Annotated in this window: 28 protein-coding genes; 14 read left to right on the top strand and 14 right to left on the bottom strand. The window is 71.2% G+C overall.

Going from position 1 to position 57,671, the window contains the following annotated elements:
- Window positions 1-30: 30 nt before the first annotated feature.
- The 8 genes from ACZ63I_RS19100 to exaC all read left to right on the top strand — a co-directional run bounded on the left by ACZ63I_RS19100 (window position 31) and on the right by exaC (window position 13,338).
- Complete coding sequence (locus tag ACZ63I_RS19100; protein WP_469340037.1) at window positions 31-2,943, top strand: DEAD/DEAH box helicase; 2,913 nt, start codon at window positions 31-33, stop codon at window positions 2,941-2,943.
- Window positions 2,940-4,340, top strand: a complete 1,401-nt coding sequence (locus ACZ63I_RS19095; RefSeq protein ID WP_469340035.1) for an SWIM zinc finger family protein — start codon at window positions 2,940-2,942, stop codon at window positions 4,338-4,340. The genes ACZ63I_RS19100 and ACZ63I_RS19095 overlap by 4 nt, the downstream gene beginning before the upstream one ends.
- Window positions 4,341-4,373: 33 nt before the next feature.
- Entirely contained in the window at window positions 4,374-5,390 is a 1,017-nt protein-coding gene (locus ACZ63I_RS19090) for an acetamidase/formamidase family protein (RefSeq protein WP_469340034.1), read from the top strand.
- 66 nt (window positions 5,391-5,456) lie between these two features.
- A complete protein-coding gene (locus ACZ63I_RS19085) occupies window positions 5,457-6,710 on the top strand; it encodes a GAF domain-containing protein (protein ID WP_469340033.1) in 1,254 nt (417 codons plus the stop codon).
- A gap of 302 nt (window positions 6,711-7,012) precedes the next feature.
- A complete protein-coding gene (locus ACZ63I_RS19080; protein ID WP_469340031.1) occupies window positions 7,013-8,482 on the top strand; it encodes an aldehyde dehydrogenase family protein in 1,470 nt (489 codons plus the stop codon).
- Window positions 8,479-10,071 carry an APC family permease gene (locus ACZ63I_RS19075; protein ID WP_469340030.1) on the top strand — a complete coding sequence of 531 codons (1,593 nt, stop codon included), beginning with the start codon at window positions 8,479-8,481 and terminating at the stop codon, window positions 10,069-10,071. The genes ACZ63I_RS19080 and ACZ63I_RS19075 overlap by 4 nt, the downstream gene beginning before the upstream one ends.
- Before the next feature lie 69 nt (window positions 10,072-10,140).
- Window positions 10,141-11,700 carry a GMC family oxidoreductase gene (locus tag ACZ63I_RS19070; protein ID WP_469340029.1) on the top strand — a complete coding sequence of 520 codons (1,560 nt, stop codon included), beginning with the start codon at window positions 10,141-10,143 and terminating at the stop codon, window positions 11,698-11,700.
- Between the two features lie 114 nt (window positions 11,701-11,814).
- Window positions 11,815-13,338 carry an acetaldehyde dehydrogenase ExaC gene (exaC, locus tag ACZ63I_RS19065; RefSeq protein ID WP_469340027.1) on the top strand — a complete coding sequence of 508 codons (1,524 nt, stop codon included), beginning with the start codon at window positions 11,815-11,817 and terminating at the stop codon, window positions 13,336-13,338.
- A 323-nt stretch (window positions 13,339-13,661) separates the two neighbouring features.
- Here the strand turns inward: exaC and ACZ63I_RS19060 are convergent, their stop codons facing one another.
- The 3 genes from ACZ63I_RS19060 to ACZ63I_RS19050 all read right to left on the bottom strand — a co-directional run bounded on the left by ACZ63I_RS19060 (window position 13,662) and on the right by ACZ63I_RS19050 (window position 19,326).
- On the bottom strand, window positions 13,662-14,777 hold the full coding sequence (locus tag ACZ63I_RS19060) for a hypothetical protein (RefSeq protein ID WP_469340025.1): 1,116 nt from the start codon (window positions 14,775-14,777) through the stop codon (window positions 13,662-13,664).
- A 73-nt stretch (window positions 14,778-14,850) separates the two neighbouring features.
- Window positions 14,851-16,836 (bottom strand): ricin-type beta-trefoil lectin domain protein, encoded by a 1,986-nt coding sequence (locus tag ACZ63I_RS19055; RefSeq protein WP_469340023.1) that lies wholly within the window; start codon window positions 16,834-16,836, stop codon window positions 14,851-14,853.
- 150 nt (window positions 16,837-16,986) lie between these two features.
- Window positions 16,987-19,326, bottom strand: a complete 2,340-nt coding sequence (locus ACZ63I_RS19050) for a ricin-type beta-trefoil lectin domain protein (protein ID WP_469340021.1) — start codon at window positions 19,324-19,326, stop codon at window positions 16,987-16,989.
- A 748-nt stretch (window positions 19,327-20,074) separates the two neighbouring features.
- On the opposite strand from ACZ63I_RS19050, the gene ACZ63I_RS19045 reads away from it, so the two are divergent.
- From ACZ63I_RS19045 to ACZ63I_RS19035, 3 genes are all read left to right on the top strand, one after another.
- Window positions 20,075-22,714, top strand: coding sequence for a lectin (locus ACZ63I_RS19045; protein WP_469340020.1), 2,640 nt, complete (start codon window positions 20,075-20,077; stop codon window positions 22,712-22,714).
- A complete protein-coding gene (locus ACZ63I_RS19040) occupies window positions 22,711-24,183 on the top strand; it encodes a glycoside hydrolase family 76 protein (RefSeq protein WP_469340018.1) in 1,473 nt (490 codons plus the stop codon). Before ACZ63I_RS19045 ends, ACZ63I_RS19040 begins: the two co-directional genes overlap by 4 nt.
- A gap of 65 nt (window positions 24,184-24,248) precedes the next feature.
- Complete coding sequence (locus ACZ63I_RS19035) at window positions 24,249-25,394, top strand: ricin-type beta-trefoil lectin domain protein (RefSeq protein WP_469340017.1); 1,146 nt, start codon at window positions 24,249-24,251, stop codon at window positions 25,392-25,394.
- Between the two features lie 328 nt (window positions 25,395-25,722).
- Here the strand turns inward: ACZ63I_RS19035 and ACZ63I_RS19030 are convergent, their stop codons facing one another.
- Genes ACZ63I_RS19030 through ACZ63I_RS19020 form a run of 3 tightly spaced genes read right to left on the bottom strand, consistent with a single transcriptional unit; the run spans window position 25,723 to window position 27,286 of the window.
- Window positions 25,723-25,971, bottom strand: coding sequence for a GDSL-type esterase/lipase family protein (locus ACZ63I_RS19030; protein WP_469340512.1), 249 nt, complete (start codon window positions 25,969-25,971; stop codon window positions 25,723-25,725).
- 17 nt (window positions 25,972-25,988) lie between these two features.
- On the bottom strand, window positions 25,989-26,177 hold the full coding sequence (locus ACZ63I_RS19025; protein WP_469340016.1) for a hypothetical protein: 189 nt from the start codon (window positions 26,175-26,177) through the stop codon (window positions 25,989-25,991).
- Complete coding sequence (locus tag ACZ63I_RS19020; protein ID WP_469340015.1) at window positions 26,174-27,286, bottom strand: transcriptional regulator; 1,113 nt, start codon at window positions 27,284-27,286, stop codon at window positions 26,174-26,176. The genes ACZ63I_RS19025 and ACZ63I_RS19020 overlap by 4 nt, the downstream gene beginning before the upstream one ends.
- 580 nt (window positions 27,287-27,866) lie before the next feature.
- On the opposite strand from ACZ63I_RS19020, the gene abc-f reads away from it, so the two are divergent.
- Entirely contained in the window at window positions 27,867-29,504 is a 1,638-nt protein-coding gene (gene abc-f, locus ACZ63I_RS19015; protein WP_469340014.1) for a ribosomal protection-like ABC-F family protein, read from the top strand.
- Between the two features lies 1 nt (window position 29,505).
- Entirely contained in the window at window positions 29,506-31,209 is a 1,704-nt protein-coding gene (locus ACZ63I_RS19010; RefSeq protein WP_469340012.1) for an ABC-F family ATP-binding cassette domain-containing protein, read from the top strand.
- A gap of 104 nt (window positions 31,210-31,313) precedes the next feature.
- Here the strand turns inward: ACZ63I_RS19010 and ACZ63I_RS19005 are convergent, their stop codons facing one another.
- The 8 genes from ACZ63I_RS19005 to ACZ63I_RS18970 form a co-directional block, all read right to left on the bottom strand.
- Complete coding sequence (locus ACZ63I_RS19005; RefSeq protein ID WP_469340011.1) at window positions 31,314-31,868, bottom strand: hydrolase; 555 nt, start codon at window positions 31,866-31,868, stop codon at window positions 31,314-31,316.
- 56 nt (window positions 31,869-31,924) lie between these two features.
- Window positions 31,925-34,945, bottom strand: a complete 3,021-nt coding sequence (locus ACZ63I_RS19000; RefSeq protein ID WP_469340009.1) for an alpha/beta fold hydrolase — start codon at window positions 34,943-34,945, stop codon at window positions 31,925-31,927.
- 75 nt (window positions 34,946-35,020) lie between these two features.
- A complete protein-coding gene (locus ACZ63I_RS18995) occupies window positions 35,021-42,085 on the bottom strand; it encodes an SDR family NAD(P)-dependent oxidoreductase (protein ID WP_469340007.1) in 7,065 nt (2,354 codons plus the stop codon).
- 51 nt (window positions 42,086-42,136) lie between these two features.
- Complete coding sequence (locus ACZ63I_RS18990; RefSeq protein ID WP_469340005.1) at window positions 42,137-43,447, bottom strand: FAD-dependent oxidoreductase; 1,311 nt, start codon at window positions 43,445-43,447, stop codon at window positions 42,137-42,139.
- 5 nt (window positions 43,448-43,452) lie between these two features.
- Complete coding sequence (locus tag ACZ63I_RS18985) at window positions 43,453-44,334, bottom strand: ACP S-malonyltransferase (protein WP_469340003.1); 882 nt, start codon at window positions 44,332-44,334, stop codon at window positions 43,453-43,455.
- 13 nt (window positions 44,335-44,347) lie between these two features.
- Window positions 44,348-49,900: a beta-ketoacyl synthase N-terminal-like domain-containing protein gene (locus ACZ63I_RS18980; RefSeq protein WP_469340511.1), complete on the bottom strand. Its 5,553-nt coding sequence runs from the start codon at window positions 49,898-49,900 to the stop codon at window positions 44,348-44,350.
- A 161-nt stretch (window positions 49,901-50,061) separates the two neighbouring features.
- Window positions 50,062-50,910, bottom strand: coding sequence for a polyketide synthase dehydratase domain-containing protein (locus tag ACZ63I_RS18975; RefSeq protein ID WP_469340002.1), 849 nt, complete (start codon window positions 50,908-50,910; stop codon window positions 50,062-50,064).
- On the bottom strand, window positions 50,907-55,772 hold the full coding sequence (locus ACZ63I_RS18970) for an amino acid adenylation domain-containing protein (protein WP_469340000.1): 4,866 nt from the start codon (window positions 55,770-55,772) through the stop codon (window positions 50,907-50,909). Before ACZ63I_RS18970 ends, ACZ63I_RS18975 begins: the two co-directional genes overlap by 4 nt.
- Before the next feature lie 323 nt (window positions 55,773-56,095).
- Between ACZ63I_RS18970 and ACZ63I_RS18965 the strand changes: the two genes are divergently transcribed.
- The coding region (locus ACZ63I_RS18965; protein WP_469339998.1) for an SDR family NAD(P)-dependent oxidoreductase at window positions 56,096-57,671 on the top strand (1,576 nt) is incomplete at its 3' end.

Raw genomic sequence — 57,671 nt, 5'->3', positions numbered from 1 at the left:
GTAGTCAAATTTGAGGAATGCGTCTTCGCTGTGCACGAACCATCCGCGGCAACGCTCCCCCGGATCTCCGAACTCGCCGAATCCTCCACGGTCTTCCTGCCTGCGGACCCGGCCCGCACCGGCCGGATCGCCTACTGGCACCCGGACGGCACCGAACCGCCTCACGGTCCAGGCTCCGTCGAGGAGTTGACTGTCGTCGACTCCGACGCCCACCCTCTCACGGTCCGGGCACTGGTGGTGCCTGTACCGACAGCTCTGCCCCTACTGACCAGGGCGCGGGTCTGCGCGCACGCCTCAGCGGCCACCGCGTTCTGGGGCGCCGCGGCCCTTCTGGCCCTTCAACTCGCCGCCAGGGGGCGGCTGTTGCCCGGCCTCAGCGATACGGACCACGACGTGTGGCGAGCGGGCCCACTGACCCCCGACGACCGGCTGCGGATCCGGGCACTCGCCGCCGCCATGCCACCCACCGCACACGCCGTCCCACTGACGGTGTCCACACCGGCCACCGGACCGCTGCTCGCCCGTCCCGAACGGCTGTTGCGGGACTTCCTCGACGCGGTGGCGGACGGCCTGGTCCGCACCCCGGCGGCGGTGGCGGCCGCCGGGCACGCGGCGTACACCGCTCCTGAGCCGCAGCGCCGTCCCGAACTGCGTGGCTGGGCCACGGACATGGCGGCCGGTCATGACGGTGGCGTGCGCATCTCGTTGCGTGTCGAACTGTCCGGCGAACGGGACGGTGTGACGGGGCCCGGATTCCGCGCCGTGGTGCAGCTCCACAGTGTGAGTGACCCGGCGATCGTGGCCGACGCGGCCGACGTGTGGTCGGCACCGGCCGGGGCCGGCCCCGCAGGCGCGGGTTTCGGTCCCACCGGTCACACCGCGGCCGCCTTCGGTCCCGGCGCCAGGATGGACGCCCTGCTGGCGCTGCGCCGGGCGGCGCACGCCTGGCCACCGCTCGCGCCGCTGCTGTCGGCAGCCGTGCCCGGCGCCGTGGAACTCGCCGACGAGGACATCGGCGAGCTGCTCGGCGAGGCGTCGCGCGCACTCGCCGCGACCGGCACCCAGGTGCACTGGCCGAAGGAGGCGGCCCGGACGCTCACCGCGCGTGCGGTCGTCGGGCCCCCGGACAGTGACACGGCGGACAGTGACACGGCGGACGACATGCCGTCGTTCCTGTCTGCCGACACCCTGCTCGCCTTCAACTGGCGCTTCGCGGTGGGCGACCAGCAGCTCACCCGCGCCGAACTCGACCGGCTCGCCGAGGCCCGGCGGCCGCTGGTCCGGCTGCGCGACCGCTGGGTGCTCGTCGACCCCGCGCAGGCGCGGCGCGCCCGCGAGAGCCGGGACCGTACGCTCACCCCCGTCGACGCGCTCGGCGCCGCGCTGACCGGGGTGACCGAGATCGACGGACGGCCGGTCGAAGTGGCGGCATCGGGCTGGCTGGCCCGGCTGCGTGACCGGCTCGCCGACCCCGAGTCCACCACCGGCGGCGCAGGCGGCGAACAGCGGCTCCAGCAGCCGGCGGCCCTCACCGCGACCCTGCGCGACTACCAACTCCGCGGCGTCGACTGGCTGCACCGGATGACGTCACTCGGGCTCGGCGCCGTGCTCGCCGACGACATGGGGCTCGGCAAGACCGTCACCCTCATCGCACTCCATCTGCACCGGCAGACAGAACAGGCGGCAGCGGGACCGACGCTGGTCGTCTGCCCCACCTCGCTGATGGCCAACTGGCAGCGCGAGATCGAGCGGTTCGCGCCCGGCACTCCCGTACGCCGCTTCCACGGCGCGTCCCGGGACCTGGGCGCTCCGGCCGACGGCGAGTTCGTGCTCACCACATACGGCACGATGCGTCTCGACGCGCCGAAACTGGCGGAACCGCTCTGGGGCCTGGTCGTGGCGGACGAGGCCCAGCACGTCAAGAACCCGTACTCCGCCACCGCGAGAGCACTGCGCACCATCAGGACCAAGGCCAGAGTGGCACTTTCGGGCACACCGGTGGAGAACAACCTCTCCGAGCTGTGGGCGATCATCGACTGGACGACCCCCGGACTGCTCGGCCCGCTGGGCGCGTTCCGCACCCGCTACGCCAAGGCCGTGGAGGGCGGCGCCGATCCGGCGGCGGCCGAGCGGCTCGCCGCGCTCGTACGCCCGTTCCTGCTGCGCCGGCGCAAGTCGGACCCCGGTATCGCCCCTGAGCTGCCGCCCAAGACGGAGACCGACCGCGCCGTGTCCCTCACCACCGAACAGGCGGGGCTCTACGAGGCGGTGGTACGGGAGAGCCTGACGGCGATCGCCGAGGCCGACGGCATGGCGCGCCGGGGTCTCGTCGTCAAGCTGCTCACCGGGCTCAAGCAGATCTGCAACCACCCGGCGCAGTACCTCAAGGAGGAAAGCCCCCACATCCCCGGCCGGTCGGGCAAGATCGAGCTGCTGGACGAACTCCTCGACACCGTCCTGGCGGAGGGTGCGGGCGTGCTGGTCTTCACCCAGTACGTGCGGATGGGCCGGCTGCTGGAGCGGCATCTGACCGACCGCGGCATCCCCCACCAGTTCCTGCACGGAGGCACCCCCGTAACCGCCCGCGAAACCATGGTGAACCGCTTCCAGGCGGGTGAAGTCCCCGTCTTCCTGCTGTCGTTGAAGGCGGCAGGCACGGGACTCAATCTGACCAGGGCCGAGCACGTCGTGCACTTCGACCGCTGGTGGAACCCCGCCGTCGAGGCGCAGGCCACGGACCGCGCGTACCGCATCGGGCAGGACAAGCCCGTACAGGTGCACCGGATGATCACCGAGGGCACGATCGAGGACCGGATCGCCGACATGCTGGCGCGCAAGCAGCAGCTCGCCGACGCGGTGCTCGGCTCGGGCGAGGCGGCGCTGACCGAACTGACCGACGCCGAACTGGCGGATCTGGTGGAGCTGCGAGGGGATGCCCGATGACCGAGGCACCGTATCCGGACGACACGGCGGGCGCGGGGTACGAGGACGACCGCGCCGAGCGGGTCTTCGCCGCGCTGCCGCCCGCGCACGGCCGCGGGTTCGCCGAGAGCTGGTGGGGCAGGTCCTGGCTGAAGGCCCTGGAGGACACCGCGCTCGACGGCGCGCAGTTGCGGAAGGGACGCGGTCAGGCCCGTGCGGGCGCGGTCGGCGCGGTGTCCGTACGGCCGGGCCGGATCACCGCCGTCGTACGGGACAGCGACGGCACCGGGCATCGCAGCGACGTACTGCTGCACCAACTGAGCGACGCGGAGTGGGACAGGTTCCTGGCCATGGCGGTCGAGCGGTCGGGGCATATCGCGGCGCTGCTCGACCGGGAGATGCCACCGGATCTGGTGGAGGACGCGGCGGCCGCCGGGGTCGAACTGCTGCCCGGCATCGGGGATCTGGAGCCGGAGTGCGGCTGCGAGGCCTGGGACCACTGCCGGCATTCGGCCGCGCTCTGCTACCAGATGGCACGGCTGCTGGACCAGGATCCGTTCGTCCTGCTGCTGATGCGCGGCAGGAGCGAACGCCAGGTCCTGGACGAGTTGCAGAGCCGCAGCTCGGCGCAGGCCGCTCAAGTCCCCGACGACACCGCGCTGGAGGAAGAGCAGCCCGGCGTAACAGCGTTGGCGGCGTTCGCGGCCTGGCACACACTGCCGCCACTGCCCGCTCCCCCACCGCCGCCGCAGGAGCCGGGGCTGCCTCCGGACCTGCACGCCGACAGCGCGCCACCGGCGGAACTCGACACCGACGCCTTGTCGTTCCTCGCGGCGGACGCGGCGGCGCGCGCCCTGCGGATGCTGACCGACGCGCTCGCGCCGGGGCATGAACAGCAGCCGCTGGAAAGTGAGTTGACGGTACGTCAGGACGGCGTACGGCTCGCGGCGACCGAGACCGACGGCCGCATGCTGTCGCGGCTCGCGACGGCGGCCGGCCGCACACCGGCCGATCTCGACCTGGCGGTACGGGCCTGGCGGCTCGGCGGCGCACCCGCGCTCGCCGTGCTCGACGGCACGTGGACTCCCGGCCCCGAGGCGCTGGCGCGGGCCCGTGCGGTCCTCGACTCGGCCTGGGAGGACGGCGAGCGCCCGGCGCTGCGCCCCGCGGAGGCCGGGCGCTGGACCGTGACCGGGACGGGGAACGGGACGGGGAACGGGACCGGGGCCGGGGCGCAGGTGCGCCTCGCCCAGGACGGCCGGTGGTGGCCGTACCGCGAGGAGCGCGGCCGGTGGGCCCCGGCAGGCCCCGCAGAACACGACCCGGCCGCCGCGCTGGCGCTCTTGGCGGACTTCCACGCGCCGCCGCCAAACCGTACGGTGAGCCCGCCACGCGGAACCGGCGGAGGCACACCGTGAGCAGTCACACCGTGAGACAGGAGCGGCACACCGATGAGTGACCCGAGGATCCTGACCGTGCGTCCCGAGAAGGGCGACTACGCCTGGACGTTCGGCGGTGTCGCACCCGTCGCGCGCATCACCCCCGGCACGGTCCTCGACCTGTTCACCGAGGACTGCTTCGCCGGCCGGGTGCGGTCGGTGAACGACCTGGTGTCCGAGGTGTGCGAGTTCCCCTTCCTCAATCCGCAGACGGGCCCCTTCTACGTGGCGGGCGCCGAGCCGGGCGACACGCTGGCCGTGCACTTCGTCTCGATCCGGCCCGCGCGCGACTGGGCCGCTTCCACGACCGTGCCGCTGTTCGGCGCGCTCACCTCGACGCACACGACGGCGACGCTCCAGCCGCCGCTGCCCGAGGTGGTCTGGATGTGGCAGCTCGACCGGGCGCGCGGCACGTGCCTGTTCAGCGCGCGTGACAGCGACATCGAGATCGAGCTGCCGATGGACCCGATGCACGGCACGGTCGGCGTGGCGCCCGCCAATCTGGAGGTGCGCTCGGCGCTGGTCCCCGACGCGCACGGCGGGAACATGGACACCCCCGAGATGCGTGCGGGCGTGACCTGTTACCTCGGGGTCAATGTCGAGGGCGCGATGCTGAGCCTCGGCGACGGCCATGCCCGCCAGGGCGAGGGCGAGACCTGCGGGGTCGCCGTGGAGTGCGCCATGAACTCCGTGGTGGTCGTGGAACTCCTCAAGGGCGTCGCCACGCCGTGGCCGCGCATCGAGTCGGACACGCACATCATGTCGACCGGTTCGGCCCGCCCGCTGGAGGACGCGTTCCGCGTCTCCCAACTCGACCTGATCCAGTGGCTGGTACGCGACTACGGGCTCTCCGAACTGGACGCCTACCAGCTCCTCTCGCAGGCCGGCGAGGCGCCGATCGCCAATGTCTGCGACACCAACTACACCTGTGTGGCGAAGATCCGCAAGGAATGGCTGCCCGCGGGGGAGCCGCATCGCGGTCTGCACCGGCATCTGCGGGAGACGGCGGCGCTGCTCGGCGGCGCGTGAACCCTTGCCCCATTTCGTCCCCTGCGTGACGATGGGCCCAGGTGGCGCATGGCCGGGGAGGTCGAGTTGACCGACACATGGGTGGCGTTGGAGGCGGGCGCCGATCCGGCGCGCCGGCGCGGGGCGCTGGGCAGGGCGTACGAGTCGTTCGCGACGGCGGGCCGCGTCGACGGGCCGGTACGGTCCGTGGTCGCCGATTCCTGGCAGCGCTCGACCCGCGCCCAAGTCAGCCCCGACGGCACGGCGCGGGTGGAGCTGTCCGACGACGAGCTGGCCGCGTACCGCGACGCCCATCCGCTGGCCCGGGTCATGCCGCTGTTCCGCGAGCTGATGGGCGCCTACGCGACGGACGGCGAGCATCTCATCGCCGTGTGCGACGCGTACGGCCGCCTGCTGTGGGTCGAAGGGCACGCGGCGACCCGGCGGCAGGCGGGGCGGATGAACTTCGTACCGGGGGCCCGGTGGGCGGAGACGGCGGCGGGCACGAACGCGCCCGGTACGGCGATCGCCGTCGACCGGCCCGTACAGGTCTTCGCCTCCGAGCACTTCCTGCGGCCGGTGCACCGCTGGACCTGCGCAGCGGCGCCCGTACACGATCCGCACACCGGGCGGCTGCTGGGCGCCGTCGACATCACCGGCGGCGACCGGCTGGCCCATCCGCACAGTCTGGCGTTCGTCGGGGCGGTGGCGCGGGCGGCCGAGTCCCAGCTCGCCCTGCTCGCGCCGGCCCCCGCGACCGGGTGCGTCCAGTTGTCGGCGCTCGGCAGGGACGAGGCGCTGCTGATGGCCTCGGGCGTCAAGCTGCGGCTGAGTCGCCGGCACAGCGAGATCCTGACGCTGCTCGCGCGCAGGCCCGACGGTGTCGCGGGGGACGAACTGCTGGTGGAGCTGTACGAGGACGAGTCGGTCACGCCGGTCACGCTGCGGGCCGAGCTGTCCCGGCTGCGCGGTCTGCTCGGCCCCGGGCTGCTGCGCTCACGCCCGTACCGGCTGACGGCGCCCGTCGAAAGCGACTTCGCCGCCGTGGCCCGGCTGCTGGCCTCCGGCGCCGTGACGGCGGCGATGAGCGCGTACGCGGGTCCGCTGCTGCCCGGCTCGCAGGCGCCGACGGTGGTACGGCTGCGCCGCCGGCTCGCCGACCAGCTCCGGGCCGCGCTGATCGCGCGCGGGGATCCCGGGCTGCTGGCGGACTGGGCGTACAGCCCCTGGGGCGAGGAGGACCTGCCGGTGTGGCAGGCCCTCGCCGCCGCGCTCCCCGTACGGCAGCGGCCGTCGGCGCTGGCGCGGGTACGGGAGCTGGACGGACTGCAAGGCGCCTGACGTACGGAGGCGGGGCCCGGCCGCAGGGCCGGGCCGTACGGCCAACCGGCGCGGGCCGCCCGCACGGACCGGCCGCAGGGCCTGCGCGTACGGCCAATAGCCACGGACCGGACGCACGGCCCGAACGTACGGCCCGAACGTACGACCGTACCTGACGGACCGTCACGCGCCCGGCGCGTCACACACCGCGGTGGCGGCCCCGGCTGTCTAGTGTCGGCTGACGGAGCGTGTGGTCTGCGCCCCAGCAGGTGTGCCGGACTCCCCTTTCGGGTAGTCGACCCGACCCGACCGGAGGAGCCCCCATGCCCGAGCTGTTCATCGGCGGCAAGTGGACATCGGCCGTCGACGGGCACGTACGCGACATCCGCTGCCCGGCCGACGGCACTTTGGTGGCGACGGTGGACGAGGCGGGTCCGAAGGACGCGGCGGCCGCGATCGGCGCCGCCCGCAGCGCCTTCGACCGCGGACCGTGGCCGTCCACGCCTGCCGCCGAGCGCGGCAGACTGCTGCTGCGCGTCGCCGACCTGCTGGAGCGCGACAAGAACATCCTCGCTCGGGCCGAGTCCCTGGACACAGGGAAGCGGCTCGTCGAGAGCGAGTACGACATGGACGACATCGCCAACTGCTTCCGCTACTTCGGCAATCTGGTGGCGGCCGGCGGCACCGACCGGATCATCGACACCGGCAACCCCGCGATCGACAGCAGAGTCGTGCACGAGCCGGTCGGGGTGTGCGCGCTGATCACCCCGTGGAACTACCCGCTGCTGCAGACCTCGTGGAAGGTCGCCCCCGCGATCGGCGCGGGCAACACCTTCGTACTGAAGCCGAGCGAGCTGACACCGCACACCGCGATCCTGCTGATGCGGCTGCTGACCGAGGCGGGCCTGCCGGACGGCGTGGCCAACCTCGTGCTGGGCGCGGGGCCCACGGCGGGCGCGCCGCTCAGTGAGGACCCGCGGGTCGACATGGTGTCGTTCACCGGCGGTCTGGTCACCGGACGGCGGATCATGGCGGCCGCCGCGCCGACGGTGAAGAAGGTGGCGCTGGAGCTGGGCGGCAAGAACCCCAACATCGTCTTCGCCGACGCGGACTACGAGACGGCCGTCGACTACGCGCTGACGGCCGTGTTCCTGCACTCGGGCCAGGTCTGCTCGGCTGGGGCCCGGCTGCTGGTCCAGGACGAGTTGCACGACTCGTTCGTCGAGGACGTGGTGACCCGCGCCCGCGCGATCCCGATGGGCGGCCCCTTCGACGAGCATGCCCGCACAGGACCGCTCATCTCGGCGGCGCACCGCGACAAGATCGAGGCGTATGTGGCGGCCGGGCTCGCCGAGGGGGCCGTGCTGCGCTGCGGCGGCGCCCGGCCCGACGACCCGGCGCTGGCGGACGGTTTCTACTACCTGCCGACCGTGCTCGACGAGTGCACGCCCGGGATGTCCGTCGTACGGGACGAGTCGTTCGGGCCCGTCCTGACGGTGGAGCGGTTCAGGACCGAGGAAGAGGCCGTCGCGCTCGCCAACGACACGGTGTACGGGCTGTCGGGGGCCGTCTGGTCGCAGGACGTCGGCCGGGCGCACCGGGTGGCGGCGCGGCTGCGGGCCGGCACGGTGTGGATCAACGACTTCCAGCCGTACGTGCCGCAGGCGGAGTGGGGCGGGATGAAGCAGTCCGGGTTCGGCCGCGAGCTGGGTCCTGCGGGGCTGGCCGAGTACCAGGAGGCCAAACACGTGTGGCGCAATCTTGAGCCGAGGCCGCTGGGGTGGTTCGAATGAGCATGAAGAACCCCTCCCAGAGCCCCTCTTCCGGCGAATCCGGTGCCACGGGCCCGGCGCAGGCCGCGGGTCCTTCCGACGACGATTCGGTGGCGGACTTCGGCTACAAGCCCCAACTGAAGCGCACGCTGGGCAACTTCCACACGTTCGCCGCGGGGATCAGCTACATCTCGATCCTGACCGGGACGTTCCAGCTCTTCTACTTCGGTGTGAGTTTCGGCGGGCCCGCCTACTGGTGGTCGTGGCCGATGGTCTTCATCGGGCAGCTCATGGTGGCGCTCTGCTTCTGCGAACTGGCGGCGCGCTTCCCCGTCGCCGGGTCGATCTACAACTGGTCGAAGAAGCTCGGCGGGCCGCACATCGGCTGGCTGGGCGGCTGGATGATGGTCACGGCGACGATAGTGTCACTGGCCGCCGTGGCGCTCGCGTACCAGGTCACACTGCCGCAGATCTCCTCCGCCTTCCAGTTCGTCGGGGACGGTACGGGGAAGTCCGACGCGGCGAAGAACGCCGTGCTCCTCGGCAGCGTCCTGATCATCTTCACCACGCTCGTGAACGCGTTCGGCGTCAAACTCATGGCCCGGATCAACTCGGCGGGCGTGATGATCGAGCTGATCGCGGCCGTCGTGCTGATCGGGCTGCTGGCCGCGCACATCACCCGCGGCCCGAGCGCCATCACCGAGACCCACGGCTTCGGCAGCGGTCAACCACTGGGCTACTTCGGCGCGTTCCTGACCGCCTCGCTCGCCTCGGCGTATGTGATGTACGGGTTCGACACGGCGTCCTCGCTCGGCGAGGAGTCGATAAACCCGAGCCGCAACGCGCCGCGGGCGATCCTGCGCGCGCTGTGTGCGTCGTTCCTGATCGGCGGGCTGATCCTGCTGTTCGCGCTGCTCGCCGTGCCGGACCTGACGTCGAAGAAGCTGTCCGTCGACGGGCTGCAGTTCGTGGTGCTCTCCACACTGGGGCACACCATCGGCCAGATCGTGCTGTGGTGTGTCGTCATCGCCATCACCGTCTGCGAACTGGCCGTGCACACCGCGGGGATCCGGCTCGCCTTCGCGATGGCCCGGGACAACTGCCTGCCGTTCTCGTCGCTGGTGGCGCGGGTGAGCCCGCGGTTCCAGACCCCGGTGTTCCCCGCCGTGGTCATCGGGCTCGTCGCGATCGGGATCCTCGTACTCAACATCGACCAGCCGCAGATCTTCTCGGTGGTCACCAGTATCGCGATCATCATGATCTACCTGGCCTATCTGCTGGTCACGGCGCCGATGCTGTGGCAGCGGCTGCGCGGCCGGTGGCAGCCGGCCGAAGGCCACTTCTCCCTCGGCAGGTTCGGCCTGCCCATCAACATCCTGGCGGTGCTGTGGGGCACCGCCATGTCGATCAACCTCGCCTGGCCGCGCCGCGACGTGTACAACGCGGCGGCGCCCTTCCACTGGTATCTGCAGTGGGGCGCGTTCCTGTACATCGGGATCATCGCGGGGGCCGGCTTCGCCTACTACTGGTTCGTGAAGCGGGGCCGTATCGCCGTCATCGACTCGGCGAGGGCGGTACCCGCCGAGCCGACCCCGCCTTCGGCCCCCTGAACCCGGGCCTCCGAACCCCGGCCTCCGAACCCCGGCCCCTGAATCCCTCGCCTCTGAACTGGAGCAGTCATGCCCGCCGGAACACCTGTGCACGAATTCGACTACGTCGTCGTCGGCGGCGGTACGGCCGGAGCCGTCGTCGCCGCCCGGCTGACGGAGGACCCGGCCGTCACCGTCTGCGTGGTGGAGGCGGGCCCCTCGGACGTCGGCGACGACAGCGTCCTGCAACTGGACCGGTGGATGGCCCTGTTGGAGTCGGGCTACGACTGGGACTACCCGGTGGAGCCGCAGGAGAACGGCAACAGCTTTATGCGCCACGCGCGCGCCAAGGTCCTCGGCGGCTGCTCCTCGCACAACTCCTGCATCGCCTTCTGGGCGCCGGCCGAGGATCTCGACGAGTGGGGCGCGCTGGGCTGCACGGGCTGGAGCGCCGCCGACTGCTTCCCGCTGTACCAGCGGCTGGAGACCAACGACGCGCCCGGTGACCACCACGGCCGTTCCGGTCCCGTCGTGATCCGTACGGTGCCGCCCCACGACCCGTGCGGGGTCGCCCTGTTGGAGGCCTGTGCGGCGGCCGGCATTCCCACCACCCCGTTCAACACGGGGACGACCGTGGTGCGCGGCGCGCACCAGTTCCAGATCAACGCCCGCGAGGACGGCACCCGGTCGTCCGCCTCGGTGTCGTATCTGCACCCGCTCATCGGCCGCCGGCCCAATCTGGAGATCAGGACCGAACTCCAGGCGAAGCGGCTGCTGTTCGACGGCAACCGCTGTACGGGTGTGGAGTATCTGGAGCCCGACACCATCCACAGCGGTTCGGTCGCGGCGCGCCGCGAGGTGATCGTCGCCTGCGGCGCCATCGACTCGCCGAAGCTGCTGATGCTGTCGGGCATCGGCCCGGCCGCCCATCTGCGGGAGACCGGCGTTGATGTACGGGTCGACTCCCCCGGCGTCGGCTCGCATCTGCAGGACCACCCGGAGGGTGTGATCATGTGGGAGGCGAAGCAGCCCATGGTCAGCTCGTCCACCCAGTGGTGGGAGATCGGGATCTTCGCCGACACCGAATCGGGCCTGGACCGGCCCGACTTGATGTTCCACTACGGCTCGGTGCCGTTCGACATGAACACCTACCGGCGCGGCTATCCGACGACGGACAACGCGTTCTGCCTCACCCCGAACGTGACCAGGGCCCGCTCCATGGGCACCGTGCGGCTGCGCACCCGCGACTTCCGGGACAAGCCGAAGGTCGACCCGCGCTACTTCACCGACGAGCACGACCGCCGCGTGATGACGTACGGGCTGCGCCTGGCCCGGGAGATCGCCGCGCAGGCCCCGATGGCGGAGTGGACGGGCACCGAGCTGGCTCCGGGGCCGGCCGCGCAGTCCGACGAGGAGCTGTTCGCGTACATCCGGGAGACGCACAACACCGTCTACCACCCGGCGGGTACGGTGCGGATGGGCGCGGCGGACGACGTGCTGTCGCCGCTCGACCCGCAGTTGCGGGTCAAGGGTGTTAGCGGGCTGCGGGTGGCGGACGCGTCCGTGATGCCGTTCCTGCCCGCCGTCAATCCGTGCATCACGACGATGATGATCGGCGAGAAGTGCGCCGACATGATCAAGGCGGGCTGACCATCCGGCTGACCACCGCCACCGGGCACGCAACCCCGTTGCAACGTAGGGCCCTTTAGCCTCGGTTCCGGCGCCGTCCAACGGCGGGCGGCGCGGAATCGGGAGGCCACAGAGATGACCCGTTACGCTGCGCCCGGCACCGAGGGCGCGATCGTCTCGTACGAGTCCCGCTACGACCACTGGATCGGCGGCGAGTTCGTCCCGCCGGCCCGCGGCCAGTACTTCGAGAACCCGAGCCCGGTCAACGGCCGCCCCTTCACCGAGATTGCGCGCGGCACCGCCGACGACGTCGAGCGCGCCCTGGACGCGGCGCACGGCGCCGCACCCGCCTGGGCGAAGACGTCGGCCGAGGCGCGTGCCAACATCCTCAACAAGATCGCGGACCGGATGGAGGCGCATCTGGAGGAGCTGGCGGTCGCCGAGAGCTGGGAGAACGGCAAGCCGGTACGGGAGACCCTCGCCGCCGACATCCCGCTGGCCATCGACCACTTCCGCTACTTCGCCGGCGCGCTCAGGGCCCAGGAGGGCTCGCTGAGCGAGCTGGACGACGACACCGTCGCGTACCACTTCCACGAGCCGCTGGGCGTGGTGGCGCAGATCATCCCGTGGAACTTCCCCATCCTGATGGCGACATGGAAGCTGGCCCCGGCGCTGGCCGCGGGGAACGCCGTCGTGATCAAGCCGGCCGAGCAGACCCCGGCCTCGATCCACTTCTGGATGAGCCTGATCGCCGACCTGCTGCCGCCCGGTGTGGTCAACATCGTCAACGGCTTCGGCGTGGAGGCGGGCAAACCGCTGGCGTCCAGCCCGCGCGTCGCCAAGGTCGCCTTCACCGGCGAGACCACCACGGGGCGGCTGATCATGCAGTACGCCTCGGAGAACATCAAGCCGGTCACCCTGGAACTGGGCGGCAAGAGCCCGAACTTGTTCTTCGACGACGTATGGGCGGCGGACGACGACTTCCGCGACAAGGCGCTTGAGGGCTTCACCATGTTCGCCCTCAACCAGGGCGAAGTGTGTACGTGCCCGTCGCGGGCGCTCATCCAGCGCGGCCACTACAGCGAGTTCCTGGAGGCGGGCATCGCCCGCACCGAGGCGATCGTGCCGGGCCACCCGCTGGACACGGACACGATGATCGGCGCCCAGGCGTCCAACGACCAACTGGAGAAGATCCTTTCGTATCTGGACATCGGCCAGCAGGAAGGCGCCAAGGTCCTGACGGGCGGTCACCGCATCGACTACGACGGCGAACTCGCGGGCGGCTACTACGTCCAGCCCACGATCTTCGAGGGCGACAACCGCATGCGGATCTTCCAGGAGGAGATCTTCGGCCCGGTTCTCGCCGTCGCGTCCTTCAGCGACTTCGACGACGCGATCAAGACGGCGAACGACACCCTGTACGGCCTGGGCGCCGGCGTCTGGACCCGCGACATGAACACCGCGTACCGCGCGGGCCGCGCGATCCAGGCGGGCCGGGTCTGGACGAACTGCTACCACGCGTACCCGGCACACGCGGCGTTCGGAGGCTACAAGCAGTCGGGCATCGGCCGCGAGAACCACAAGATGATGCTGGAGCACTACCAGCAGACGAAGAACTTGCTCGTGTCGTACTCGCCGAAGAAGCTGGGCTTCTTCTAGACACCGAAAAAGGGCGCCTGGCCAGGGCATCTGCCCGGCAGGCGCCCTCCTCGGCGCACGTCTCAGCACCCGAGGCTCCCCGTACACAGCCCGCGGCCTAACGAATGCCGGGGTAATCGTTGCATAGGCATCTGCGAGAGTGCGGCGCGTATTCCTTCGGTCCCGCCGTTGCTCGACGGAGGCTGGCAGACCTGGCTGAGCGTCGAACGGCTCGCCGTCGCGAGCCGCGTTCATCACCCGCCCGGTGAGGAATCAAAGCGAGCGGTGGGGAACAACGGCAGCCCCGGCACATCGGCGCAGGGGCTGACGCTGTTCCAGGGGCATCAAGCGCCCGGATTCAGGAGGAAAGGCTCCATTTCTGGTTGTTTACTCCGTTGCAGTCCCAGATTTCGAGTTGGGTTCCGTCGGTGGTGGTGGCGTTGGGTACGTCGAGGCAGCGAGCTGTTGCAGCTCCAGATCTGGATCTTGCTGCCGCTCGTCAGGGTCGGCAGGTTGTCGCCGTTGTTGTGCGCCGCGTAGTCGTACTCCCAGCTCGACGAGCCCGCGTCGGTGACCGGGGTGTAGAAGTTGAAGCCGTTCGGTACCCCCGTCAGCGGGAGGTTGTTGCCTCGGGAGAAGGATCCTGAGGAGTTGGTGCCGCGCCGGGTGTCCACGTGCTGGGCGTAGCTGGACGAGGTGTTGGGCGTCGCCGCGCCCAGGGTGATGTCATCGACCCAGCCTTTGAACTGGGTGGAGTCGGCCATGCCCTGGGTGTCGTCGTAGCCGAGCAGGACACGGTCGATGGTCTTGCCCGCGGCCACCGAGCCGATGGCCGACGCGACGCGGTTCCACTGGTCGGCGTAGAGGATCTTGCCGGTGCCCTGTGCCTTCGGACTCAGGTTGACGCCGTTCTGGTCCAGCGGCGCCCCGGACAGCTCACTGAGGTAGGTGCCGTCCGTGAAGTGCAGGTCCACCGAGGCGTAGGTGCTCGGGTAGGTGAGGTCGCCGCGGCTCAGCTCGGGGAAGATCTCGTAGGACATCTGGGTGTTCTGGCTGACCGGGATGTTCACGTTGTAGAGCTTGTTCCACGCCCACACCCCGCCGTTCTGGGTGTGGCTGCCGGAGTACCGCAGCGCCTTGGTCCCGGTGAAGCCGACGTTGGGTTTGATGTCGGGGCCCGCCGCGGGGCCGGAGCCGACCGTGGTGGTCATGCCGGCGGATATCCCGGAGGTGCGCGGACTGCCCGATGCGTTGGTCTCCACCGTGCTGTTCCAGGTGGGCTGCGGCTGGCCGGACTCGAAGGAGGTGGTGAAGGCGGGGGCCTCGGCGGCCGACGCGGCGGGCGCGGCAGAGGCCGCGGGCGCGAGCGTGAGCGCGTACGTCGGCACGGTCAGGGCGCATGCGACCGCCACGGTCAGCAGCGAGCGGGCCACAGTGTTGTTCGGTCTGCCGATTCTCACAAGGAACGCCTTTCTTGACGCCGCCGTCGAGAGGAAACGTGTGAGGTGCGTTGCGGGCTGGGCGGCTGCGAGGTCACGGTGTCGCCCAGCGCTGGTTGGCGCCGCCGTTGCACGTCCAGATCTCCAGCCGGGTGCCGCTGGCGGTGTTACCGCCCGGGACGTCAAGGCACTTCCCGGACGCCGGGTTGACCAGGGTGCCGTTGGTGACCTTCCACTGCTGGTTGGAGCCGCCGTTGCATGCCCACTCCTGGACGAGCGCTCCGTCCGCGGTGCTCGCGCCGTTGATGTCGAGGCAGTTGCCGTTGGCGCGCACTGTGCCGTCCGCCTGGCGCGTCCAGCTCTGTGCCGTGGTGTTGTTGCAGTCCCACAGTTGGACGGGCGTGCCGTTCGCCGTGGCGTTGGCGTTGAGGTCGAGGCACTTGTCGCTGTTCGCGGCCGACAGGATGGTGCCGGTGCTGGGCAGCGGTTGCCCTCCGGAGAGGGTGATGTCCACGGTGTGCGCGCCGGTCAGCGCGGCGGAGACGGCATGCGTTGAGGAAGCTGTGCCGTCGATCTTGAAGGAACTGATGACGTTGCCGGACCCGTGGAGCGCGATGTTCAGCGTCGCGCCCCGGTACGGGACGCCGTTCAGCGTGACGTCGCCCCACCCGGCGGGCAGCGTCGGCTGGAAGTCGATGCCGGTGGTGCTGAACTTCATGCCGAACAGATCGTTGTCGATCATCCGCAGGTACGCCGTCGCCGACCAGGTCTGGTCGGGAGCGGCGGTCCAGTGGCCGCCGGTCTGCCAGCCGCCGTCCACTGCTCCGGTCTGCGCGTTGTAGATCTCGGCGAACTGCCCGCTGGAGTTGGCGAGTCCGGCCAGGGCCTGGACCTCGTTCGCGAACCGCGCCTGGTTGCCGGTCTGCGCGGCGGCATCGGCCCAGTACCCTTGCACCATCGGCCAGACGACCACGTTGTGCCGGCCGGGCCTGGCGTCGCTGTAGCGGGCGTAGTTCGGGTAGGTGTCCACGATGCCGTACGGCTGCACGTGCGCGTTGCGCATGATCGACTGAGCCTGGCCGGAGTCGGCGATACCGAAGAGCACGGCGAAGGACAGGCCGGTTCCTTCCTCGGTCTGATCCATCTGGCCGGACATGCCGTCGTCGCCGTGGACGAAGTAGCCGTACAGTCCCTTGCCGGGGATCCAGAAGTTCTGGTTGATCTTCGTCTTCAGCGTGTCGGCCGACGCGCCGAGGGCGCTCACCTCGCCGGCGGGCCTGCCCAGGGCCGTGGCCATCTGGGCGGTACTGCGGTAGGCCGCGTAGTACACCGCGTTCGTGCTGAGCGTCATCATCGTCGCGGTCGCCGCGTAGTCGCCGACGTAACCACCGTGGCTTTCCGTGCTGTCGGCCGGAGGCGCCGGATAGCCCGCGATGCCGTCATTGAAGAAGGACGGCCCCTGGAACAGCCCGCGACTGCTGTTGAAGTTCTGACTCCTGCGGAGATTCAGGGTGTTGGTGGCCACCTGATAGGCATGGGTGAGGAAGGTCCGGTCACCGGTGACCAGGTAGTGGTTCCAGGCACCCGTCATCCACACGACCTGGTCCCACTGCTCGTTGTCCTGCTGGACGATCAGTTGTCCGTCGGACTGCTTGACCACCGCCGACCAGAGGGTGTTCGCTGCCTGCTTCGGCTCCAGCAGGCTCGCCGCGTTCCAACTGTTCACCGCCGCGTCCCGGGTCCACGGCTGGTCGTAGCCGCCGCCCGCCCGGATGAACGTCTGCGGATCACCGCTCATCAGTCCGGAGGAGTTGTACACCGCCGGGTCGTAGCTGACGGTGTTGGTGTCGAGCAGATTGGACAGCGCCTTGGCATAGGGGGCTCCGAGCTTTGCCTGCGTCGCGGAATCGGCGAAGGTCAGCGTCGGCCGCGGAGCGACGGCGCTCGCGGCGGCGGCCGGACCCGCCGCCACCCCCGTACCGGTGACCGTGGACGCGGCCAGGACCAACGCGCCCAGTCCGAAGCGCAGTTGGGACCGCCGGCGCGGATGCGGGCGTGGCCCGCGGACAGGTCTCGACATCGTGCACCTCTCACAGTGATGGGTCATGGCCCCGGAGCGGGGATCCGCGCCGGGACTGTGCGGTGGTGGGGCTGGCGGGTGCGGGCTGCGCGGATGACGGTCCGGGCGGGCGCCGCGGTGCTCGTCCGCCCGGACCGGCTGAGCCGTGGGTCAGGTGGGCAGGTTCCATTTCTGGTTGGTTCCGCCGTTGCAGTCCCAGATGTCGAGTTGAGTGCCGTTGGTGGTGGTGAAGCCGGGCACGTCGAGGCAGCGTCCGCTCGCGGGATTGACGAGCGTTCCGTTGCGGACCGTCCATTGCTGGTTGGCGGCGCCGTTGCAGGTCCACAGATTCACGAGGCTGCCGTTGGCGGTACCGCCGGCGACCACGTCCAGGCAAAGGCCGCCGCTGCGTACCGCGCCGTTGGCCACCGTCCATTGCTGGGCCGAGGAGCCGTTGCAGTCCCAGAGGTCCACGACAGCGCCGGGGGTGGCCGATGCCTGGTAGTCGTCAAGGCACTTGGCGCCGTTGAGGCCCGAGCTGACCGCGCCGGTCCCGGTGCCGCCACCGGACCCCGGGGTTATGGAGAGGTTGTCGAACTGGTCGGTGCGGTAGCCCTGGATGCCGAGGCCGGCCTGTCCGGTCTGGAACGACGAGTCGTTCACCGAACCGAACTGCTTCCCGTCGAGTTTGGCGCTGATCTCCGCGCCCTGGAATGTGAACGACAGGTTGTGCCACTGGCCGGTACCCAGCGCTGTGGTCGTACCCGTGGCCAGCGTGTGGTTGCTGCCGTCGGTGTACATCTTCTCGATCCACCACTGTCCGGTGTCCCGGATGCGCAGATAGTAGGCGTTCATGTGGGACTGCGGACGCTGCTGGGTGTTGGCCCGGCCCAGCAGCTCGGTCGTCCCCGCGCTTCGCAGGTAGACGTCGGAACTGACGGTGTAGTTGGACCAGGTGGGATCGCCGATCAGCGAGTACGAGTCGGAATCGTCCTGCCACTCGATGGGCTTGACCGGAGCCATCTGCTGCACGCACTTGCCGGAGCGGCCGGTGCAGGGCTGGACCTCGAAGGAGCCCTGCATGTCGGAGAGGTATTTCGCCTCCCCACCCGTGACAACGTTGTCGAAGTTGTCGGAGTAAGGCAGTGCGAGCGCGTGGGCGGCAGGCGACGTGGCGGTGCCCTTGCCCTGGCCGGCGATGGTGCTGACGGTGTAGACGTAGCCGGGCTGCATCGTCAGCGAGTACGAGCCGTTGCTCGGTGTGATGTCCTGGGTGTGGATGAAGGACGAGCTGTTGCTCGGCGAGTTGACGTTGGTCGCCCACACGTGGACCGCGCCGGTGGACAGCCCGCCCTTGACCGAGAAGTTCACGGTCTGCGTCGAGGTCGACGTCGTGGTCTCCAGAACGGTGGAGTAGTCCGAGTTGTTGGCCGACTTCAGGGTGACGTAGGTGCCGTTGGACTCCGATCCTCCGAGGTAGCCCGAAGCGGAGTCGATGAACTTCCAGCCGGGCTGGGTGAACTGGGTGACCTGGGCAGTCGCCCAGGTGCTGGCACCGATCTGGTAATTGCCCGACCACGGCGAGGCGGCCGTCGCCAGACCGACGGTGTTGTAGGGCAGGTTGGGGTAGATCGCGGCGATCAGTGGCCAGTTGAAGTAGCTGGTCATCCTGGCATCGATGTAGCCGCGGGTGATGGCCCGGATCAGCGCGGGGGCGCCGGTGTTCATGTCCTGCGAGCCGTTCTCGCTGTCCCACAGCGGCTTGCCGTTGTTCTTCGCCGCCGTGGTACTGGAGCAGGTGTGGGCGTTGCCCCCGTCCCCGCCCTCGCACGAGTAGTGCGCGCCGATGATGGACACGGCGTTGTTGAAGGCGCTGTTGTTCGCCATGTCGTCGGCCACGTTCCAGCCGCTGTCATCCGCGACCAGTTGGACGCCGCCGTAACCATGCGAGTCGAGCGCGGAGCGGAGCTGAACGAACCAGTTGGCGTCGTGCCCGCGCTCGTTCCAGCCGCCGAGATACTTGATGTTCAGGTTGTGGGTCTTGGCGCAGTCCAGCCAGGAGATCAGGTAGTTGATGGTGTCGGTCGACCAGAAGCCGCCGTTGATCCAGCCGGGCGCGGCCCACGCCAGGCCGTACAGACCGATGTTGGGGTTGCGCGCCTTGGCCTGCTCAGCCAGCCAGAACTCGTATCCGGCATTGCAGTTGATCGTGCCCCTGCTGTGCTCGATCGACGGCTCGGAGCCGTCGGTGGAGTTGGCGTCGCCACCGATCTCCAGCTTGAGCAACTGGAGGTTGGCGCCGTAGCCGGGCTTGAACATGTAGTCCAGGATCTGGGACTGCTGGTCGGCCGGATAGTCGGTCAGCAGTCGCGAATTACCGCCGCCCCCGCTGATCGCACCGATTCCGTCGAACGTCCGGCCGCTCTGGGCACCGTCCACGCTGATCGAGGTCGTAGCGGCCTGGGCCGGAACGGCACTCACCGCCAGGGCGGCAGCGAGGAGCGTCAGCACCCATAGAGGCGCAAGTCTTAACAATCTCCGCATAACTGACATCCTTTCACTCGGAGAATCGCGCACAGTGTGGAGTCGTGTTTGTTTCCGAGTCAATGCTCCCGACAAGGAAACAGAAACGACCATGGCGGTCGGCGAGTAGTGCGGTCGGTGACCGGCAGTCCCCCCAGCCTTCGGCGGCTCCGATCGCGCCCGCCGTCGGCGCGGACCCTGGCACCGTTCGCGCGGCAACAGGTCGTGACAACGTTGTCAGAACGCCACGGGCAAGAGGCTTCCATAGGGCTTTCATGGGGACTCCCGGGAGACCGGTCACAGGCGGCGAGACGCACTGACGACAGAGGAGAGCGCTCTCCGAAGCTAGCCACCCGCCATGACCGCGTCAATGGGCTGGACACGTCGGGATGAATTGGGGCCTGCGCTCTCGCCGAGTCCCTGGCGACCCCCGCCGGCAGCCCGCACCGCGCCTGACGGAAACCCGGCGGTGCCCGTCGTCAGCGCCCCCGCGCACGCCGGTCGAGCAGTGGTAACAAGCCGGGCAGGCCGGTAGCCGATGAGATCCGCCCGGACCTCGTACGCCGATGATCGTCGGACCCTCGTTGCGTAACTGCCCTCGAACCGGAGGCTGTTGATTCTTTTGCGATTTCGGTCGGTTGCGTTGACAACCCTCGCCGGCCTGCCCTTTGCTTCTCGGGATTTACCCCCACCGGTCCGGTGACAGCCACGGCTGTCCGTTCCTGGAGCCGCAACGATGAAACGATGGCGCCTTCCACTTGCTCTCTCACTGATGCTGCTGGGGTTCGCCGCCCCGACCGCCGCTCACGCCGGCACGCCTGCCACTGCCTCGATCAGCGGGGCCGCCGCCGCGGTGTCCGATCCGGCGTCTCTGGTCAACCCGCTGCTCGGCACATCCAACGCGGGAAACACCTTTCCTGGTGCCGACACTCCGTTCGGCATGGTCTCGTGGAGCCCCGACACGTCCTCCCGTCCGCCCGGCGGTAACTACGCGTACTCTGACAACGTTGTCACCGGCTTCAGTCTCAACCATCTGTCCGGGCCGGGCTGTGGCGCCATGGGCGACATCCCCGTGCTGCCGACCACCGGGACCGTGGACGGCGCCGCCACCCAGACGTTCTCGCACAGCAGCGAGTCGGCCGACGCGGGGGCGTATTCGGTCACACTGGGCAACGGCGTGAAGACGGAACTCACCACCACGGCCCGCTCCGGAATGGCGCGCTTCACGTTCCCTTCGACCACACAGGCTAATCTGCTGTTCAAACTGAACGCGGACAAGGCCACCAATCTGCACTTCACGAAGGTGAGCAGCACCGAGGTCAGCGGTTCGGTGGACGCCGGGCTGTTCTGCGCTTCGGCCCCGTCGTACACCGCGTATTTCGACATGGTCTTCGACCAGCCCATGACCGGCAACGGCACCTTCACCGGCGGGAATTCGGTCACCTTCAACACCACCGGCAACAGGGTGGTGCAGGCCAAGGTCGGCCTGTCCTACGTCTCGATCGCCGGCGCCACCGCCAACCGAGCGGCGGAGAACGCCGGTTGGGACTTCAACGGAACCCGGACCGCCGCGCACAACGCGTGGAACAGCGTCCTGAGCAAGATCGCGATCAGCGGCGGCACGTCGGACCAGCAGAAGGTGTTCTACACCTCGCTGTACCACTCGCTGCTGCACCCCAACCTGCTCAGCGACAGCGACGGGAAGTACTGGGGCTTCGACCGTCAGGTGCACACGGTGTCGGGCCGGCAGAAGGCCCAGTACGGCACCTATTCCGGCTGGGACATCTACCGCACCCAGGCGCAGTTGGAGGCACTGGTCGCGCCACAGCAGGCGAGCGACAGCGCCCAGTCGCTGGTCAACGACTACGCGCAAGCCGGTTTCTTCCCCAAGTGGTCGCTGAACTCGGCCGAGACCCAGGTCATGAACGGCGATCCGGGTCCGGCGATCGTGGCGGACTACTACGCCTTCGGGGCACGGAACTTCGACACCACCGCCGCCAAGAACGCCATGGTGAAACAGGGCACCACCACCAATCCGATCCGGATGGGCCTGGACCTGCAGACCAAGTACGGATATCTGCCCTCGGACGGCAGTTATCCGAAGGACTTCTACGGCTCGGTGGCGACCCTGCTCGAATACAGCGCACAGGACTTCGCCACTTCCGCCTTCGCCGGGGCACTCGGCGACACCACCACACAGAGTCAGTTCGCCAACCGCGCCCAGGACTGGCGCAACGTCTTCAACACCTCCAGCGGATTCATGCAGCCCAAGCAGACGAACGGCTCCTGGAAGTCGGGATTCAACCCCACCAGCAGCGATCAGTTCGTCGAGGGCACGTCCTGGCAGTACACCGGGGCGGTGCCGCACAACATCCGCGGCCTGGCCGACGCCATGGGTGGCAACGCCAAGATGGCCACCTATCTGGACAGCGTGCTGTCGGACCTCGGCGGCTCGGGCGGCTCGCACGCCGACCTCGGGAACGAACCCTCGATCGAACTGCCCTGGGAGTACGACTACATCGGGCAGCCGTGGAAGACCCAGCAGATCGTCCGCAAGGTCCAGGACCAGCTATGGCCGAACGACCCGGCCAACTGGAAGGTCGGCAACGACGACCTGGGCACCATGAGCGCCTGGTACGTCTGGTCGGCCATGGGCTTCTACCCCGAGACACCCGGTACCTCCGACCTGGCTCTGGGCAGTCCGCTGTTCACCAACGTCACCGTCACCCTCGGCAACGGCAAGACGATTACCGTCAACGCCCCGCAGGCCGCCGACAACGCGCCCTACGTCCAGAGCGCCACACTCAACGGTGCCGACTGGAATAACGCCTACCTGCCGGCGTCGTTCGCGACCGGCGGCGGCACCCTCAAGCTCACTCTCGGCACCACCGCCAACACCAATTGGGCCACTGCGGCGTCCTCCGCACCCCCCTCGTACAACGGCGACGGGGGCGCCAAGCCCCCCGGGCCGCCGGCAGCCCATGCCGGTCCGGTGACGTCGGCGAACGGCGGCAAGTGCCTGGATGACAACGCCGCTTCGACGACGAACGGCAGCAAGATCCAGATCTGGAGCTGCAACAGCTCCGCCGCCCAGCAGGTCACCGTGGCAGGCGACGGCACCCTGCAGATCCTGGGCAAGTGCGTCGAGGTCACCGGCAACGGCGGATCCGCCAACGGCACCCTCGTCGAACTCTGGGACTGCAACGGCGGCAACAACCAGAAATGGACCTACACCACCTCCACCGGCGCCCTGCGCAACCCCCAGTCCGGCCGCTGCCTCGACGTACCCAACGCCACCACCACCGACGGAACCCAACTCGAAATCTGGGACTGCAACGGAGCAAACAACCAGAAATGGACGGTACCGAGCGCATGAAACACAGGCATGAACACAGACCGTTGCTACGGCGGCTGGTGGCCGCCGTCGCGACCACAGCCCTCGGGCTAGGACTGCTGATGGGGGTGGCCGGCACCTCCACGGCTGCCGCCACCCCGGCGTCCAACGGCGCCGCTGCCCTGATGAAGTCCTACGACGCGGGGACCGGGCTCATCGGCAACGGCTGGTGGACCTCGGCGGTGGCGATGAGCACCGTCATGGCCTACCAGCAGAGGACCGGCGACGCCCAGTACCAGTCGACGTACGAGACGACGTTCAACAAGAACAAGTCGCACAACTTCACCAACGACTACCTGGACGACACGGGGTGGTGGGCGCTGGCCTGGATCCAGGCATACGACATCACCGGCAACGCCTCCTACCTCCAGATGGCCAGGACCGACGCCGAATACATGCACGGCTACTGGGACTCCACGTGCGGCGGCGGCATCTACTGGAGCACGGCGAAGAGTTACAAGAACGCCATCCCCAACGAGCTGTTCCTCCAGGTGACCGCAGGGCTGCACAACCGCATTCCGGGAGACACCACCTACCTGGGATGGGCCAACGCCGAGTGGAACTGGTTCAACGGCAGCGGAATGATCAACAGCTCGCACCTGGTCAACGACGGGCTCACCAGCGCCTGCCAGAACAACAACGACACCACCTGGACCTACAACCAGGGTGTCATCCTGTCCGGACTGGCCGAACTGTACAAGGCGACAGGCAACTCCGGCCTGCTCGCCACGGGCACGTCCATCGCGGACGCGGCAACGTCCCGGCTGAGCAAGAACGGCATCCTGACGGAGCCCTGCGAGCCGAACTGCGGAGCCGACGGTCCCGCCTTCAAGGGCATCTTCGTCCGCGATCTGCGGGCGTTCGCCACCGCAGCCCGCAGCACCGCCTACGACGGCTTCCTGACGGCCCAGGCCAACTCGATCATCGCCCACGACACCGACGGCTCCGGCCAGTTCGGCCTGGTCTGGGCGGGCCCCGTGCAATCCGTCTCGTACAGCACCACGGCCGCCGGCGAGGACGCACTGGTCGCCGCACTGCCCGGGTCGGGCGGCGGCACCGCGCCACCGACCGGCCCGGTGACCTCCGGCGTGAACGCCGGCAAGTGCCTGGACGACTTCGGTGCGTCGACCACGGCCGGCGCCAAGGCCGATCTCTGGGACTGCAACGGCTCCTCCGCGCAGACCTGGACCGTCACTGGAGGGACACTGCGGGCGAGCGGTTTGTGCCTCGACGTCACAGGCGCCGCAACGGCCAACGGCACCCCGGTGGAGTTGTGGACCTGCAACGGCGGCGCCAACCAGCAGTGGCAGCCGTCCAACGGCACACTGGTGAACCCCGCATCCGGTAAATGCCTGGACGACCCCGGCTTCGACACCACCAACGGCACCCAACTGGACATGTGGACCTGCGACGGCGGCGCCAACCAGCGCTGGGCGCTGCCTGCCGCGTGAACCTCCGTACGAATCGCGCTGCGGGCGCCTCCCGTCGCGATCCCTCCCCACCGACAGGACTGACCATGAAGAGATCCACCGTCTGCGTCACCACGGCATTACTGGCAACGGCCCTGATGACGGCATTGAGTGTCGGATCGGCTTCCTCGGCAACGGTAACGGCCGGGAGCCCGGGGACGCGGGCCGCCGCCGCGGCGCCCGCCAGTCTGCGGGTCCTGCCCCTGGGCGACTCCATCACCTGGGGCGTCGGAAGTCCTTCGGGCAACAGCTACCGAGGCTATCTGTGGAACGAGCTGGCGGCCGAGGGCCACGCTCTGGATTTCGTGGGCTCGGGGCGCAACGGTCCGATGTCGGACCCCGACAACGAGGGCCACTCCGGGTGGCGTATCGACCAGATCGACTCGATCGCCGATTCGGTCCTGGCCCGGTACCGGCCCAACGTCGTCACGTTGGAAATCGGCACGAACGATCTGAACGGGAACTACGAGGTACCGACCGCTCCCGACCGGCTGAGCGCGCTGATCGACCGGATCACCAATGACGCTCCTGACGCGACCGTGCTGGTGGGCTCGGTGATCGTTTCCACCAGTGCCGGCGAGGAGGCCAGCCGGCCGGCGTTCAACGCGACGATCCCCGGCATGGTGTCGGCGAAGCAGGCGGCGGGCAAGCATGTGCGCTTCGTGGACATGAGCGCCCTGACGGCGGCGGACCTCTCCGACGCCCTGCACCCCAACGACAACGGCTTCAGCAAGATGGCTGACGCCTTCAACGCCGGCATCCAGGCCGCCGACAGCGCGGGCTGGCTCAAGGCACCGGTCGGCGTGGGCCAGCAGGTGCAGTCCGGTGTCGCGGGGAAGTGTCTGGACGTCAACGCCGGCAGCAGTGCGAACGGCGCCGCCGTGCAGATCTGGGGGTGCAACGGCACCGACGCCCAGATCTGGTCGGCGCGTACCGACGGCACGCTTCGCGCCCTGGGCAAGTGCCTGGACGCCACCGGCGCCGGCACCGCCAACGGCACGAAGATCGAGATCTGGGACTGCAACGGCGGTACCAACCAGCAGTGGCAGGTCTACAACGGTGGCTACCGCAACCCCGTGTCCGGCCGCTGCCTTGACGACCCGGCTGCATCGACCACCGACGGCACGCAGTTGGTGCTGTGGGACTGCAACGGCTCCGCCAACCAGAAATGGACGTCTCTGCAGCCGAGTTGACGGCCGAAAGAGGCGTCTGCCGCGGCTGAGGTCGGGCAGACGCCTCTTCTCCCCGCGGAGGTGGAAGTGGGCTGGCCCCGGATCACGCGGGGCCGGCCTTCCGCAGCCGCCAAGACGGAGAGACTCGATGAAGCCCATCGCTCAAGGTCCGGGCCAATTGCGGGCCGGAGCACGCTCAAGTCGACATCGTGGCAGGCGTCTTCCCTGTTCAGCGGCCATGTGAGCCGCGTACTACCAGCAGACGAAGAACTTGCTCGTGAGGACTGTCCCCGGACCAGTCACGGACCGGCCTGCGGAAGAACGTGTTCGACGTCGTGCGCTGACCCGCTCAGCGCAGGAGTCGCAGTGGGAACGCCCCGGCCATCGCCGCCATGCCCGCGTCGTTGGGGTGCAGGCCGTCTCCGCTGTCGTACGCCGGGAGCAGCCGGCCGGGCCTGCCGGGGTCGCGGGCGGCGGCGTCGAAGTCGGCGACGCCGTCGAACGCGCCGCTCGTGCGGATCCATTCGTTCACGGCCTGCCGGACCGACTCCCGTTCCGGGGTGAAGTAGCCGAGGGTGTCGCCCTCGAAGGGTGTGATCGTCGCACCGAAGATCTTCAGGCCGTGCCGGTGGGCGAGCCCGGTGCCGGGTTCGGGTCCCGCAGCAGGCGGTTGCCGCCGAGGCCGGCGTTCAGGACGCCCGTGCCGGCCAACTGCTCCTCCTGGCGGAGCCGTTGGGCCAGGAGGTCGGGCCAGCGCCGATCGGCGCCGGGTGTGGTGCGTTCGCTCGTCGTGCGGGCCGTCACAGGGGAGAGCTCGCGGGGCAGGGCCCGTCGGCCTCCCCTATCTCCCGGGCGAACTCGGCCCACAGGCCCGCGTACTCCCTCGCCAGGTCGACCACCAGGTCTGTGCAGTGCGAGGGCACCGCCTCGGCCATCCGCAGCAGTTCGCGCCGCTCCACGGCGCTGCGCTGGAGCAGGCGCAGGAGCCGGCGACCGCTCTCTTTGTGCCGCAGCGACGGGTCGCGCAGGAGCTTGTCGATCGGCGATACGTCCGGCGGGCGGATGGGACGGACCACACCCGCGGTCTCCCTGACCGTGTCCTCCCGGTGGGCGGGGGCGCTCCCGTTGGTCCCGGCGGGCGGCGGCTTCGGGGTGTCTCTCTCCGGTGTCTCCTTCTCCGGTACGGGGGACCGGCCGGAGGCGAGCCGTTTGCGGACGTCGCCGACGGTCGCCGGTGAGAGGCCGACCTGCCGGGCCACTTCGCGCAGCGAGGCGTGGGGCCGCTCCGCCAGCAGTTCGGCGGCCCTGCGGCGGCCCTCCGCGCCGTCCAGAGGCCGGACCCTGCCGTCGCTGCCCCTGCGGACCGCCGGGTACGGCCCGCCGGTGGCCGACGGGGCGCGCAGTGCCGCCACGCTCTTGGCGCTGATCCCGGCGGTGCGTGCCACGGCCCGGTCGGACAGGTGCGGCCACTGGGCCAGGATGCGTTCCGCGGCGGCCCGGCGGTCCTCACGGGAGAGGGGCAGGCCGTGTGTCATGTTGGACCGGACGGCGAGGAGGAACGACTCCTCGGCCGCGCCGTCGAAGAAGAGCACGTCGATGGAGTCGCGGCCCCGGGCGCAGGCGGCCATGAGGCGGTGCATGCCGTCGATGACGCGCATCGTGGACCGTTCCACGAGGATCGGTGGGAGGGGTTCGTCGAGCTCGGCCAGGCGGGCGACGTGCGCGGAGTCCTCCCCCTGTACGCGGGGCGAGTAGCCGGGCAGGAGCGACGAGACCGGCACGCGTTCGGAGTGCTGCTGGAGGGTCCCCGCGGTGGTGGCCGTCGCCACCGGAGGACCAGGGGTGGCCGGGGTGGCCGGGGTGGCGGAATCCTCTCGCTCCGGCTCGAAGAGAAGTGCACCGGAATCGAACATGTGTGACTCAACTCCCCCCATGTGTCTGCGCCGCGCGGGGTTGGCGGGCGGCGGTCCGACGGTGGCCCGAACGCTGCGGCCCGGTCACCCGGGTGCCGTCCGCGCGTCGACGCGGGCTCCCTGTCTGTCCTCTGCACGGTACCCAGGTTCGGAACCCACCGGTTACGGATCCCGTGGAGGCGCGCGCGAGAACGGGTGGAGTCCCGCTGGAGGCCCGCTGGGGCCGTGCGAACGGTGCTGGTCACCGCCGTCCGCGGACCGCGGCGGGGCGCGCGTCCGGAACTGCCGCAACGGCGGGGAACGGCCGAATGAGGACCCGTCAGTTCGCGCTCGCGAATGCCCACTTGGCCCCTGCCGCACCGGCCGATTCTGGTAACGTGAAATGCGGATGTGCAACTCAGAGGAGAGATCATCGTGGTTGTAGCGGGTGACGACGACATCACCGGGTGATACCCGGATGTCGAGTGCCACGGCTGTGCGCCGCGCGTGCGCGGCTCCGTGGCCGTATCCCCGCGTGCTTTGACCACTCCACTCTCCCGGGGCGCTTCGGTGCGCCCGCATATCTGCGAGGACCGCGCATATGTCCGACGCCGGCATCGTCTGCTCGAATCTCTCCTTCTCCTGGCCCGACGGCACTCCCGTCTTCCACGACCTGTCCTGGTCCGTGGGGGACGGTCGCACCGGTCTCGTCGCGCCGAACGGGGCGGGCAAGTCCACCCTGCTCAAACTGATCGCGGGCGAACTGCGCCCGAACCGGGGGGCCGTGACCGTCACGGGCCTCCTCGGTCATCTCCCCCAGAGTCTGCCGCTGACCGGTGACCTGACCGTGGCCGAGGTGCTCGGCATCGCACCGGTCGTCGCGGCGCTGGACGCCATCGCGGCGGGGGACGTGAACGAGGAACACTTCGCCACGGTCGGCGACGACTGGGACATCGAGGAGCGCAGCCGGGGGCAGCTCGACCGGCTGGGGCTCGGCGACGTCCCGCTGTCCCGGCGGCTGAACACCCTCAGCGGCGGCCAGGTGGTCTCCCTCGGCCTGGCGACACAGCTCATCAAACAGCCCGACGTGCTGCTCCTGGACGAACCGACCAACAACCTCGACCTCGATGCCCGGCACCGGCTCTACCAGGTGCTGGAGAGCTGGAACGGCTGCCTGCTCGTGGTCAGCCACGACCGTGCCCTGCTCGACCGCATGGACTCCATCGCCGAGCTGGAGGCGGGTGACATGCGGCTGTACGGCGGCAACTACACGGACTACGAAGAGGCGGTGAGCGCCGAGCAGGAGAACGCCGAGAAGAACATCCGTACCGCCGAGCAGCAGGTCAAGCGGGAGAAGAGGGAGATGCAGCAGGCCAGGGAGCGGGCCGCGCGCCGGGCCGGAGTCGGTGCCAAGGCAGCCGCGAAGGGCAGCATCTCCAAAATGGCCGCAGGCACGCTCAAGCGGCGCGCCCAGGAGTCCGCTGGCAAGGCGAACGACACGCACGGCCAACGCCTCTCGGACGCGAAGGCCAGGCTGGACGAAGCGAGCCGGATGCTGCGGGAGGACCGGAGGATCACGCTGGAGCTGCCCGACACCCGGGTGCCGGCGGGGCGGACCGTCTTCCTCGGCGAGGGGATCAACGTCCGGTACGGCGAGCGGGAGGTCTTCGCGGGCGAGGGGGTCGACCTCACCGTGCGGGGGCCGGAGCGCATCGCGCTGACCGGCCGCAACGGTGTCGGCAAATCGACCCTGCTGCGGGTGATCAGCGGCGACATCACGGCGGACCGGGGGGAGTTCAAGCGGGCGGAGGGGCGTGTCGCCTATCTCTCGCAGCGGCTGGACACGCTGCCGCTGGACCGTACCGTCTCGCAGTGCATGGCCGACCACGCGCCGCACAAGCCCGAGGCGGAGCGGATGAACCTGCTGGCCCGCTTCCTCTTCCGGGGGGCCTCGGCGCACCTTCCGGTCGGGTCCCTGTCGGGGGGTGAGCGGCTGCGCGCGACGCTGGCCTGTGTCCTCGGTGCCGAACCGGCGCCGCAACTGCTGCTGCTCGACGAGCCGACGAACAATCTCGACCTCGACAGCGTCGAGCAGTTGGAGGGGGCGCTCAACTCGTACGAGGGGGCGTTCGTGGTGGTCAGCCACGACGAACGGTTCATCAGGGAGATCGGGGTGAACCGCTGGCTGTCCATGTCCGGGGGCAGGCTGCTGGAGACGGGGGCGCCCTACGATGAGTGACGTGTCCTCACACCCGCCCGGCGGGCAGGACATCCTGTCCGCCGACCACCGCACGGCTCACCTGCTCGCCGAGAACCTGCACCAGGTGCTGGGCGACCGTGTGGTGCTGCACGACGTCTCACTCAGGGTGTCGCACGGCGAGCGGGTCGGGCTGATCGGTGAGAACGGCCGCGGGAAGACCACCCTGCTGCGCGCCTTCTCCGGGGAGCTCGTCCCGCAGCGCGGCCAGGTGGTGCGCGCGGTGACGGGCCAGGTCGGTTTCCTGCCCCAACGCCCGGACTTTCCGGCGGACTTCACCATCGAGGAGGTCCTGTCCCGGGCGACCGCGGAGTTCGAGGAACTGGCCGCGCGGATGCGCGCCGCCGAGGAGCTGATGTCGTCCGCCGCCCCGGGCGATCTCGACGCGGTGCTGGAGGAGTACGGCCGGTTGCGGGACGAGTTCGACCGGCGCGGCGGCTGGGAGCTCGGCGCCCGGGTCGGTGAGGTGCTGGACGTCTTCGGCCTGTCCGGTCTCGGCCGGGAGCGCCGGGTCCGGACCCTGTCGGGGGGTGAGCGGGCCCGGCTGGCGCTGGCGGCGCTGGTCCTGGCCGAGCCGGCCGGGCTGCTGCTCGACGAGCCCACCAACCACCTGGACGACCGGGCGGTGGACTGGCTGGTCCAGTGGCTGGCGTCGTACCAGGGGCCGTGTCTGATCGCGTCGCACGACCGGGCGCTGCTGGACACGGCGGTCACCGCCATCGTGGACCTGGACGGCCCGCGGGGTGCCACCGTGCGCTACGGCGGCGGCTACCGGGAGTACCTGGACGAGCGTGCCGCGGCGCGGCAGCGCTGGTGGCAGCGGTACGGCGAGTGGAGCAAGGAGCTGGCCGAGGCGCGGCACCGGGTGGCGCGGGCCGACGCGAACGGGCGGATGTTCAGCGGCCGGGCCGACAACGACAAGCTGTCGTACGACGCCGCGGGAGGCGGTGCGGAGCGGGCCGTCGCCCGTACGGGCCGGGCCGCGCGGCTGCATCTGCGGCGGCTCCTGGAGGAGGAGGTGCCGCGTCCGCCGCAGCCTCTGGAGTTCGCTCCCCCGCAGGACGCGGACGGGGAGGGCGAGTTCGCCGAACTGTCCGGCGGTGTGCTGCTGCGGGTCACCGGTCTGAACGTGGGAGAAGTCCTGCGGGGCACGGAGCTGACGCTGGGCGCCGGCAGCCGGTATGTGATCAGCGGTCCGAACGGCGCGGGCAAGTCGACGCTGCTGTCGGTGCTGGTGGGCGGCCGGACACCGGACGCGGGGGTGGTGGAGCGGGCGCCGGGGCTGCGGGTCGGGCATCTGCCGCAGGACAGCGACTTCGGTGCGGAGCGGCGGGGTCTCCTGGAAGCGTTCGCCGCGCGCCGCGCGGTCCATGTCGAGGACGCGGCGGCCGAGTTGACGCGGTTCGGCCTGTTCGGTCCGGAGGACTTCGGTACTCCGGCGAACCGGCTGTCGGTGGGTCAGTGGCGGCGTCTGGATCTGGCGCTGCTCTTCGCCCGGCGGCCGCATCTGCTGCTGCTCGACGAGCCCACGAACCACCTCAGCCTGGTGCTGGTCGAACAGTTGCTGGAAGCGGTGGAGCACTTCAAGGGCCCCGTCGTGATGGTCACGCACGACCGCGCGCTGCGCGAGCGCCACCGCGACCGGCTCCTCGAACTGTCGGACGGGCGGCTGACCGGGCCGGGCTGAGGCCCAGGTCGGGGGTTGCCGCCTCCGGCGACCGCAGGACCGGTTGTCCGGCCCCGCGGTCTCCGGAGGCGTCCGGGCCGGGGGTGGTCCGGCCCGCACGGGGTCTACCGGATGTAACGCCCGTCGAGGTACTTCTTGGCCAGTTCGAGGTAGCGGGGGTCCTCGGAGTTGCCGATCAGTTCGAAGAAGAACATCTCCCGTGTGATCAGGTGCGCCCCGAGCTGCCGAAGACGTTCGAGGCCGAGATAGTGGTCCGCCCGGTTGCGGGCGGAGACGGTGTCGGCGAGCACGAAGACCGTCTTGCCCTGCTCCAGCAGGCCCAGTGCCGACTGGAGGACGACCACATGGGTCTCCGCGCCGGCCAGTACGTACTGGTCCCGGCCGGCCGCCGCCACATGGCGGGCGACGGACTCCTCGCGCAGGAAGTCGAAGTGCTCCTTCTCCAGCCGGGGCGCGCCCTTGGCCGCCTCGTCCAGCGACAGGGAGGGTCCGCCCAGTTTCCTGTGCTCGGTGAGGAGCAGTGGTACGCCGAACTCCCGTGCCACCTCCGCGACCCAGCAGGTGTTGTGGAGCAACTGGGTGCCCTCCAGCAGCAGCGGGATGAGCTCCAACTGCATGTCGAAGAGGACGACCGCCGCCTTGTCCTTGCGTACCAGCATTCCGGCAACCAATCCGTGTGGGTGAGCAGGTGGGTGTCCGTGGGCGGGCCCGGGGTTCAGGGCCTGTCCCGCGCGGCCCAGAACTCCGTCAGAGCCCTGTTGAACTCACGTGCCGCGGTCAGCGGCGCGTAGTGCCCGTGGCCCTGGAGTTCGCGTACGCGGACCCCGGGGACGGCCGAGTAGTGGGCGACCGCCTCGGCGTCGAGTACGCAGTCGTCGAGTCCGCGTACCACCAGGCAGTCGGCCGTGACGTCGGTGAGCCGGTCCACGACGTCGAAGCCCGTCAGGGCCGTGTAGTAGCGGCGCAGGATGTCCATCGACGCGTTCACGCTGAACTTCCCGGCCAGGTCGCCGCTCCCGCCGAAGACCGCTTCCAGCAGGCCGGCGTGGACGCGCAGTTCCTCGCGCAGGTCGAGGGTGCGTTCGAAGGCGTCCTCGCCGTAGCGGGGCGCGCAGCTCACGAGGGTCAGGGAGCCGACCAGCTCCGGGTGGCGCAGGGCGGTGAGGGTCGAGACGCACCCGCCCAGGGACCAGCCCACCAGGTCGGCCGGGCCGTCGGCGGTCTTCCGCAGGTGGTCGCCCACCTCGTCGGCGAGCGCCTCGAACGAGAAGGTGTCCTCGTCGAAGGGGACGTCGTGGTGCCCCGGGTACTCCGGGACGTGGATCGCCCGTCCCGCCCGGAGCAGGGCCGGTATCTGCTGGGTCCAGGCCCGCCGGTCGCAGTTGAGCGGGGGCAGCAGCAGGGTGGGCCGCCCGGCGTCGCCGACGCGGTACCACCGCGTCGGCGGTGGGGTGCGCCGCGCCACCGGTGCCGTGCCCGCCGTGTTCCCGGCGGGCTTCGTGCCGGAGGCCGGCGCGCCCGTCGGCGTGTTCTCCGGCACGGGTGGCCGGCTGCCGATGGCGGCGGCGAGGTCGGCCACCGTCTCGTGGCGGAACAGGTCGTGCGTCTTGATGGTGCTTCCGGCTTTCCGGTACGGGCCGAGCAGTTGTACGGCCGACAGCGAGTCCAGGCCGAGGGAGGCGATCCTGGTGGCGGGCGCGACCTGGCCGGTGCCCTCCTCGAAACCGAGCAGGGCGGAGAGCTGGGCGCAGAGCTGGGCGACGAGGTCGCCGTCCGGGTCCGGCGACCCGTGCGGGTCCGGGTCCGGCGACCCGTGCAGGTCCGGGTCCGGCGACCCGTGCGGGACCGGGTCCGGCAACCCGTGCAGGTCCGGGTCCGGCGCTCCGTGCAGGTCCGGGTCCGGCGCCCCGCGCGGGTCCGCCACATCGGTGCCGTGCGTGTCCGCCACCTCGGTGCCGGGCGGGCCCGCGGCGGAGGGCTCCTGCGGGTCCTGGTCCGTTCGCGCCGTGTCCCGGGCTCCGGCGGGGGACTCCTCGACGACCCAGTGCCGGTGCTTCTCGAAGGGGTAGGCGGGCAGCGCGATCCGCGCCAGATCGGCCGGTGCGGCGAGCAGCCGGGCGAGGGCGGCGGTGTCCCGTGCCCGCCAGAGGGCCACCAGGTCGCGCTCACCGTCCTCCAGCCGGCCGGTGTCCGCCGTCCGGGACGCCGCTCCGGGCTCACCGTTCCGGGGCCGGGCGTCCAGTCCGGCGAGGAGTTCGTCGCGGGTACGGGCGACGACCACATGCTCGTGGGTGAGGTGCGGGCGGCGCAGCAGGAGCTGGGAGAGGTCCGCGAGCCGGTCCTCGGGCAGTCCGGCGACCAGATCGCGGTGCCGGCGGGCCAGTGTCGTGAGGCTGTCGGGTGTCTCGGCGGACAGGCAGAAGGGCAGTGTCCACCCGGGGCGGCGGTCCGCGGCCCTCCCGCCGGGCTGCCCGCCGGGCTGCCCGGCGGGGACCTTGCGCAGCACCACGTGACCGTTGGAGCCGGTGAAGCCGAAGGCGCTGACGGCGCAGAGCGGTCTGTCCTCGGGCCAGGGCAGCGGTTCCCGGTTGATCGTGAAGGGGGCGACGTCGAGGTAGGAGACCGTCCCGCCGGTGGCGGCCACCGGCGGGATCGTCTCGTGCCGGAAGGCCAGCAGTGCCTTGATCACGCCCGCGAGGCCGGAAGCGACCAGGGTGTGCCCGATGAGGGGTTTGACGGCGCCCAGGTGGGGGCTGTGGTCGCCGGCCCGGCGGAAGGCGGACCGCAGGCCCTCCAGCTCGATGGGGTCGCCGAGGGGTGTCCCGGTACCGTGCGTCTCCAGATAGGCGATCCGCGAGGTGTCGATCTTCTCGCGCGCGTAGAGGTCGGCGATCAGCCGGGCCTGGGCCGCTGAACTCGGAGCCATCAGACCGTTGGTGGTGCCGTTGTGGTTGGTGCCCGTCGCGCGGATCGCTCCGTGGACGCGCAGCCCCCGGGCGCGGGCCTCGTCGTACCGGGTGAGGACGAGCGACGCGACACCCTCGGCCGGTACGAATCCGTCGGCCGCGTCGGTGAAGGGCAGGGAAGCGCCCTCGGGTGAACTCATCCTGGAACGCCGCGCGAAGCGCAGCACCTCCGGGGTGCTGAACACCGACACGGCGCCGACGACCGCGCTCCGGCACTGTCCGGCGCGGAGGTTGAGCACCGCCTCGTGCAGCGCCGCCAGGGAGGAGGAACAGGCGCTGTCCAGGGTGACCGAGGGGCCGTTGATGTCGTAGAAGTAGGAGATGCGGCCCGAGAGGGTCGAGGGCGCGTTGCCCAGGAAGCTGTGGGTGCCGTAGACGATGTCGCTGCGCCGTGCCACCAGGGTGCGGTAGTCGCCGGGCAGTCCGGCGACGAAGACCCCGCAGTCCAGGGCCCGCAGGTCCTCGGCGCTCAGCCAACTGTCGTCGACGGCGTGCTGCACGCTCTGGAGGAGGACCCGCTGCTGCGGGTCCATGCAGAGCGCCTCGTTCGGCGAGACGCGGAAGAACCGCGCGTCGAAGTCCTGGTGTCCGTCCAGGAAGCCGCCGACGAGGTCCGCGGCGTCCTCCTCCCCCGCCCAGCGGTCGGTGGTGCCCAGGGCGGTGCGGCCGAGCCGCAGGCGTTCCCAGTACTCCTCGGGGCCGTCGCTGCCGGCGAACCGGCAGGCCATGCCGACCACGACGGGGGTGTCGTCCTCAAGCAGCTCGTCCATGCCCACTCCCGTCTCCGCGGCGCGCCGTCGCCTTGTCCGTCACCGTCGGCGTTCCTGTCGCTGTCCCTGCCGCCGTCACTCGAACCAGAACCGGTGCTGTTCGAAGGCGTATCCCGGCAGATGCAGCCGGTTGAACGGTCCGTCGTCGAACATCGTTCGCCATGCGAACTCCTCTCCCTCCATGTACCGGGCCCGCAGGGTCTCCAGAGCCGCGAGGTGATCGCTGCCCGCCGGGTCGGGCAGTGTCACCGGGTGGGTGGTCAGGCGCTGCGGGCGGCACTTGGCCGTCTCCTCGGGGCGGGCCTCGGCGAGCGCCCGGCGCAACTCCGAGGCGGTGGAGACGATCCAGGCCAGTCGGTACTCGAAGTGGTCCCGGCCGGCCACCAGGGTGTGGGCGATGTCCGCCAGGTCCGCGCGCTGCTCCTCGGGACCGGCCAGCCAGTCCAGCAGGTCGTCCCGCATCCGGGTGAGCGAGGTGCGGGAGCGGGCGCTGAGCGTGATGAGCCAGTGCGGGCGGGGTGTCGCGCGGGTCCGCGGCGGGGCGGGCGCCTCGGAGAGGACGGTGTGCGCGTTGGACCCGCCGAACCCGAAGGAGCTGACGCCCGCGACCAGGGGCGCAGGCCGCTGCCATGCCTCGTTCTCCAGCAGCAGCCGGAAGGGTGAACCGTCCAGTTCGACCAGGGGGTTGGTCTCCTTGAAGTTGATGTTGGCGGGGAGCTGGCGGTGGCGCAGGCAGAGCAGCAGTTTCAGCAGGCCGGCCATCCCGGCGGCGGGTTCCAGGTGGCCGACGTTGGTCTTGACGGCGCCCAGGGTGATGCTGCCGGGTTCCCGGTGCGGGGCCAGCCGGCCGAACGCGGTGCGCAGTGCGCCGACCTCGACGGGGTCGCCGAGGTTGGTGCCGGTGCCGTGGGTCTCGATGTGGGAGACCCGGTCGGCCAGTTCGGGGGTGTAGACCCTGCTCAGCAGGGCGATCTGGGCCTCGGGGTTGGGGGCGGTCAGCGAGTTGGAGCGGCCGTCGTGATTCTCGGCGACCGCCTCGATCACCGCGAGCACGGCGTCCCCGTCCCGCCGGGCGTCGGCGAGCCGCTTGACGGCCACGCAGCCCACGCCCTCGGCCCGTACGTAGCCGTTGGCGTCCTTGTCGAAGGTGGCGCAGCGGAAGTCGGGGGAGAGTACGCCCAGTTTGCCGGCCGCGTCGGTGGCGTCGGGGTCGACGAGCACGCTGACGGCCCCCGCGAGAGCCACGTCGCACTCCCCCGCCGCGAGTGAGAGCACACCCCGGTTGAGCGCCACCAGGCCGCTGGAGCAGGCGGTGTCGACGGTCTGGCTGGGGCCCGTGAAGTCGAGCAGGTGGGACACGCGGTTGGCGAGCATGGCGTGCGCGTTGCCCGTCACGGCGTAGGGGTGGTCGCGGTCGTCGCTGTGCCGCAGCGCCGTCTGGTACTCGCTGAACTGCACACCTGCGAAGACGCCGACCTCGCGCAGGGTGCCGGGCGCGTAGCCGGCGTCGAGCAGGGCGTTGTACGCGCTCTGGAGGAAGAGCCGGTGCTGGGGGTCCATGAGCGTCGCTTCGCGGGCGGAGAGCCCGAAGAAGGAGTGGTCGAACGCGTCGAATCCGTCGATGGTGCCCGCGAAGTAGCGCTGTTCGCGGTGTTTCCAGCGGTCGACGGCGCGGATGGCGCTGCCGTTCTCGACGAGCAGCCGCCAGAAGTCCGCCAGGTCCGCGCCGCCGGGCATGACGCCGCTCATTCCGACGACGGCGAAACGGCCCTCTTCGCCGCCGGTGGGGACGGCGTCGGGGTGCGGTCGGGGGGACGGGGCGGGAGCCGTTGCCCGGGAGGCGGCGGCGGCGGTGTTCCGCCCGCCGGCGGACGGGCCGGTCGGCGGCTGGTTCTCGGCGGGTGGGCCCTGGTTGTCCGCCGGTACGCCCCGGTCTCGCAGATAGCTGCTGAGGGAGGTGACGCTGCTGTAGGTGAACAGGGCGTTGGGCGGGGTCTCCACGCCGAAGCGGGCGCCGAGTTCGCGGGCCAGCCGCTGGAGCATGACCGAGTCGAAGCCGAGGTCGCCCCAGGTGCTGTCGACGGCGATGTCGTCCGGGCTCAGGCCGGTCTGCGCGCGCACCAGTTCCACGAGGCGTGCGCCGATGTCCTCCAGGGTCGCTCCGGGGCCCGGGGCCGGTGCGCCGCCGCGGGGGGCGGGGCTCCCGGCGGCGGGCAGCAGGCGGCTGCGCAGCCGAGGTACGTCACCGACGCAGGGGACGACCTGGTGGCAGCTTTCCGGCAGGCCGTCGAGCAGATCGAGGAACAGTTCCGCGCCGCGCCGTGAGGTGAGCGGTTCCATGCCGTACTCGCCGCGCAGGAATCCGGCGAGCGCCTGGTACCGCTCGCGGCGTTCGTCGTCGGCGTCCAGCCACAGCGGCCAGTTGACGGAGAGGCTGAAGCCGCCGTGTTCGCCGTCGGCGACGCGCCGGGCGCGTTCGGCGGCGAACTCGTCGAGGAAGCGGTTGGCGGCGATGTAGTCGCTCTGGCCGGTGTTGCCCATGACGCTGGAGATGGAGGAGAAGACACAGAAGAAGTCCAGGTCCAGCCGGGCGGTGTACCGGTCCAGGTTCCGGGTGCCGCGGATCTTCGGGTCGAGTACGGCCTCGGCGTCGCCCGCGGTCTTGTTCTGCACCAGGGCGTCCCTGACGACACCCGCGGAGTGGACGACCCCGTCGAGGCCCCCGAAGTTCCTCCGGATTCTGTCGATCAGTTCCCTGGTCTGCTCGGCGGAGACGATGTCCGCCTGTTCGTGGTGGAGTCCGGGTGTGCTGTCGATCCACGCCTGCCGGGCCGGGTCCGGGGCTGAGCGGCCGACGGCGATCACTGTGGCGCCGTACCGCTCGACGAGCAGGTCGGCGACGGCGCGGCCGACCTTGCCGAGACCACCGGTGAGCAGGTACCTCCCCCCGGTGCGCAGCCGTACGCCGTCGCCGAGGCCCAGTTCGGTCAGTTCTCGGGTGTGGCGCACGCCGTCGGCCCACCGGACCTCGGTGAGCGGTCCGCGGGCGGCGCGCAGTTCGGCCAGCAGGGGCTCCCAGCCGTCGGCAAGTACGTCACGGGCGCCGGAGCGGCGCGCCTGGACGGTGCGGATGTGCGGGTTCTCCTCCGCCAGTCCGTGCAGGAACCCGGCCCTTGCGCGGGTCTCGGCGGGGTCGTCGTCCAGGGTCAGGCCGAGGACCGTGGACGGGGTGCGGCAGCCCTGCAGGGCCTTGGCGAGGGACAGTTCGGCGGCGACCGTCACCTCGCGCCGCAGGTCCAGCCAGTACAGGTGGTCGAGCCCGCGTTCGCCGGTGAGGTGGTCCAGGGCGCGGCGGGCGGCGGTGTCGTCGCCGTCGGGCAGTTCGATCCGGTCGGCGGTGAGGAGGGGTGTGTCGCCGGGGGCCACCGTGATCAGCCGGGTTCCCTCCGGCGGGGCGGGCAGCCGGTGGTCTGCGGCCCGGTCGGTGAGGACGAGGACGTACGGCACCGGGGTGTGCGCGGGGCCGTCCGGTGTGCGCGGACACCATCGCGGGGTGAGCAGCAGGGCGTCGGTGCCGGCGGGGGTGGCGGCCGGGTCAGGTGCGGCCGGGGTGCCGGGTGCCGGGCGGGCGGGCCGGTTGGTGCGCGTGTGGTCCAGTGCGTCGGCCAGGTGGCGCTCGGCGGCGAAGGGGTAGAGCGGGGCGTCGACCAGCAGGCGTACCGGGAACAGTGCCGCGAAGTCGGGGGTGCCCCCGTCGAGGTACTCCGAAGCCGCCCGGTCCCAGGGGTCGCCCTCCGGCGGGGCGGACGGGCGGGCGCCGCCCTGCCCGTCGCTGAGCAGGCCGGCCAACTGCTCGACGGACTCGGCCCAGTAGCCGCGCCGGACCCGGAAGTGCTGCCTGGCGCAGCACAGGGTCCAACTGAGGCCGTAGAGGTCCGTCCGCGAGCCGGGCGCGTCGGTCAGCGAGGCGAGCAACTGGTCCGCCCGGCGCCTTACGGCGGCCTCGTCACGCCCGGACAGCGGGACGAAGTAGCGCGGAAGTACGGGGACGGGTCCGGGCGGGCGGGGTGCCACGAACTCCTGGACGATCGCGTGGCCGTTGGCGCCGCCCGCGCCGAACGAGCTGAGTCCGGCGAAGCGCGTGGGGGCGCTGCCCCGGGGCCACGGCCGGGCCTCCTTGACGAGGGTGAACCGGGAGTCGTCCAGGTGCAGGTCGGGGTTGTTCAGTTCGCAGTGGAGGGTGGGCGCGAGGGTGCGGTGGGCGAGCTGCTTGACGATCTTCACGAGTCCGGCCATCGCCGCGGCGGACTCCAGGTGTCCGATGTTGCTCTTGGCCGAGCCCAGGTGGGCGGGGCCCTGTTCGGGGCCGCCGTAGGCGCGGCGCAGCGCGTGCACCTCGATGGGGTCGCCGAGGCGGGTGCCCGTGCCGTGGGCCTCGACATAGGTGACCGCCGCCGGTTCGATCCCGGCCTGTTCCAGGGCCGAGGTGATCACCCGGCTCTGGGCGCGCTCGGAGGGCACGGTGAAACCGGCGGTGCGGCCTCCGGCGTTCACGGCCGTCGCCCGCAGGACGGCGTGCACCCGGTCGCCGTCCCTCAAGGCGTGGGACAGCGGTTTGAGGACGACGGCGGCGGTTCCCTCGCCGGGGACGTAGCCGTCGGCCTCCACTCCGAAGGGCCGGCAGTGGCCGGTGGGGCTGAGGAACTTGCCCTCGGACAGCAGCCGGTACTTCCCCGGGTGCGTCATGAGGTTCACGCCGCCGGCGACGGCGAGGGAGCAGTCCCCTGCGCGCAGGGTGCGCGCGGCGAGGTGCAGGGCGGTGAGCCCGCCGGAGCACATGGTGTCCAGGGCGACGCTGGGGCCGTGCAGGTCGAAGGCGTACGAGACCCGGTTGGCGATGGCGGCGAAGGAGCTGCCGATGACCCGGTCGGGGGCGGTGAGGTCCTGGTAGTGGCCGAACATGGCGGCCACGAAGACGCCCACGTCGCCGGTGGGAGCGGCGAAGTATCCCGAGTCCTCCAGGGCGTGGTAGGCGGTCTGGAGGAACCGGCGCTCCTGGGGGTCCATGTAGCGGGCTTCGAGGGGCGCGACGGTGAAGAAGACGGGGTCGAAGTCCAGGGCGTGGTCGAGGAATCCGCCGTGCCGCCCGTAGGAGGTGCCCGGTTCGTCCGGTGCGAAGGAGTGGTCCTCGCGCCAGTCCCAGCGGTCGCCGGGGATGACCCGGATCGCGTCGTCGCCCCTGAGCAGGGCCTGCCAGTACGCCTCGGTGTCGGCGCCGGCGGGGAACTCGCCGGCCATTCCGACGATGGCGATGTCGTCGTCACGGTAGGCGTCCGCGGGAGGGAGGTCCTCGGGCGGGGCGGAAGCGGGTGCGGGCGCGGACGCGGACGCGGGGCGGGGGGTCTCCCGGGCGGCCCGGGGCGGTGTCCCGGCCTCGGCGGCGGGCCGCGGTGCCCGCGGCGGTACGGGGGCGAGGACGGGGCGCAGTTCGGCGGGGAAGTTCTCGGCGAGATGCGCGCCGAGCGCCGCGACCGTCGGGTACTCGAAGAGGACGGCGCGGCTGAGCCGGGACGACCCGGCGATGTCGAGGCGGGTCTCGATGTCCCGGCTGATCCGGATGCTGCCGACGCTGTCCAGTCCCTGGTCCAGCAGGTTGTCGTCGTCGCGCAGGTGCCGCAGACCGCTGTGGCGGACGACGATCTCCCGCAGCCACGCGGTCGTCCGGGCGAGCAGGCCGGGGCCGTCGTGGACGGCGGTCGGCGGTTCTGCGGTCGGCGGTTCGGCGGTCGGCGGTTCGGCGGTGTCAGCGGTGTCAGCGGTGTCAGCGGTGTCAGCGGTGTCAGCGGTGTCAGCGGTCTGCGTACCGGTGAGGCGTAGCTCCCCCTCGTACACGACCGGCTGTCGGGTCCCGGTGGCGAGAACCGACATCAGCTCCTCGCACGCCCGCTCCGGGTCCATCGCCCACAGCCCCGAGCCCTCGTCCGGCATCCGCATGCCGTCGCTGTCCCACAGGCCCCAGTTGACGCTGTACCAGTCGCCGCGCCCGGCGGCCAGCCGGTCCAGGAACGCGTTGGCCGCTCCGTAGGCGCTCTGGCCGACATTGCCGGTGACGGCCGTCAGGGAGCTGAAGTGCACGACCGCGGCGGGCCGGTGCTCCCCGGTCAGCGCCGCCAGGTTGAGGGCGGTGGCGACCTTGGGCCGCAGGACGCTCTCCAGTCGCTCCGGGGTGAGGTGGTAGAGCAGGCAGTCGTCCAGTGTTCCGGCGAGGTTGAACACGGCCTTGACCGGGCCGGCCTGGTCGTGGATGTGGCGCAGCGCGCCGTCGAGCGCCGCGGGATCGTCGGCGGGGGCCGCGAGGTAGCTGCGTACGCCCGCTTCCCTCAGCGCCGCCCGTATCTCGGGACCGGGCGTGCCGCGTCCGATGACGAACACCCGGGCGCCCCGGCGCCGGCTCAGATACCGGCACAGACGGCGGCCGATTCCCCCGGCGCCGCCGATGACCACCACCGGGTCGCCGTCGCCCACCACCGTGCCGGGTCCGGGCGTCTCCGTCGGCCGGGGCGCGTGGTCCAGGCGCGCGATCCGGTCGCCCTGGGCCCGCAGTACGTCGCCGGGGTGCCGGGTTCCGGCCGTGATCCACGCCCGCAGCCGCTCCGGGGTGACGGGGTCCCCGCTCCCGACGGCCGTGTGGACCAGAGGGCTCTCCAGCGCGGCTGTCCGGGCCATGCCGTCGAGCAGCGCGGGCAGCACGTCGCCCGAACGGGACAGCGTGACGAGGTGGACGGGGCGCCCTGACTCCCGTACGGCGTGCAGCAGTGCCAGGCAGGCGCGGGCGAACCGCACCGCCCGGTCGTACGCAGGTGTGCCACCCGGGCCCGCCGCGCCGTCGGACGGACCGTCGCCCCAGGCCACCACCAGGGTGGCGCGGCCCGTGACGCGCCGGCGCAGCTCCCGGCCGATCTCGTCCTCGGTCTCCGTGGCGGGGCCGGCGTACCAGCAGTCGGCGCCGAGGGCGCGGGCGGCGGACGCGACGTCCTCGCGGTCGGTGACCACCACGGTGGCGCCGGCCAGGTCGCCTGGCAGGTCGCCTGGCGTGTCCGGGGCGGCGAGGTCCGTGTACCGGGGTACTAGCGATTCCATGGGTCATCCCCGTGAGAGAGAGCGGATCGGGAGGGGCCGGGCGGCGTCGGCTCAGACGCCCATGAAGTCCTTGATGCCGCGGAACTGCCCGTGGGCGGGCGCGTCGTCCGGGAAGGGGTACGGCGCGCCGAGCCGGTCCGCGATCACCATGCCGGAGACGATCGCCCCCTCGTGACCGGTGACGCTGGTGTCCATGCCGCAGAACCAGAGGTTGTCACGGCCCTGGATCTCGCGCAGCCGCTTCTTGCGGCGCACGTCCACCGGGCGGAGCTGGGGGAGCTTCCAGGCGCGGCGGACGACGACACGCGCCGGGTCGATCTCCTCCTGCGGGTCGAAGGTGATGAGGATCGGCGAGGAGACGTTCCGGTAGGGGCGCAGCACGTTGCAGTTGCGGGTGAGGCTGCCCATCTGCTCGTCGGCGCGGGCGAGTTCGAATCCCTCCGGCATCCGGAACTGGCAGTAGGCGGCGCCGCCCTCGGGGCTGAGCCAGCTCTCGTCGTGGTGCAGCACGCTCTCGACCGGGATGTAGGCGAAGTCGCCGAGCAGTTCCCGGAAGAGGGGGTCGGGTGTGCGCAGCAGCGACAGCGTCACGTCCGCGTGCGTGGCGAACACGACCTGGTCGAAGTCGTGTTCCTGCCCGCCGGCCAGCACCGTCACCCCGGTGTCCGTGGGGACGACGGCCTCCACCGGCGTGTTCAGCCGGACGCGGTCGCCCAGCTCGCTCTCGATCCTGGCGAGGTAGCGGTGGATGCCGCCCTGTGCCTTGCGCCAGTATCCGGCGGAGAAGAAGGAGAGCAGGTTCATGCTGAACGACAGCGCGACGTACATGAGGTTGTAGTCGAGGGACGGCGCGTGGCAGCCCGAGTAGATGCTCAGGATGGGGTTCATGGCCCGGTACTTGAAGCTGGCGGAGTACCCGTTCTTGTCCAGGTACTCGCCGATGCTCATGTCGCGGTACGCGCTGTCGCCCGAGGTGGGAAGCTGGTTCATCTCCAGGTGGAAGCGGTCGAACTCCTCGTGGAGTTCCTCCCGCAGCCGGCCGAGCAGGTTGAGGTTGTTCCACGACTGTCCCTCGCCGGGAAAGTCCACGTGGACGGAGGAGGGGGCGACGTAGGTGCCGATGCCGAAGTCGGTCAGCAGCCGGAACAGGTTGGGCGACAGCTTCTCGTTGAAGTGCTCCACGCCCATGTCCACGTGGAGGGTGCCCTGGTCGGTCTCGACGGCGTGGCTGTAGGCGTGTCCGCCCAGGTACCCGCCCGCCTCGAAGAGCGTGACGTCGTGCTCGCGGGCGAGCCGCCAGGCGGCGACGGCACCGGAACCGCCTCCACCAACTACGGCGATCCGGCTGTTTGCTGTTTCCACGGTCATCACTTCCCGGGCTCGGCCTGCGGCGAGGTTGGGTCGCCGAGGATCTGTGCGCTCAATTTGGTCAGCACCGTGCCGGGACCGACCTCGTCGAAGGTCCGGTGTCCGGTTCGGGCCAGATGGGTCACGGTCTGCCACCACCGCACGGGCTTCACGAGCTGGAAGACCATTTCCTCCAGCAGGTGCTGCGCGCCCAGGGTCCGGCCGCTCGTCGCGGAGACGACGGACGTGGCGGGCGGCGCGAACTCCCGGTCGCGCAGGAACCGGGCGAATTCGCGGCGGGCCGGTTCCATGTGGCGTGAGTGGAAGGCCCCGCCGACCGGCAGCCACACGCAGCGGTGGCCGAACTCCTCCAGTCGCGGGACCAGTTCGTCCAGCCGCTGCCGGGTCGCGCTGACGACGACCTGGCCGGGGCTGTTGTAGTTGGCCACGTCCACGTCGTAGGAGTCGAGCCGGGCGAGGTCCTCGTCGATGGCGTTGGCTCGGGGGCCGACGACCGCGACCATCGACCCGTCCGGTGCCTCCTGCATGAGGGCGCCGCGTTTGGCGACGATCTCGAGCCCTTCGAAGAGGTCGAAGACTCCGGCCGCGAACAGGGCCGGGTACAGCCCGAGGCTGTGGCCCGTCAGGCACCGGACGGGCTCGGCCCGCCGCTCCCGCGTGTACGCCAGATACATCAGGCAGCTCACGAAATAGATCGCCTGCTGGGTGTAGGCGGTCTCGCGCAGCCGCCCGTGCGGGTCTTCCAGGCACAGCTCGCGCAGGGAGTGGCCGACGACGTCGTCGGCCCTGTCGCACAGGTCGGGGTAGGCGTCGAACACCTCCCGGCCCATGCCCAGTTCCTGCGAGCCCTGCCCGGGGAACATCACCACATCGCCGGTCATCTCCGTCCCCCCGTCAGTTCAGTTCGAAGACGGTGAAGGGCTCGGCGGCCGGGGCCGGTCGCCGGGCCGCCGGGGCGGCGCCGTCGACCGCCACGGACACCGCCTCCTCCAGCGCGACGAGCGTCTCGCCGTGCTCGTCGGTGAAGAGGAAGTCGTAACTGCGGGTCCGCTGCGAGCCGCCGGGGCGGGCCACGCAGTGGCAGAAGACGGCCTCGTCCCGGGGGGCCCGGACGACGGTCAGCCGTCCCAGGTGGTACGGCACGAACACCGGTCCGCCCGGGGCCTCTTCGGACGCCAGCAGGATGGACAGTTGCATGCCGCAGTCCAGGAGCGCGGGTGACAGGCCGTATCCCCAGTCGCGGTCGACGTGGACGAAGGCCCGTACGGCGCCCGCTCCGACCTCCGCCCAGCGCACGCCGCGCAGCGGTTCGCCGTAGTCGTAGCCGAGCCGCCGGAAGGTGTCATAGATCTCGGGGCCGTACCGCCGGCGGGCTCCGGCCGGCGGGGCGGGCGGGGCTCCGGGCGGGGCGGCGGCGGTCCCGAGTTCGGCCGTGCAGTGCGTCTCGCCCGTGGCGCGGTCGACGACGGACAGCTCACCCGCGCGTTCCCGGACCTCGACGGCCTCCGGGTCGGTGATCCGCTTCTGCCACAGCACGTTTCCGAGGGGGCGGCCCCCGGCGTGTTCGGCGAGGAGCGCGAGGGTCCAGGCCGCCGGGGCCATGGGGACGCCGTCGATCCGGTGGGCCGACACGAGCGAGGAGAGGGAGGCGAAGCCGGACTCCGCGGAGTCGATCCAGTGGCGGCGCCGGAGGAACGGGTAGGCGGGCAGCTCGACGGGCGTGGTCCTCGGGTAGTAGCTGTCCCAGTCGGGGGAGCCCCCGGACTCGAAGAGGCCGGCGACGTCCCCGGCGGTGCGGGCGGACAGCTCCTCGACCGCGCGAACGGCGGGGGCCGGGCGCCGGGTCCGGCTGCCCAGGTCCTGTTCGAGGCCGCGCAGGAGTTCGTCCTGGTCGCGGCAGACGATCGCCACGCGGTGCGCGAAGCTGTCGCGGCAGCACGCGAGGGTGTGGGCGAGGGCGTCCATGCCGACACGGCGTCCGCTCAGCCACTGCCGGAGCTCGTCCATGGCCAACTGGAGCCCGGCGGCGGTGTGGTGGGAGAGCGGGATGACGTAGCTGTCGCGCCGCGGCGCGGTGGGGACCGGTGTGTCCCCGGTGTCGCCGGGGACTCCGCGCAGCACCACGTGGGCGTTGGCGCCGCCGGCGCCGAAGGAGCTGACGGCGGACGTCAGGGGCAGGTCATCGGGCCACCTCTCGAGCCGGGTGTTCAGGGCGAACGGCGTGGCGGCGAAGTCGAGATGGGGGTTGGTGCGCTCGGCGTGCAGTGAGGGCACCAGATAGCCGTGGCGCATCTGGAGCACCGCCTTGAGCACACCGCTCAGGCCCGCGGCGGATTCGAGGTGGCCGATGTTGGACTTCACCGAGCCCAGCCTGATCCGCTGGGTGCCGGCCGCGGCGTACGCCTTGGTGAGGGCCCGCAGTTCGACGGGGTCGCCCAGGGCGGTGCCGGTGCCGTGGGCCTCGACGTAGCCCACCTCCTCGGGAGAGGTGCCCGCCGCCGCGAGGGCCTTGGTGACGAGGGTGTACTGGGCCTCGGGGTTGGGCGCGGTGTAACCGTTGGACCGGCCGCCCGCGTTGACGGCGGAGCCGCTGATGACGGCGTAGACGCGGTCCCCGTCGCGCAGCGCGTCCTCGGCGGGCCTGAGCATCAGGCTGATGACGCCTTCGCCGTCGACGAAGCCGTCGGCTCCGGCGCCGAACGGCCGGCACTGGCCGGTGCGGGACAGCATCTCCAGGCCGCACAGGAGCTCGTACTGGCGCGGGTGGGTGATGAGGTTGACGCCGCTGACGACGGCGCGGTCGCACTCCCCCGCGCGCAGGGACTGGCAGGCGAGGTGCAGCGCGGTCAGGGACGCCGAGCAGGCGGTGTCGACGGCCATGCTGGGCCCGTGCCAGTCGAAGTGGTACGAGGCGCGGTTGGCCATCGACCAGAAGATCGAGGTGGGCGGCTGGGCGGTGGGGTCGGTGGCGGTGTGCCACGCGTATCCGCCGTTCATGACGCCGACGAACACGCCGGTGTCGCTGCCGGCGAGCCTGGCGCGGCTGTGTCCGGCGTCCAGGATCGCCAGGTAGGTCTGTTGCAGGACGAGGCGTTCCTGGGGGTCCATGCGCGCGGCGTCGTGGGGCGTGATGCCGAAGAACGCGTGGTCGAAGGCGTCGATGTCGTCGATGAAGGCGCCCCGGTCGGTGTACGGGACGGGCTCGGGGCCGTCCGCCGGGCGTGCGCGGAAGCGGTCCGGGGGGAGGGCCGACGTACAGTCCACTCCCTCGAACAGGTGGTCCCAGAACTCCTGGACGCCGGAGGCGCGGGGCAGTCGGGCGGCGACGCCGACGACGGCGATGTCGCCGGGGCGCGGCGCACGGGCGGTGGTGGGCCGGGCGGCCGGTGTCGTCAGCGGCTCGTCGGCCACCGGGGTCTCGCGTATCTCGCGTTCTGCTGTGCCGGGCCGGCCGGCCGGTGCCTCCGGGGCGGGGAACGCCGCTGCCACCGCCTCCGCGTTCTCGGCGACCAGGAACTCCACCAGCCGCCCCACCGTCGGATACTCGAACCACACCGTCGCGGGCACATACCCCACCCGCTCACGCAACGGCTTCAACAACTCCATCGAGATCAACGAATCGATCCCCATGTCCCGGAACGGACGATCGACCTCCACCTCCGACACATCGAAACGCATCGTCTCCGCGATCACCCCCCGCACAAACCCCTCCACCCGCACCCGCACATCCGCCGCGGACTCCCCGACCGCAGCCGCCCCGGCCGGTGTCTGCGGAGCGGGTGCCTCCGGGGCCGGGAACGCCGCCGCCACCGCTTCCGCGTTCTCGGCGACCAGGAACTCCACCAGCCGCCCCACCGTCGGATACTCGAACCACACCGTCGCGGGCACATACCCCACCCGCTCACGCAACGGCTTCAACAACTCCATCGAGATCAACGAATCGATCCCCATGTCCCGGAACGGACGATCGACCTCCACCTCCGACACATCGAAACGCATCGTCTCCGCGATCACCCCCCGCACAAACCCCTCCACCCGCACCCGCACATCCGCCACACCCGACACCCCCGACTCCTCCGACACCGGCGGCGCCTCGACCGCGGACTCCCCGACCTCAGCCGGCCCGGCCAGTGCGACCAGGACCTGCTGTCCGTCGCCGCCGTGGGGGCGTACGGCGCCGAAGCCCGCCTCACGCATGAGGGAGCGCCACTGGTCGCCGGCGAGCAGGGGGCTGTGCTCGATGCGGTACGGGTCGTCGCTGAGCCACCAGCCGTCGGTGAGGCCGAAGGTCAGCGTCGCGTAGTCCTGCCGGGCGGTGATCTCGTTCAGGACGAGGATTCCGCCCTCGCGCAGCACGGTGCGGACGTTGCGGAGCGTGCCGGGGACGTTCGACGTGGCGTGCAGGACGTTGGTGGCCACGACGACGTCGAACGACCCGGTGTAGTGCTCGGGCGGGTTCTCTATGTCGCAGATCTCGTACGAGACGAACGGGTGGTCGTCGCCGAACGCGTCGCGGGCCTTGTGCAGGAACGCGTGGGACAGGTCGGTGAAGTGGTAGCTCACGTCGCGCGGATCGAGCGCGGGCAGCACGAACTTGGTGGTGCTGCCGGTCCCGGCGCCGATCTCCAGGACGCGCAGCGGCCGTCCGGCCGTACGGCGCTGGTACGCGGCGACCACCTGGGCGCAGATCCGGTTGAAGTAGTCGGCGATGGGGTTGCTCTGGTAGACGGGCGCCACGAGGTGGAAGGAGCCGTCGGGGAAGAGCACCTCCACGGCCTCGGTGGCGCCGGTCAGCACGTCGGGCAGATGGTCGAGACACCGGTCGAGCAGCTCGATGTGGCCGGTCAGCTCCGGGTAGGCACGGCGGAGTTCGGGCCGTGTGAGGGAGTGGGCGGGCGGCATCGCGCCGATGGCGTCGCGCAGCTTGGTGTATTTGGTGATCGCCGTCGCGGGCAGCGTGAGCTGTCCGAGCCGCCACCGGGTGTACGCCTCCAGCCGCTCGGAGAGGTCCCGGTTCCGGGCGACGTCGCTGTCCTCGCCCCGGAACGCCGGCACCACGTCGTCGAGGACGCCCGCCGGTCCGGCCGGCGCACCGGGGCCGGGTGTCGTGCGGGCGGCCGGGGCCGTGTCGGCGGGCTCGTGCGGCGTGATTCCCATGCGCTCCAGCGCCTCTTCCGTTCCTTTGACACAGGTGATCCGTCGGTGGTCGCTAGCGAGGAGCCGCTCGATGACCGCCAGTCCCTCGGCCGGTTCGATCGAGCCGATCCCCAGCCCGTCCATGCGCTCGCGGTACTCCGGCTTCGCCACGACGCCGATCCCGCCCCAGTAACCCCAGTTGATGACCTTGGCGTCGATCAGCAGCGCCTGGTGGAGAAGGTCGGCGCAAGCGTCCTTGACCACGCACGCGGCGGCGTAGTTGCCCTGTCCGGGGCTGGCGATGTACGCCTGCACGGAGGACAGGAAGAGGCAGAAGTCGAGGTCCCTGCCGCGCAGCGCGTCCACCAGGTGGTGGGTGCCGTGCACCTTCGGGCGCAGGACCTCGCTCAGCACCTCCTCGGTCATGGTCGCGAGAGTGGAGTCGCGCAGGACGAGCGCGGAGTGCACGACGCCGTGGATGACCTCGTGGGCGTCGAGCGCGCGCCTGAGCGCCGGGGCGTCGGCCAGGTCCGCCCGGTGGTAGTGGACCGCGCGGGCACCCAGCTCCCGCAGCCGCTCCCGGGTCCGGGTGAACTGCTCGGCCGGCCGGCGGCCGACGACGACCACCTCGGCCCGGTAGGCGGCGGCCAGGTGCTCGGCGAGCAGGCCGCCGATTCCGCCGGTACCGCCGAGGATCACGTAGGTGCCCCCGGTCCGGAACGGCGAGCGGTCGGGCGGTCCTGGCAGGTCCGCCGGCTCCATCGACGCGACGGCGTACTCGTCACCGCGTAGGCAGACGGGCTTGCCCAGCACCGTCGGAAGGGGCCGGTCCAGGGCTTCGGCCAGGGACGACGCGGTCAGGTCGGCGAGGCAGAAGCAGCGCACCGCCCAGTCGGGCCGTTCCTTGGCGAGAGACTGAGCCAGGCCGACGTACACGCCGTCCACGGGGTGCGTGGCGGCGGAGAACAGGGGGCTCTGGACCGCCTTGTCGGTGAACACGTCGAGGCGGACCCGTGGCCTGCGGTCGAGCACGTGGACGAGTGCGAGGAACGCGGTGAGGTCCGCGTCGCGGACGCCGTCGGCCCAGGAGGTACGGCTGACGAACACCAGGTGCGCGTCGGCGGCCGGGGCCGCGGCGAGCCGGTCCCTGCCCGCGCGGTCGAGCGCCAGCACCTCGGCGTGCGGGAAGCGCTCCGTCAGCTCCCGTCGCAGTCCTTCCTGTGTGGGCGGCACCAGGAAGATCCGCCGGCCGTCGCCGGTGGCCCGCGGCGGGTCCAGCCGTCGCCGCGTCCACCGCGGGGCGAACACCATGGAGTCCACGGCGGCACGGCGAACCAGCGAGGCATCGGGGAGCGCCGTACCGGACCCGGCGTTTCCGCTTCGCCATTCGTGGTGATTCAACACGGTCCCCCATGCCTAGGTTTCACTGTGGGATGGACGCCGCCGTACGGCCGTGCGCGGCCGGCCGGGCATCAGGTTCGGAGCGCGGGTTTCACACCGAGGTCGAAAACCGAGAGAAGTGGTTCGTAGTCCTCGTCGAACACGGTGAAACGGGTTCTGAACGCCGAGAGTTTCTCGGTCAGGACGAACGCGGAACCGGCCGGGAAACGCGCCGGAGCGTGAAAGACCATATGGCCCATGGAGAAAGGCATCAAGCTGTCGCGGTGTTCTCCGATGGATATCGCCATGCCCGACTGGAAGGAGCAGTCGAGGAGATTCACCAGCCCCAGCGGTGTTCCGTCGTTGTGCGACAGCCAGGCCAGTGAGCGCTGCCCGGAAAGCTGGACATAGGTGTTGCGGCGGAAGTACGGGCCGTAGTCGATGCCCATGTGGGAGAACTCCGCGTAGATCTCGCCCCGGGTGAGGTGGGCCCGGGTGTTCGCGCAGATCTCGTCGCGCACGTCGAGGCCCACCGCCGGGGCGCGGTCCAGCGGCTCGAACAGGAGCGTGCCCGAGCCGCAGAGCGCGCCCCGGTTGGTGACGGTGTAGTCCGCGGAACGCGTGTCCGGCGCCGTGCGGACGGTGACGAAGAGTTCGTCCAACGGCCCGTCACCGTCGATCGGCCGCAGCCAGGCCGCGTCCCGGACGGCGTGCGTCGGCGCCGAGGGGTGGAGCCGGGCGGCGGCACACAGCGCCATCTCCAGACAGACGACACCCGGCAGCACGCGCCCCCCGCCCACCAGGTGTTCCCGCAGATAGGTGTGGTCCGGGTCGATCCGGGCCCGGAAGGTGTCCGGTTCTCCGGTCGCGAGCAGCGGTACCGGTTCCACCGCGGGCGGCGGCGCGCCTCGGCCGGCCCTCTCGTCGACATCAGTGGTCATCGTGTCCGTCCCTCGTCGGTGAACCACAGGTCCGCCTCTTCGAACGGATACCCGAGGAGCGGCAGTCTGCGTGGTGTCTGCCCCGCGAACAGGGCCCGCCGGTCGATCGGCCCGCCGGCCAGGTACCGCTCACGGGCCGGTCCGGGCGCGGGCGGCCCGCTGTCCGCCGCCCGCTCGCCCCGGTGTTCCGCCGGTGGTGTGTGGACCGGCTCGCCCGCCGTGCGCAGGGCGTCCTGCAGTTCACCGGCGGTGGTGACGGTCCAGGCCAGTCGGTACGGCAGGGGCTCCCGCCGGCACAGGGTGTAGGACAGGTCGAGCAGTTGCTCGTCCGACAGGGGTCCGCTCCGCCCGAGGTGGTCGAGCAGACCGGCGGTCAGCCGGCGCAGCGCGCCCGGCGTGCGCGCCGACAGCGGTATCAGCCGGGGCCCGGGAGCGGTGCGGTGCCGGGCGGGAGGGGCCGGCGGCGCGGAGAGCACGACATGGGCGTTGCTGCCGCCGAAGCCGAAGGAGCTGATGCCGGCCACGCGTTCGGTGTCGTCGTCCCAGGGGACGTTCTTGCGCAGCACCTCGAAGGGCTGGTCGTCCAGCGCGATGCCGGGGTTGGGCGTCTGGAAGTGGAGGTTGGCCGGCAGGACCCGGTGCTCGAACGCCTTGATCACCTTGGTGAGGGAGGCGACGCCCGCGGCGGGCTCCAGGTGTCCGATGTGCGACTTGACGGCGCCGAGCCGGACGCGGCGCGTCGCGGGCCCGGGCAGCAGGTGTTCCCAGGCCCGCTTGAGCGCGTCGATCTCGATGGCGTCGCCGAGCACCGTTCCCGTGCCGTGGGTTTCGATGTAGCCGGTGCGGGCGGCGAGTTCGGGGGTGTAGGCGTCCAGGAGCAGGAGGTACTGGGCGTTCGGGTTGGGGGCGGTGAGCGAGTTGGCGCGGCCCCCGTGGTTCTCCGCGGCGCTCTCGATCACGGCGCGGATGTCGTCGCCGTCGGCGAGGGCGTCCGTGAGGCGCTTGACCAGGAAGCTTCCGTAGCCCTCGCCCCGGACGTAGCCGTTGGCGGCGGCGTCGAAGGACGCGCACCTGTGGTCGGGCGAGAGGAAGCGTGCCGCGTGGAGTCCCTCGTTGATCTGGGAGTCGAGGATGAGGTTCACCCCGCCGACGACGGCCGCGTCGCACACTCCCGCGCGCAGGTCGCGGCACGCCTTGACCAGTGCCACCAGGGAGCCGGAGCAGGCGGTGTCGAGGACCGTGGAGGGGCCGTGCCAGTCGAACCAGGAGGAGATCCGGTTGGCGATGAGGCTCATGGAGTGCCCCACCAGCGAGTACGGGATCTGCGGCGCGTCGGCCCTGGCCTGGAGGAGCGCGTAGTCGTTGCCGGTGGCCGCCATGTAGCAGCCGGTGCGTGAGCCGTTCAGCTCTGAGGGGGCGTACCCGGCGTCTTCGACGGTGTGCCAGACGGACTGGAGGAGCAGCCGCTGGCGCGGGTCCATCCAGCTCGCCTCGCGTGGCGAGATGGAGAAGAAGCGGGCGTCGAAGCCCTTCACGCCGGGGAGGAACCCGGCGTGCTCGCCGGGCAGTCGGCGTTCGGCCGGGGCCGGGACGACGCAGTCCCGGCCGTTGAGCAGGCTCCCCCAGAACGCCTCGGGGTCCGGTCCGCCGGGCAGCACGGCGGAGAGGCCGACGACGGCGAGCCGGTCGTCGGCGCCGGCCGGGTCCCGCCCCGCCGCGGCGCGCGGTGGGCCGGCGGGCCGGGTGTCCCGCCGCTGTCCGGGGTCGTCGAGAGGACGGCCGGAGAGGCGCCCCACGGTCTCGGCGACGTTGCGCAGGGTGTTCATGCGGTAGAAGTCGTGGGCGTGGACGACGACTCCGTACCGCTCGCTGATCCGTGCGGCGAGGACGTTGTAGCCGAGCGAGGTGACGCCCTGATATCCCAGGGGCCGGTCGGTGTCCGGTTCCGGCAGGCCGAGTTCGGCGGCGACGAGCCGGCGCAGTCCGGTGAGCAGGTCCTGTCCGTCCGCCTCCCCGCTGTCCGGCCGGGCCGGCTCCCCGGCCTCCGTCGGCGGTACGTCGTCCTGCGGGTGAAGGTCCAGCGAGGAGAGGGCGGCCTCGCTCAGCCGTTTGACGTCGGTCTTGCCGTTGGACGTCAGCGGCATCGCGGTCAGCCGGTGCACGGCCACCGGGACCATGTAGTACGGCAGGGTGTCGCGGCACCGCTCGCGTACCGCCTCTGCGTCGAAACGCTCCCCGGCCGGGAGCCGGACGAAGCACCGCAGGTGCGGTTCGGGTTCGGGGCGTACGACGGCGACGACGGTCGCGGACGGGACCTGCGCCTTGACGGCGGCGGCGACCTCGTCGAGTTCGACCCGGTGGCCGTTGACCTTGCGCTGCCCGTCCTTGCGGGAGACGTACGTGAGGCGGGACGGCGCCTCGTACCGTACGACGTCCCCGGTGCGGTAGGTGGGTGTGCCGTCGGGCAGGGTGCCGAACGCGGTGGCGGGGGCGTTCAGATAGCCCGGGGCCACGCAGTCCCCGGCGATCATCAGCTCGCCCCGCATGCCCGGGGCGACGGACCGCCGGTCCGGGTCCACCACGTAGTACCGGGTGTTGAGCGCGGGCTGCCCCAGGTGGAGGCGGTCGGCGTCGGTCACGCGCTGCCAGCTCGACCAGATGGTCGCCTCGGTGGGGCCGTACATGTGGTGGACGGCCGCGCTCTGCGCGAGCAGGTACTCCGCGACGTCGCGGTCCAGGGCCTCCCCGCCGCACAGCAGGGTCATGGGCCGCCGGGCGCGCCAGCCGGCGGCCTTCAGGATGCGCCAGGTGGAGGGGGTGGCCTGGACGACGGTGGCCCCGGCGCTGTCGATCCGCCGGCCCAGCAGGGTCCCGCTGGTGCGGGCCTCGTCGGACAGCACCTGGACGCTCGCGCCGCACAGCAGCGGCAGCAGTATCTCCAGGAGCGAGATGTCGAAGCCGATCGGGGTCAGGGCCACGACGCGGTCGTCCGGGCGCATGCCGGGGTCCTGGCGCACGGAGTGGAGGAAGTTGACGAGGTTGCCCTCGCTGACCGTCACCCCCTTGGGGGCGCCGGTCGATCCCGAGGTGAACATCACGTACGCGGTGCGGTCGGCGTCGGCCGGGACGGCCGGCCAGGCGGGCGGTGTGCCCGGGGCGGGCGTCGAGTCGTCCGGGGCGGGCGGCGGGGCGTCCGCCTCCCGCAGGGGGGTACGGGAGAAGAGCCGGGCCGCGCGGTCGCGGGTCGCGGTGTCCACCAGGACGACGCCCAGGTCCGCCGTCTCGGCCATGTACGCGAGGCGGCTGTCGGGGAGTCCGGGGTCCAGCGGTACGAAGGCGCGGCCCAGAGCCAGTGCGGTCAGCAGGGCGACGGGAACGGCGGCGGAGCGCTCCAGGAACACGCCGACGGGCCGCTCCCGGTCCGGGGCGCCGTCGCGGGACAGGTCGCGGCCCAACCGGTGCGCGGCGCCGAGGAGTTCGCCGTAGGTAAGCGAGCGGTGGTCGTCCACGACGGCCACCCGGTCCTGGTGCTCCGCCGCGGCCTCGATCAGGGCGGCGCCCAGGCTCCGATCGGACGGGGTGGCCCGGTGGGCCCCCTCGGCGACCGGTTCCAGCGGGCGCGACAGGTCGCACCGGGAGAGCGGCAGACCGGGCTCGGCGGTCGTGAACCGGGCCATCCGCAGGAAGTTGGTGGCCAGCGCCGACAGGGCCTCGGGCGAGAGCACCCGCGTGGAGGAGTCGAAGGAGAGGTGGATGCCGTGCTCGTCGGAGCTGAAGTTGACAGCCAATTCGCTCGAACTGCCGGTGTCGGGCTTGCTTATCCACGAGGCCGCCACCCCGGTCAGCTCCGGCAGCGCGGTCGGCAGCATCGCCGAGGAGGAGTTGACCACGAGGTTCAGCGCGGCGCCGCCCCGGCGCTCCGCAGGTCCCTGGCCGACCGCGGCCAGCGGGAGCAGGTCGAGCGTGGCGAAGCGCTGGTGGTCCCGCAACTCCTCGCGCCGGTCGCGTACTTGTTCCAGCAGCGACAGCGCGGACCGCTCCCGCGAGACGTCCAGCCACAGCGGCAGCAGGTTGGTGTGACATCCGTAGGGGGCGCCGTACGTCCGGGTGTCCACGGTGTGCGCGACCATCACCTCCCGGTCGTCGCCGTCGCCGTAGGCGTGCACCAGGGCCCCGGTGACGCCGACCACGAACTGGAGCAGGCTCAGTTCGTGGCGGCGCAGGAACGTGTGGAGGTCCCGGGCCTGTTCACCGGTGATCGTCTCCTTGACCGCGATACGGCGCGCGCCCCGCAGGTCTCCCGCCGCGCGGAAGGGCAGCGGCTGGTGGAGCCGGCGGCCCGTCAGCGCCGACCGCCAGTAGTCCGTGTCAGCGTCGGCGTCCGGACCCGGCGCCGGCCCGAACTGCTTTTCGAGGGTGGGGGTTTCGCCCCGCCAGCAGGCGGCGAGGGCGGCGAGGAACGGCGCGTAGCAGCCGCCGTCGAAGACCAGATGGCTGAAGTCCAGGCGCAGCAGCAGCCGCTCCCCGGACTCCGGCAGACAGCGGAAGCGGAAGAGTTCCTGGCCGGTGGGGTCGATACCGCCGGAGTCGAGGAGGTCGTCCCGGCGTTCGCAGCGCCCGAGCACCCGCCGGGGCATCGGACGGCTCTTCGCCAGCAGTGTTCCGCCGACATCGGTGAAGTAGCAGAGAAGTCGCGGGAACACCGTGGAGACCGCGCCCCGCAGCGCGGCGTCGAGACGGTCGGTGTCGACGTCGCCGGTCAGCTCGTACACATAGCTGACGGTGAGTCCCGGGTCATCGGGATTCTGCTGGTGCCGGTACCACTGAAAGCGCTCGTAGGCGCTCGCCTCACGCTCCGTCATGTGCACTCAGACCTTTCCACCGCCCAGCACTCCGAACAATTCCTACACCGCCCGGATCAGCGTTCGCTTGAATCCCGGTGGAACTTGCAGGACGGGACCGCGGCGCGCCCATAATGCGGTGCCGGAATGCGCGGTCACCGGCGCTCGGAGAGCTTTTCGCGCCGCCGGCTGTTCAACTGCTTCCGTTCCGCGCTTGAACACCTCCCGGCTCCAGCGGTATTCAAGCGTTCGGCCTGGCGGCCATTCCCGGCGCGTGCTTTTCGGCGGTCCGTGGCCCGTCCGTCCCCCGGCGTCCGTCCGGCGTGCTCATCGGAGGTACACACGTGCTGCTCTCGGAAGACGACGTGGCGCTGTTCGCGCGGGTCAGCGGCGACCGGAACGCCCTGCACTGCTCGCCCGACCACGCCCGCAGCACCCCGTTCGGCCGGACCGTCGCGCACGGCGTCCTGGCGGCGCTGGCGACGCTGGACGAGCAGGCGCCGGACGGGGCGGGCGTGGCGGCCGTCGAGATCGACTTCGGCAATCCCGTGTTTCCCGGGGTCCGTTACCGCTCCGAGGCGACGGGTGCGACCCGGACCGGCTCCGGTCACCGGCTGGCCGACGGGGACCGCACCTGTCTGACCGTGCGGGTGCGGCCCGGTCCCCCGCCGGACCTGACGGTGCGGCCCGTACCGGCGGAGGGCGCGGCGCCCCGGCACACCATCGGTGATCTGCCGCCGGGCACCGCGGTGTCCGGGGCGTACGGCCCGGAGGGGACCGGCGCGCTGCGCGACCGGTTCCCGGCTGCCGCCCGGCTGCTCGGGCACACCCCGCTGATCTGTCTGCTGTGGTCGAGCCGGCTGGCCGGGATGCGCCTGCCGGGAGAGAACTGTCTGCTCGGGCGGGTGGCGCTGCGGTTCCACCCGGTCACCGCGGCGGAACCCGTCCGGCTGTCGTACACCGCACGGGTGGTGCACACCGACCGGCGGTTCGGGCTGGTCTCGATCACCGGGGAGATCACGGCGGGCGGCGCGGTCGTCGCCGAGGCGGAGATCGAGGCGATGGTCCGTACGCCCGCTCCCGCGGCCACCGCGGCCACGCTGGGAGAACACCTGAGCCCTTCGACCCGGCTGAGCGGCACCTCGGCCGTCGTCGTCGGCGGCAGCCGCGGTCTGGGCTCGGCCCTGTCGCTGGCACTGGTGTCGCAGGGGTGCGAGGTCTTCGTGGGGCACCGGGGGACGCTGCCCGAGGCGCTGGCGGACGACGCCGGGCGGCTGCCGGGCCGGCTGCGCTCCGTGCCCGGTGACGCGGCCGACCCGCGCTGGAGCGCCGGGCTCGGCGCCCGGGTCGAACGGGAGCACGGCCGGCTCGACTTCCTGGTGTGCGGCGCTGCCCCGCCGCTGCGCACGCTGGGCCTCGCCGCCACCGACCTGGAGCGGATGGACGCGTTCCTGACCGATTCGCTGCGGCTGGTGAGCGCGCCGATGTCGGGGCTGCTGCCGCTCGTCGAGACGGGACGGGGCACCTGTCTGGTGATGTCCTCGGCGGCCGTGGGCGAACCTCCGCGCGACTGGCCGCACTACGTGGCGGCCAAGTCCGCCGTCGAGGGGCTGGTCCGCTGGGCCGCCCGGCACCGTCCCGGTGTGTCGTTCCTGCTGGCGCGGCCGGGGATGCTGTGGACGGAACAGACCAACTCGCCCCTGGCCCGGGAGAAGGCGGGGCGGGTGGAACCCGTGGCGGCGCGGCTGGTGCGCCGGATGCTGGAGCCCGCGCCCGGCGGAGGTGTCCCCGAGCTGATCGAGGAGGAGGCCGCAGGCCCGGTCCCGGGGCCGGGGCGGGGGGGGGGCCGGCCCCGGGGGGGGGCCGCCGGCCGCCCGGCTCGGCCCGGCCGAACAGCACGTCGGCGAGACCGTGCCCCGC

It is taken from the genome of Streptomyces sp. NPDC087906 (genome assembly GCF_055584925.1).
The sequence above is the reverse complement of the archived record's forward strand: the minus strand, read 5'-3'. Positions and strand labels throughout refer to the sequence as shown.

Bases quoted from the DNA above. Each gene is read 5' to 3' on its own strand.
- ACZ63I_RS19090 (WP_469340034.1), top strand. From the start codon at position 4,374: ATGAGTGACCCGAGGATCCTGACCGTGCGTCCCGAGAAGGGCGACTAC.
- exaC (WP_469340027.1), top strand. From the start codon at position 11,815: ATGACCCGTTACGCTGCGCCCGGCACCGAGGGCGCGATCGTCTCGTAC.
- ACZ63I_RS19080 (WP_469340031.1), top strand. From the start codon at position 7,013: ATGCCCGAGCTGTTCATCGGCGGCAAGTGGACATCGGCCGTCGACGGG.
- abc-f (WP_469340014.1), top strand. From the start codon at position 27,867: ATGTCCGACGCCGGCATCGTCTGCTCGAATCTCTCCTTCTCCTGGCCC.
- ACZ63I_RS19005 (WP_469340011.1), bottom strand. From the start codon at position 31,868: ATGCTGGTACGCAAGGACAAGGCGGCGGTCGTCCTCTTCGACATGCAG.
- ACZ63I_RS19000 (WP_469340009.1), bottom strand. From the start codon at position 34,945: ATGGACGAGCTGCTTGAGGACGACACCCCCGTCGTGGTCGGCATGGCC.
- ACZ63I_RS19020 (WP_469340015.1), bottom strand. From the start codon at position 27,286: ATGTTCGATTCCGGTGCACTTCTCTTCGAGCCGGAGCGAGAGGATTCC.
- ACZ63I_RS19045 (WP_469340020.1), top strand. From the start codon at position 20,075: ATGAAACGATGGCGCCTTCCACTTGCTCTCTCACTGATGCTGCTGGGG.
- ACZ63I_RS19095 (WP_469340035.1), top strand. From the start codon at position 2,940: ATGACCGAGGCACCGTATCCGGACGACACGGCGGGCGCGGGGTACGAG.
- ACZ63I_RS19075 (WP_469340030.1), top strand. From the start codon at position 8,479: ATGAGCATGAAGAACCCCTCCCAGAGCCCCTCTTCCGGCGAATCCGGT.
- ACZ63I_RS18980 (WP_469340511.1), bottom strand. From the start codon at position 49,900: ATGGTGTTCGCCCCGCGGTGGACGCGGCGACGGCTGGACCCGCCGCGG.
- ACZ63I_RS18995 (WP_469340007.1), bottom strand. From the start codon at position 42,085: ATGGAATCGCTAGTACCCCGGTACACGGACCTCGCCGCCCCGGACACG.
- ACZ63I_RS19070 (WP_469340029.1), top strand. From the start codon at position 10,141: ATGCCCGCCGGAACACCTGTGCACGAATTCGACTACGTCGTCGTCGGC.
- ACZ63I_RS19055 (WP_469340023.1), bottom strand. From the start codon at position 16,836: ATGTCGAGACCTGTCCGCGGGCCACGCCCGCATCCGCGCCGGCGGTCC.
- ACZ63I_RS18975 (WP_469340002.1), bottom strand. From the start codon at position 50,910: ATGACCACTGATGTCGACGAGAGGGCCGGCCGAGGCGCGCCGCCGCCC.
- ACZ63I_RS18985 (WP_469340003.1), bottom strand. From the start codon at position 44,334: ATGACCGGCGATGTGGTGATGTTCCCCGGGCAGGGCTCGCAGGAACTG.
- ACZ63I_RS19035 (WP_469340017.1), top strand. From the start codon at position 24,249: ATGAAGAGATCCACCGTCTGCGTCACCACGGCATTACTGGCAACGGCC.
- ACZ63I_RS18970 (WP_469340000.1), bottom strand. From the start codon at position 55,772: ATGACGGAGCGTGAGGCGAGCGCCTACGAGCGCTTTCAGTGGTACCGG.
- ACZ63I_RS19040 (WP_469340018.1), top strand. From the start codon at position 22,711: ATGAAACACAGGCATGAACACAGACCGTTGCTACGGCGGCTGGTGGCC.